We start from the raw sequence: 56,821 nt of genomic DNA on the forward strand, positions 1-56,821 counted from the left end.
TGACCGGTACTAATAGGCCGATAACTTACACCACACACCGCCTTAGGCAAACGGATTCAAAAGCGTTTGCCACCAACGGGCGGTACAAAGAAACAAGACTGCTTGCGTCCACTATGTGGTTCCCAAACAACAAACCCGCCACGGGCCCGTTGCTAACGGAACCAAAACAACGGAATACAACAAAACAAGTTGTAACCACCAGATTTCCCACCACGGGTAACCCTCCCACAGGGCCACCAGGGGCGCGGACACAGGGTTACGGCGGTCATAGCGTGGGGGAAACGCCCGGTCCCATTCCGAACCTGGAAGCTAAGACCCACAGCGCCGAGGGTACTGCACCCGGGAGGGGGTGGGAGAGTAGGTCACCGCTGGACAACCATTACAGCCAGGCCCCGACACACCGTGTCGGGGCCTGCCCCATTTAACGGCCCCTTCCGCGGGCCGGTCCGAACGGAACACCAGCCGGCAGGTCAGCGTTGATTACCCTTGAGTAGCTTGTCCCTCTGAATCAACGACCACGGGAGATCCCATGACTGCACGGACCATCGTTATCACCGGCGCCAGCGACGGCATTGGGGCGTCCGCAGCCCGGACGCTGGCAGCGCAGGGGGAGAACGTCGTCGTCGTCGTCGGACGCTCCAAAGAGAAGACCGAGCGGATCGCAGCGGAGATCGGTGCGGACTATTTCGTCGCCGACTTTGCCGAACTGGCGCAGGTGCGGCGGCTCGCGACGCAGCTGAGGGAGAAATATCCCCGGATCGACGTCCTGGCCAACAACGCCGGCGGGATTATGGGCGCACGGGAGCTGACCGTGGACGGCCACGAAAAGACGTACCAGATCAACCACCTGGCGCCGTTCCTACTCACCACGGAGCTCATGGACGTCCTCACCGCCAGCAAAGCCACGGTCATCAACACCTCCAGTGCCGCCAACTCGCTTTACGGCCGGCTGGACATCGATGACTTGGACGTCGCGAACAAATACTCGGCCAACCTGGCCTACGGCAACGCGAAGCTCGAGAACATCCTCTTCACGGCCGAGCTGCACCACCGCTACCACGCGGCCGGCATCTCCACAGCGGCGTTCCACCCCGGGGTGGTGGCCACCAACTTCGCCGCCGACACCACCAGCCCCTTCCGCTTCATGTACCGCAGCTTCCTCAACCGCTTGATGCTGTCCCCGGAGCAGGGCGCAGACACGCTGGTATGGCTCGCTACGGCCACGCCGGGGCAGGAGTGGGCCTCAGGAGCGTACTACGCCAAGAGGGCCCTGGCGAAGGCCAACAAGCAGGCGTACGACCCCGGGCTGGCCAAGGAGTTGTGGGAACGAAGCGCGGCCATGGTGGCGCAGGACGTTGATAAGCTCGATCCCCGCAGCTAGCTGGACCGGACCGCGACGCTCCAGCCCAGTTACCAGGCCCGGCAGGGGGAGAGCACCGTGCCAACTCGCGGCAGTCTGGGGGCGGAAGGGCTGCGGCGCCCAGTAACTGGGCGGGAGCGTCGCACCCACAACAGCCGGACGTGAGTGAGCGTGGCATCCACTGCAGCCGGATGTGAGGGAGCGTCGGGGCCACAGCAGCCGGACGTGAGTGAGCGTCGGGCAGGGCGCAACCGGACGTGAGGGAGCGTCGGGTGGAACTACCCCGCGGCTTCGACCTTGTCGATCGCGGTCAGGGCGCTTTCCATCGTGCCGGCCAGGTCGCTGGCCGGGGCTGGCTTGGCGAACAGGTACCCCTGCAGCGAGTCGCAGCCCAGGTCCATCAGGTACTTGGCCTGCGCCGGCGTCTCGATGCCCTCGGCCGTGACCTTGAGCCCTAGGTTCTGCGCGGCGTTGATCATGGTGCGGAAGAAGGGCAGGTGTTCCTTGCCGGTCTTGATCATCGCAACGAAGGACCGGTCGATCTTCACCTTGTCCAGCGGGAGTTCCTTGAGCCGGCCCAGCGTCGAGTAGCCGGTGCCGAAGTCGTCCATCGCGATCCGCACACCGGCCTCGCGCAGCTGCCTTAGCTGGCGGAGCACGTCCGAATCGGCGTCGAAAAACACACTCTCGGTCAGCTCAAGCACCAGCTGGCGCGGGTCCACCCCGGTCGAGGCGACAATGCCCAAAACGTCGGTGGCGAAGTCGCGGTGCTGGAATTGCAGGCCGGAGACGTTCACGGCCACGCTGTACGCCGCGTCGCCGGCGAGCCAGGGCCGGATCTCGGCGCAGGCGCGGCGCATCACCTCGTCGCCGATCTCGCGGATCAGCCCGCTCTGCTCGGCCACGGGCAGGAACTGGTTGGGCGGAACCAGCTTGCCGTGCCGCTCCCAACGGGCGAACGCCTCGAACTGCACCACGGCGCCGAGGCCCGGGGACACCACCGGCTGGTAGTGCACCGAGATTTGGCCCAGCTCCACGGCCTGCCGCAGCCCGGTCTCGCCCTGGGCCTTGTGCGCGGGGGTGTTCAGCATCTCCGGCCGGAACTGCAGCCAGGTGTTCTTCCCCGCGGCCTTGGCCGCCGTCATGGCCGAGTCCGCCTGCCGCAGCAGTTCGGCGCCGTCGTGCGTCTGCGGGGTCTTGGAGGCCAGGCCCATGCTCACCCCGGGACGCACCGTGGAGCCGCCGATCCGCGCCGGGACGTACAGCGACTCGGAGATGCGCTTCGCGACGGCGCCGGCGTTGAGGCACTCGGTCAGCAGCACCACGAATTCATCGCCGCCGAGCCGGGCCACGGTGTCGTGCGGCCGGACGCAGTTACGCAGCCGGCTGGCCACCTCCACCAGCAGCTCGTCCGCGGCGGCTCGGCCCAGCATGTCGTTGTAGCTCTTGAAGTCGTCCACGTTCAGCAGCAGCACGTCCACCGGATCCGGCCGGCGCAGCGCCGCGGCGAGGCGTTCGTTGAACAGGGTGCCGTTGGGCAGCCCGGTCAGCGTGTCCCGCAGCACCGCGGCCTTCAGTTGGTCGTCGTGCTCCGCGGGCGTTAGGCGGGGGAGGACGCCGGTGGTGCCGGGCACCAGTTCGGCCTCTATCGGGGACGTCCGACGGCGGGGCGCGGCGGCCGCTGCCGGGACACCGGCGTCGCGCGCGGCTGCGGACTGACTCGCCGTGACGGAGGGCCCGGCGGTGGCCGGCCGGACGGAGAGCGCGACGGCGGCGTCGCTGCCGGTGCTCCCAGCCGCGGGCGGCAGCGCCGCGCAGGTGATTTCCAGCGGGAACTCGGAGGCGTCTCCGCGGCGGCCCGCGCCGGCGAAGGGCAGCCGCGTGGCGCCGGTTCCGGCGCCGGTTCGGCGGCCGGCGACGCCGGAGTTCCCGGCCGCCAGCCCGGTGAGGAGCTGGTGGAAGTCCTCCCGGGAGGCTTCGGCCAGCAGCAGGCTGTAGTCGGCGCCGAGCAGCTGCGCCCGGGAGTAGCCGAAGAGCTGTTCCGCGGCGTTGTTCAAGAACGAGATGGATCCATCCGGGGCAAGCAGAACGAGGGCGTCGGGGCTGTGCTCCAGCACCGTCTGTGCGAATGCTGCGTCCATAATGTGACTGCCCCCAAAAGCGATGGATCTGTGAATGGTCGCGCACCGCGGGAAACCCTTTGGGGCTTCGCTGCGGACCGCGACTGCTGAAATCATATGTGTTCGGTAGCACACTCTCACGCAGCCCCAACGTTATTTGCAAAAGCGTCCGAATGTGTCGTCTGGGCTCCCAGACTTGGTTCCGGCTGGCCCGCCAGAACCAGCCCCCTCTACATCGCGACAGCGGCTTCCTGCAGTGCCTCGATGGCCTCCGCGGACTGGGCCACGGCCGCCTCCCGGCGCGCCTCCGGCACCGGCCGGGAGAACAGGTAGCCCTGCAGCGCGTCACACTCGTGCTCCATCAGGTACCGGGCCTGGGTGGGCGTTTCGATGCCTTCCGCCGTCACCCGCAGGCCCAGGCTGTGCGCCATGTGGATCATCGAGGTCAGGATCGGAAGCCGTTCCTCGCCGGTGTGCAGCATGGACACAAACGACTTGTCGATCTTCACCGCGTCCACCGGGAGTTCCTGCAGGCGTCCCAGCGAGGAGTAGCCGGTGCCGAAGTCGTCCAGAGCCACCCGGATCCCGGCCGCGCGCAGGGTGATCAGCTGCTGGATTACGTGGGAGTCGGCGTCGAAGAACACGCTTTCCGTGACCTCGATGACCAGCTGGTGCGGATCGACCCGGCTCCACGCGGCAATGTCCAGCACACGCTCGGCAAAGTCCTTGTGCTGCAACTGCACGCCGGAGACGTTGACCGCGAGGGTCCGTCCCGGATCCTCGGCCAGCCAGGACTGCAACTCGTTGCAGCTCTGCCGGAGCACCTCGGCACCTATGTCACGGATCAGGCCGCTGCGCTCCGCGGTCTGGATGAAGGCGTCCGGGGCCATGATTTCCCCGTCGCGTTCCCAGCGGGCCAGGGCCTCGAACTGCACCACCTCGCGCCGGTTCGTGGAAATCACGGGCTGGTAGAAGACGGTGATCTGGCCCAGTTCGACGGCGCGGCGCAGCCCCGCGGTCAGCTGGGTGCGTTCCAGCAGGGCGGCCAGCATCTCCGGCTGGAAGTGCACGTAGCAGTTCTTGCCCGCCTCCTTGGCGGCGTACATGGCCACGTCCGCCTGCCGCAGCAGCTCGGAGGAGGACATGTTCTCCGTGCCGCGCGTCGCCACGCCCAGGCTCAGCCCCGGGCGCATCAGGGTCCCCTCGATGGAGACCGGTGCGTTCAGGGTGGCCACGATCCGCTGCGCCACCGCGTCGGAGTCGTTGCAGCCCTCCAGCAGGACCACGAACTCGTCGCCGCCGAGCCGGGCAACGGTGCCGTGCGGTCCCACACAGTTCTGCAGCCGTCGGGAAATCTCCACCAGCATTTGGTCCCCGGCGTGGTGGCCCAGGATGTCATTGACTTCCTTGAAGTCGTCCAGGTCCAGCAGCAGCACCGCTACGGGGCCGGGGGACTCCAGCGCGGCAGTGGCGCGTTCGTTGAACAGCATGCGGTTGGCAAGCCCGGTCAGCGGGTCCTGGAACGCCAGGGCCTTGAGCTGGTCGGCCTGCTGGGCGAGCTCGTCGAGGGCGCGGCGGGCCTGGTCCTGCGCCATGGTGCGTGTGGTCACGTCGCGGAAGTTCCAGATCCGCCCCACCACTTCGTCCGCGACCTTTTGCGGGCGCGAATACAGTTCAACGGTGCGGCCGTCCTGGAACTCCAGCAGGTCCTGGCTGTGCAGCTCGTGGTTGGCGTAGAGCTCGGCGACCTTGGACTTGAAGGAGTCCGGGTCCACCAGCTTCTTCGCGATGAACCTGACCAGGGCGTAGGCGTCATCCTCGGCCAGGATCTCGCGCGGCATGCCCCACAGCCGCAGGTATTGTTCGTTGACGCCGGTGATCTGGCCGGTGTTGGACACCACGACGATTCCGTCCGCCGTCGTCTCCAGGGTCGCGTCGAGGAGCGAGACGGCGTGGCGCCGGCCGGCGTCGTCGTCCACGCGGTGGGTGGTCTCCCGCACCGCAACCGCCATCGAGGTTTTCGCCCGTGTCGTGACCAGGGAACAGGTCAGTTCCAGCGGGATTTCGGTGCCGCTGCGGTGCAGTCCGACGGCGGGAAAGGGCTTGGTGCCGAAGGTGCCCGCGCGGCCGAGGCGGCTCAGGACCCGCAGGAACCCGCCGCGGTCATCCTCCACCAGCAGACGGGTGTGCAGGAGGCCGACCAGCTGCTCCGAGGAGTACCCGAACAGTCGTTCGGCGGCCGGGTTGAGGAAGGAGATGGTTCCGTCGGTATTGAGCAGCAGCAACCCGTCGGGGCCCTGCTCAAGCAGGGTCTCCGCCAGTCCTTGTTCCACGTCGATGCCAGCCCCCAGGCGCTTGATTTTCCATTCCACCGGCAGGGCGGTGGTCATTAAACTTCAAGCATCATAGGGCCCTGAGACTCAAATCACAGCACCGGCTGCGTTTGGGCGGCGGTGTCGCCGCGCAGCGCGGTGATGGTCCTCGTTGACGCTGAGAGCGCGGCGGGGAGCTCGGCCGCCGGCTGGGGCCTGGAAAACAGGAAACCCTGCAGGGAGTCGCAGCCGCGCCGCATCAGGTACCCGGCCTGCTCCGGGGTCTCGACGCCCTCCGCGGTGACGGTCAGGCCCAGGCCGTGGGCCATGTCGATCATGGAGTTGAGGATGGGCAGTCGCTCGTCGCCGGTGCGGATCATGGCGACGAAGGACTGGTCGATCTTGAGCGTGTCCACGGGCAGGTCCTGGAGCCGTCCCAGTGAGGAGTAGCCGGTGCCGAAGTCGTCCAGCGCCACCCTGACTCCGGCGCTGCGGAGCTGCACCAGCTGGCGATGGACCAGGCAGTCGTCGTCGAAGAAGACACTCTCGGTGACCTCCACCACCAGCTGGTGCGGATCGACGCCGCGGGAGCAGGCGGTCGCGAACAGCAGCTCCGGGAAGTTTCCCTGCTGCAGCTGCACGCCGGAGACGTTGATCGCGAGCGAACGGGTGGGGTCCTGGGCGAGCCAGGGCCCGAGTTCGGTGCAGCAGCGGTGCAGGACTTCGGCGCCGATATCCACGATCAGGCCGCTGCGTTCGGCGGTAGGGATGAACTGCTGCGGCGGGACCAGGATACCGTCGCGTTCCCAGCGGGCCAGCGCCTCGACCTTGACCACGGTGCCCAGCCGGGCCGAGACGATCGGCTGGTAGTGCACGGTGATCCCCCCGCCGTCGACAGCCGTCCGCAGCCCGGCTTCGAGGTCGGTGCGTTCGAGCAGGGCCGCCATCATTTCCGGGCGGAAACGCAGGTAGCGATTCTTGCCGGCGGCCTTCGCCGCGTACATGGCGATGTCCGCGCGGCGCAGCAGCTCGGAGGCGTCGTCGGCGCCCTCGCCGATGGAGGCCAGTCCCAGGCTCAGGCTGGGCCGCAGCATCGTGCCGTCGAGCCAGAACGGCACCCCCAGGGACTCGACGATCCGCTCGGCGGCGGCGTCGGCGTCGAGCGAACCGACCAGCAGGACCACGAACTCGTCGCCGCCCAGGCGTGCTACAACGTCGCTGGGCCGGACGCAGGCACGGAGCCGGCGGCCCACCTCGATCAGCATCTGGTCCCCGGCGTGGTGGCCGTGGACGTCGTTGACTTCCTTGAAGTCGTCCAGGTCCAGCAGCAGGACGTCGACGGCGGTCCCGCAGGGCCCGGCCAGGGCGTGCGCCAGCCGGTCGTTGAAGAGCTGGCGGTTGGAGAGCCCGGTCAGCGGGTCCTGGAACGCGAGTCGTTTCAGCTGGCTGGCCTGCGCGGCGAGATCCGCCATCGCCCGGTTGATCTGGTCCTGGTCGCGCCGGGCCTGGGTGACGTCGCGGAAGCTCCAGACGCGGCCCACCACCCGGTCTTCAACCTTTTGCGGGCGCGAGTAGCGTTCGAAGGTGCGTCCGTCGCGGAAGTCCAGCACGTCGTGGCTCTCGGCATCCGGGTCCGCGTAGAGGGCGGTGACTTTCTCAACGAACGTCTCGGGATCCACCAGCTGGCCCATCACGGAGCCGATCACGGCCTCATCGTCGCCGGCGTCCACGAGCTCGCGCGGGATGCCCCACATGGCAAGGAACTTGTTGTTCACGGACGAGATCCGGCCCTCGGCGCTGACCACCAGGATGCCGTCCGCGGTGGACTCCAGCGTGGCTGAGAGCAGCGACATGGCGTCGCGGAGCCGGGCGTCCTCTTCGGTGCGCGCTGACGTGCTCACGCGGACACGACCGGATGAATCTGAGACCAACGATGCTGCATTGTGAATCCTCCCCTCAGAAATCATAGGGGGCGCAGCGCGGCCCGGGAGCCACGGCCCGGGATTCAGCCGGCGGGGGCGCAGCCGACCTGGGCTCAGCCGACCTGGGCTCAGTCGGCGGGAGCTCAGCCGGCCTGGGCCGGCCCGCCCGGGGCCGCGGCCTGGACGGCGGCGTTGGCCCCGGTCCCGGCCCTGCCCAGAGAGCGCACGGTCCAGCCTGCCGCCGTCCAGGCGGGGGCATCGAGGGCGTTCCGGGCATCCAGCACCATCCGGCGCCGGACCAGGGCCCCGGCGGCGTCCGGCGAGAGCCCGCGGTAGGCCTCCCACTCGGTCAGCAGCAGGACCAGCTCCGCGCCCTCGAGCGCCTGGTCGGTGGAGGCCTCGAAGCGCAGCTGCGGGTAGCGCAGCCAGGCGTTGTTGATCGCGGCCGGGTCCGTGACGGTGACGTGCGCGCCGGCGTCGGCCAGCTGCTGCGCCACGTCCAGGGCGGGGGAGTCGCGGATGTCATCGGTGTCCGGTTTGAAGGCCGCTCCCAGCACGGTCACCCGCCGGCCGCCCAGCTGGCCGCCGCAGAGTTCCCGGGCGGCCTCCACCGTGCGGGAGCGCTGGCCCTGGTTGATGCCGTCTACCGTGGCCATCCAGGCGTCCACCGAGTCGACGCCCAGGGCGGCGGCCTGCACCCGGAGCGAGCGGATGTCCTTGGGCAGGCAGCCGCCGCCGAAACCGAGGCCGGCGTGCAGGTAGCGGCCGCCGATCCGCGGATCCAGGCCCATCGCCTCGCCGAGCTCGGTGACGTCCGCGCCGGAGGCCTCGCAGAGTTCGGCCATCGCGTTGATGAAGCTCAGTTTGGTGGCCAGGTACGCGTTCGACGCCGACTTGATCAGTTCCGCCGTCGCGAAGTTGCAGATGATTCGGGGGATGCCGGCGCAGAGCAGCGGCGCGTACACCGTGTCCAGGGCCGCGGTGACGGCCGCGCCGGCGCTGTCCGGGGTAAGGGTGGAGTCCGCGCCGCCGGGCACGCCGTAGACCAGCCGGTCCGGGACCAGGGAATCCTTGACCGCAGTGCCCTGGCGCAGGAACTCGGGGTTCCAGCCGAGGAGCACATCCGGCCGTCCGGCGAGCACCCCGCGGAGCATGTCCACCATTCCCACCGGGACGGTGGACTTGCCCACGACGGCGGCGCGCGGAGCCAGGAAGGGCAGCAGCGCCTCGGTGGCGGAGACCAGGTAGCTGAGGTCGGCGCCGTCCGAGGTCTTGGACTGCGGCGTGCCGACGCAGAGGAAGTGCAGCTCGGCGCCGGCGGCGTCGGCGAAGTTGGTGGAGAACGCGAGCCGGCCGTTGGCGCGGCCGTCGCGCAGGAGCTCGTCGAGGCCGGGTTCGTAGAACGGGGCGGCGCCGCGGTCCAGCTGGGCCACCTTGGCGGCGTCGACGTCGATCCCGACCACGGAGTGGCCCATTGAGGCCAGGGTGGCCGCGTGCACGGCCCCGAGGTAGCCGCAGCCGATCACGGAAATCTTCACAGGGTTGCTCCTCTGGGGGTGGGGCTTGGTGTGGTGGTGGGCCCAGCCGGGCCGGCCAGGACTGCTTCGTAGTGCCGCACCAGTTCCTCGCCCAGCGCGTGCCAGGTCCGGCCCTGGACCGAGGCGTGGGCCGCGGCGGCAAAGGCGCGGCGCTTGGCGTCGTCGCCGGTCAGGTCCGTCACCCGGGCCCGCAGCGCGGCAAGGTCGCCGGGCGGGTAGAGCCAGCCGGTCCGCGAGTTCTCCACGAGGTCCAGCGGGCCGCCGCGGCCGGTAGCGACCACCGGCACCCCGGACGCCATGGCCTCCTGGATGGTCTGGCAGAAGGTTTCGAACTCGCCGGGGTGGACAAAGAGATCAAAGGACGCGACGGCGCGGGCCAGCTCCTCGCCGCCGAGGAAGCCGGTGAACACGGCCTCCGGGAGTGCGGCCGCCAGGGCCTCGCGCTGCGGGCCGTCGCCGACGATCACCAGCTTGGTGCCGGGCACGTCCGCGAGCACGGCCAGGTCCTCCACCTGCTTCTCCACCGCGAGCCGGCCGACGTAGCCGATGATGCGCTCCCCGCCGGGGGCGACGGCGGCCCGCCACGCGTCGTCGCGCTTCTCCGGACTGAAGCGGGTGGTGTCCACCCCGCGCCGCCACATTTGAACCCGTGGAATGCCGCGGCCGAGGAACTGGTTCAGCGCGAACGTGGACGGGACCAGGGTGCGGGTGGCCAGCAGGTGGATCTGGTCCACCCGGTTCCAGGCCCAGTTCTCCAGGAACGGAACGCCGTAGCGCGCGGCGTAGCCGGGGACCTCGGTCTGGTAGATGGCGACGCTGGGGATGCCGAGCTGGTGTGCGGCCTGGGCGGCCCGCCAGCCGAGCACGAACGGCGAGGCGAGGTGGACGACGTCGGGGGCGTAGTCGGCAAGGATTCGCTTGACCCGGGCCACACCGCCCAACGCCACCCGTACGTTCGTGTAGCCGGCCAGCGGCACGGAGGGGAGCCGGTGGACGTGCGCGCCGTGGACCTCGCCCGGGACGTCGGTGTCCTGCGTGGACGGCGCGATCACCAGCACCTCGTCGCCGCGGTCCTGCAGATGCTCCAGGACCCTCAGGATGGAGTGCGTGACCCCGTTCATCTGGGGCAGGAATGATTCGGCGACTAGTGCGATCCTCACGCCTCCACCGTCGCCGCGGCGGCTGACGGCGCGGGGTCACGGGTGTGGCCTGTGGGGGAAGAGTGGGTTAACAGGCGGCGGCCGCGGGTCCAGGCGCGCTCCAAGGCGTGGGCGCCCCAAAGGTGCAGGGCGCCCATTTGCCAGAGACGGCCGCTAAGACGGGCCTCGGAGCGGCCATCTCCGGCAAATGGACGCAGGGGCCGGCCGGCCGGGGCCTCCGGGCGCCCGGCAACGTCAGCGCCGAGGTTCGGGTGGCTCGTGCCGGAGCACGTCCGGGAGTTCGTCCACGTAGACGGTTTGGGGCGGCTCGTAGTAGATCACCAGCACCTCGTCCCCGACGGCGAAGACGCTCGTTTTGTCGAAGGGGTGGGCGTGGAAGGCGCTTATTCCGCCGCGGAACGGCAGCATCACCTCCCCGATGGTGCCGGGGCCTACACGTCCCGTGACCCGGCCGATCCTGCCGGTCAGGCTGCGGTCGACGTCCCTAGGCATCCGGGGCTTTCGGCGGCTGCTTGGCTGCCTGCCGGCCGTCCTTGAGCGCCGTCCGCAGGGCCGGCAGGTAATCGCCGACCTGGGCCAGAATGCCGCCGATCATCCGGTTGATGCCCTCCCCGCCGTTGAGGACGGTGAGCTGGCCGACGTGGGCGAACGGCTCCGCGGCCGCCGCGATGATGGCGGGCATGTTCTCGGCCAGCTGCTGCGAGATGACCGCGTCCTGGTTGGTGCCGAGGGCTTCGCCGCGGGCTTTGATGCCTTCGGCCTCGGCCAGCGCTTTGGCCTTGATTGATGACGCCGTGGCGTCACCGCGGGCCTTGGTGGCGGCGGCTTCCGCTTCGCCGGTGACACGGGTGGCCCCGGCGGCGGCCGCTGCGGCCGTGGCGTTGGCCTGCGCCTGGAGCTCGGTGCGCCGTGCGTTGACCTGGGCCTCCAGTTCGGTGCGGCGGGCCAGGGCCTCGGCGGCGCTGATGTCGGCGGATTTCTGGCCCTCGGCCTCGGTGCGCTTGGCGTAGGCCTTGGCGTCCGCGGGTTTGCGGATGGTGGTCTGGAGTTTTTGTTCCTCGCGGTCCGCCTCGAGCTTCGCGACCTCGGTTTCCTGCACCACCACCTGCTGGCGCGCGGTCGCCTCTGCCAGCGGGCCGGCCTGGGCGGCGTTGGCACGGGCGCGTTCGGCGTTGGCCTGCGCCTCGGACTGCTTGATCGCGGACAGGCTTTGCGCGTCGGCGATTTGCGCGGCCGCCTCCGCCTCCCGCTCGGCCGCCTCCCGGTTGCGGGTGGCCTCGGCGATCCGGGCCTCCATCTTCACCTGCGCGATGTGCGGCTTGGCGATGTTCTGGATGTAGCCGGTGGGGTCCTGGAGGTCCTTGATCTGGAGCGAGTCGACCACCAGGCCCAGCTTCTCCATCTCCACCCCGCTCGCGCTGCGCACCTGCGAGCCGAGCTTGTCGCGCTCGCGGATAATCTCCTCCACGGTCATGCTGCCGATGATGGAGCGAAGGTGCCCCTCAAAGACGTTGTAGACCTGGCTCTGCATCTTCGGCTGCTGGCCGAGGAACCGGCGCGCGGCATTCGCGATGAACGGCGGCGCGTCCCCGATCTTGTAGATCACCACGCCCTCGACAATCACTTGGATGCCCTGCGACGTCACGCAGGAGACCTTGAGCTCGGTCTCGTTCAGGGTCAGCGACAGGGTCCGCACCGTCTGCAGGCCGGGAAACACCAGCGCGCCCTTGCCCGTGACGATCTTGAAGTCCATACCGTCCCTGGTCTCCAGCGTGCCGCGGGTCAGGCCGGAAATGATGAGCGCCTCGTTCGGTTCAGCCACCTTCCACATCAGCTTGATCGCCACCCAGATAACGGCGACGACGAGCAGCGCCCCGGCGAGGATCGCGAGGAGCGGGATAAAGGCTGAGAAATCCGGCATGGAAAACCTTTCAGGTCGGTGCGTTAGGCCAGTCTGGGGTGCCGCCGTCGAATAAGTCCAGCATTTGGCGCAAAGCTCTGTGTACAGACGCCGGGAAATGCGAAAGCTGGTGCGGACGCCAGTGAAACCTCACGGCGTCCGCACCAGCAGGTAGTACGAATTATTGGATTGCTATGAATCGTTCCTCATTCGCGGCTCCCTTTTCCCGGTGTTCGCTTACCGGGTTTGTGCGTCATCGGCCAGATGCCTCGAGAGCAGCCAGCCGGCGCCAATCATTGCCACGCCCAGCACCATGTGGGTCCAGTTGTCCATGGTGTTGAACGAAAGGAAATTGGCCGCCGACCCTACGCCGACGATCAGCCCGTAAACGCTGAAGATGATGTACAGCAGGCCGAAGCCCATAAGGAAGTTCCGGGCTCCCATGCCGTTGCGGGACATGGTCAAGCCGGTGGCGCCGATGGCCAGCTGGACGATGTTCAGCAGCATGGACACCTGGAACAGGCTGAGGAACATGGCCTTGGAATCGGGGCCGAAGAACCTCAGTTCGCTGTACTGCGTGGTGATGCCCGGGATGAACCCGAGGACTCCCACGACAATTAGGACAATACCCACACCCATGCCGACGTTTTGGACATCTGTCCGTCCGAAATGTACGCCGTGCGCATGTGGAGATGCGGTAGTCATTTTCTGCCTCCAACCAGTGATTGCGGACACTTTAAATTTTACGGCGGGGTAGCGGAAAAAGCGCCGCCGCGGACCCACCCGGACGGCGCGAAAATACGCGGGAGAAAGCCTGTCGGAACGCCGGTCGCGGCCCTGCCCGTGGGACGATGGACCACGATGAAACTGCGCGCTGATCAGACCGGGGACCGTGGCCTTCCGATGCCTTTGTGGCTGCAGGGGGCGCTCGAGTCCGCGCAGGCGGCCGTGATCTCCGCGCTCGCCGTGGTGGCACCGATCGTCGCGGTCTGGGCCACGGCCGGGTTCCGGGACAGCGGCTTTGAATTCCTCGCCCGGCTCGCTGGCCAGGCCTGGCTGGTGATCCACGGGGTGCCCCTGCTGTTGGACACCGTCGGCGACGGCGCCGCGGCCCAGCCTGAGTCGGGTGTCCTTTCGCTGGTCCCGCTGGGGCTCACGCTGATCCCGTTCCTGCTCGCCTGGCGCGCCGGCCGCCGGCTGGCCCGGGCCTCGTACACCGATCAGCTCTGGCAGGCACTGCTCGGCTCCTGGCTGATCTACGGCGCCTTCGGGTTTGCCACTGGCTTTGTCTGTCGCACCGCCGAGGTGGGCGTCAGCCTCTGGTACGCCTCGGCCGTGCCGCTGGTCCCGTTCGCCCTCGGCATGGTGATCGGGGCCCGGCGCGAGGCGGGCTCCTGGAGCCGGCTGATCGGCGTCGACGCCGTCGCGTGGCTCTCGCGCACCAGCCAGCACTCGCGCTGGGCCGGCTCCTACCTCGGCTCCGTCCTCAAGGCGGGCTTCGTGGCGGTCATGGCCAGCCTGGCGATGGCCACCGCACTGCTCGCCGTGGACCTGCTGATCCACTGGAACCTCGTCATCGCCGTCTACGAGGCGCTCGACGCCGGGCCGGTGGGCGGCGCCGCCCTCACCATCGCGCAACTGGGCTACCTGCCCAACCTGGCCGTGTTCGCGCTCGCCTGGACCTCGGGCTCCGGTTTCGCGCTCGGCGTCGGCTCCCACGCGGGGCCGCTGGCCACCGCCGTCGGACCGCTGCCCTCCATACCGGTGTTCGCGGCGCTGCCCTCCGGGGCACTGGAGTACGGATTCGTGGCCCTGGTGGTGCCGGCCCTCGCCGGCGTGCTGGCGGGCTGGTGGTTCCTGCGCGAAGGCGAAAACCACTTCGACGAATGGCTCTCCATCAAGGTCAAGGCGCGCTGGTTCACCGCCGCGGTTTCCACCCTTGTGCTGGGGGCCATGACCGGCGCCTTGGCCGGGCTGCTCGCGGCGGGGCTGGCCTGGCTGGCCAGGGGATCGGCCGGCATTGGCCGGCTCACGGACATCGGCCCGGACCCGCTGATGACGGCGCTGTTCGTCGCGGTGGAAACAAGCGTCGGCGTCGTGATCGGCTACGCCGCGGGGCCGTGGCTGGAACGCCGGCAGAAACTGCATGAGGCGGACCTGGAGCTGGCCGCCGAGGCCGACTGAGCCGGTTCCGCTTGCGGTGCCGGCGGCGTCAGCGCAGCTGGGTGGGCATCGACTTCTCCAGCTCCGTCCGGCAGGCCGAAGCCGCCTGCTGGGTGAGGGCATGCCGGGCACACTGCTGGTAGTCCCGGATCTGGTTGAAGAACACCGCGGACACCATGATCATCAGGGCCATCACCACGGTGACGACGAGGCCGGAGATGGTCCCGAACAGCACCAGGCGCGATTCCCGGAGCTTCATGGCTCGGACCAGCAACAGGACGCCGAGCACGAGGGAAACGACAGTGAGGATCCCGGCGAGCCACAGGTAGCTGACGTCCAGCTGGAACACGAAGAACGACCCGAGCACCGTCACGATGAACATGCGGAAGAGGTTGTGCGTCCTGAGCAGCGACGCTTTGGCCGCCTCGCTCCGCGGATTCTGGCCCCGCGGGCTGTCGCCGGGGTCGTGCGGTGAATTCATGTTTTCCAGCGTACGCGAGCGGCACCCTAAGCTAAGGCAATGCGCATTGTTGTCCTCGTCTCCGGCACCGGCTCCAACCTCCAGGCCGTCATCGACGCCGTCAAGGCCGGCGAGCTGGACGTGGAGCTCGCTGCCGTCGGGGCCGACAGGCCCGGAACCTACGGGGTGGAGCGCTCCGCGGCGGCCGGCATCCCGACGTTCGTGGTGGACTTCAAGGCCTACCAGGACCGGGCGGCCTGGAACGCCGCGCTCACGCGGGCGGTGGCCGCGTACCGGCCCGACGTCGTTGTGTCCTCCGGTTTTATGCGCATTGTCAGCGCGGACTTCATCGACGCGTTCGGCGGCAAGTACCTAAACACCCATCCGGCCCTGCTGCCCGCCTTCCCCGGCGCGCACGGCGTCCGCGACGCCCTGGCCTATGGCGTGAAAGTCACGGGGTGCACCGTGCACTGGGCCGACGCCGGCGTGGACACCGGGCCGATCATCGCCCAGGAGGCCGTGACGGTGGCCGACGGCGACACGGAGGAAACGCTGCACGAGCGGATCAAAACGGTGGAGCGGCGGCTGCTGGTCTCGACGCTCAAATCCCTCGCCGCAACTGCCGCCGCCGCGCCGCCCAACTGACTCGCAGTTCAGGCCGGCCGGACACCATGGCTGAGGGCCGGTCCGAACCGTACGCCACCGTCGAGGAGCTCGTCGACATGCTGGACCGACACAAGGGCACTCCCGGAATCCGCAAGGCGCGGCTCGCTCTTGAGGATTCGCGGGTTGGCGCGGATTCGGCCCCGGAGACACGACTCCGCCTGATCCTCGGCCGGGCAGGGCTTCCAGAGCCGCACCTGAATAGGCCCGCCCTCCTGCGGCCCGGCGTCGTACGTGAACCGGACCTTTCCTACCCCGAGTACCGTGTTGCCGTCGAGTACGAGGGGGAGGCCGTTCACTCGGCCGCGGGCCAGGTGGTCAGGGACATCGCCCGCGACGAAGACTACGCCTCCGCGGGCTGGACATCGGTCCGCATCTCGAAGCGGCATTTGGAGAAGGCCGGCCACGCGGCCGTCGCCAAGGTCCGGACGGCGCTCTACGGCCACGGCTGGCAACCGCGCTGACTCAACCCAACTGACTCGCAGATCAGGCCGTTTCCAGCCCTCAAAAACGTCCTGATCTGCGAGTGAGTTGGGCTACTCCAGGCGGCGCTGCTTGGTTTCCGGGGCGAAGAAGGCCATCCACAGCACCGAGACCAGCACCAGGGCGCCGCCCAGCGCGAACGACGTCGCCAGTCCCAGTTCGGGCCACAGGAAGGCGGCAAAGATCAGCGGCCCGAACCCGGCGCCGAGCCGGGAGAACGTCGAGGCCCAGCCGAAGCCGGAGCCGCGCAGCTCGGTCGGGTACAGCTCCGAGACGTAGGCGTAGAGCACCGGGATGGCCACCTGCACCACAAAGCCGAACACCAGCAGCCAGAACACGGCCGCCGTCGGGATGTCCACCACGACGGCGACAATCACCAGCGTCAGCGCCGACAGCGGACCGGTAATGGCCAGGATCCACTTGCGTCCGGTGCGCTCCACCAGCAGCGCGGCCACCACCACGCCCAGCAGGCCGACGGCGGCCATCGACGCCGTCGTGAGGAAGGCCTTGTACTCCTCGAAGCCGGCACCGATCAGGATCCGCGGCATCCAGGTCAGCGACAGGTAATAGACCAGCAGAATCGAGAAGAACAGGGCCCACGCCGCCGTCGTGATCTTCCAGTCGAACTGCCAGAGCGCGCGGAGCTGGGTCCAGGCGCTGCCGGCCGAGAGCCTCGGCGCGTCCTGGGGTTCGGGCAGGCTGTAGACCCGGGCCTCGGCGCCGGTGGCTGCGACCAGCCCGTCGATCACCCTGGCGGCTTCCTCGCGGCGGCCCTTGCGGATCAGGAACAGCGGTGACTCCGGCACGCTGCGGCGGACCCAGAACACCAGCAGCGCAGGCAGCACCATGATCAGCATGGTCAGCCGCCAGTCCGCGAATGCCGCCACCAGCCCGGCCGAGACGAAGCCGCACAGCGCGGCGCCGATCGGCCACCAGCCGTCCATGGCGGTGAGGACCTTGCCGCGCTGCTTGCGGGGGGTGAATTCACCCACCAGCGCGTAGTCCACCGGGATGCAGCCGCCCAGGCCGAAGCCCGCCAGGAACCGGAACGCCACGAACCAGGAGAAGTCGGGGGAGAGGGCGCCGAGCACCGTAAAGACCGAGAAGATCAGCAAGGTGGCGGTGAAGGCCTTCTTGCGGCCGATGGTGTCCGCGATGGTGCCCCAGACGAAGGCGCCCAGGGCCATGCCGATCAGGTTCGCGGTGCCGATCCAGGCGGCGTCGCCCGGGCCCAGCGACCAGTGCTTGGACAACAACGGAATGAGGATGCCGTTGAGCGTGACGTCCCAGGCATCGAACATAAAGCCCAGGCCACCGATCAGGAAGATCCGGCCCTGGACCTTCCACCGCCACGGCAGTTCCTGGACTACCTGTTCGCCGCTGGGCACAGTGGTGTACGTATTCATTTCGGCCTCCTGGGAAAACTCTACGTCCCGGGGCGCGCCTGCGGGGATGCTTCACACTTGGGCGCGCGGGCGTCCCGGCGGACGGCAGGGTGGCCGGACGCGATAAACTGGCCGCATCCCCACCACCCGCGGCCCCGCCGCGATATAAGACGGAGACTTTTGTGAGCTTTACGCAGCTTGACCGTGTATCCATCGACCGAGTTCCCATCCGCCGGGCCCTCATTTCGGTCTACGACAAGAGCGGTCTGGAGGAACTCGCGAAAGGCCTGCACGAAGCCGGCGTCAAGATCGTCTCCACGGGCTCCACCGCCAAGAAGATCGCCGCCGCCGGGATCCCGGTGCAGGAAGTCGAGGAAGTCACCGGCTCCCCGGAAATGCTGGACGGCCGCGTCAAGACCCTGCACCCGCGCGTGCACGGCGGCATCCTCGCCGACCGCCGGGTCCCGGCACACATGGACACGCTCGCGTCGATGGACATCGAGCCGTTCGACCTCGTCGTTGTGAACCTCTACCCGTTCGTGGAGACCGTCAAGTCCGGCGCCGCACAGGACGACGTCGTCGAGCAGATCGACATCGGGGGCCCCGCGATGGTGCGCTCCGCCGCGAAGAACCACGCCGCCGTCGCGATCGTGGTGGACCCGGCCTCCTATGGTGCCGTGGTGGACGCGGCCTCCTCCGGCGGGTTCGACCTGAAGACCCGACGCCGGCTCGCCGCCAGGGCCTTCGCGCACACCGCGAGCTACGACACCGCAGTGGCGACCTGGACTGCCAGCCAGTTCCTCGACGAGGACGGCGACGGCGTGATCGACTGGCCCGCCTACGCCGGCCTGGCCCTGGAGCGCTCCGAGGTGCTGCGCTACGGCGAGAACCCGCACCAGCAGGCCGCGCTGTACGTGGACAAGGCCGCCCCCGCAGGCATCGCGCAGGCCGACCAGCTGCACGGCAAGGCGATGAGCTACAACAACTTCGTCGACGCCGACGCCGCCCTGCGTGCCGCCTTCGACTTCGCCGAGCCCGCCGTTGCGATCATCAAGCACGCCAACCCGTGCGGCGTGGCCGTGGGTTCCGCCTCCGCGGCGGACCCCATCGCCGACGCCCACGCGAAGGCCCACGCCTGCGACCCCGTCTCAGCGTTCGGCGGCGTGATCGCGGCCAACCGCACCGTCACCGCCGGCATGGCCCGGACCGTGGCGGGCATCTTCACCGAGGTCGTCATCGCGCCGGGCTTCGAGGACGAGGCCGTGGAAATCCTGTCCAAAAAGAAGAACATCCGCCTCCTCACCCTGCCCGAGGGCTACGGCCGCTACCCGACCGAGTTCCGCCAGGTCTCCGGGGGCATGCTGGTCCAGGCCACGGACAAGGTCGACGCCGAGGGCGACAACCCGGCCAACTGGACCCTCGCTGCGGGCGAGGCCGCCGACGCTGCCACCCTGGCTGACCTCGCCTTCGCCTGGACCGCGTGCCGCGCGGCCAAGTCCAACGCGATCCTGCTGGCCGCCGAGGGCGCTGCCGTGGGCATTGGCATGGGCCAGGTCAACCGGCTGGACTCCTGCCGGCTCGCCGTCGAGCGGGCCAACACGCTGGGTGTCACGGTGAGCTCGGATGTCGAGGGTGCCGGTGGCGCCTCGAACGCTGATGCGGCCGGTGCGCCGGAACGCGCCCGCGGTGCCGTCGCGGCGTCGGACGCGTTCTTCCCGTTCGCCGACGGACTGCAGATCCTGATCGACGCCGGCGTCCGCGCCGTCGTGCAGCCCGGCGGATCCGTCCGCGACGAGGAAGTCATCGCCGCCGCCAACGCTGCGGGCGTCACGATGTACTTCACCGGCGCGCGGCACTTCTTTCACTAGGGGGACATGCTCAACGGCTGCCACCAAGAATGGACATGCCCTTCCTTTCCGGGAGGGCATGTCCATTTTTTGGTGCCGACCGGGGTGGCCTTGGGTGCTGATTTTTGGCCACTTCAGGTACTGAGTAGTCCGGGCCGGCGGCTCCAACGGACATGCTCATTTTTCGAAACCAGGGATGGGCATGCCCTTCAAAGGCTGACGGGCATGCTCCTTCTTTGTGCCCAAGAGTGGACATATGGGGATTATGTCCTTTGGCCGCCGCGCGCAATGGGCATGTCCGGCGAGGGGATCAAATGGGCCGGCCAACACCTTGGGCCAGGAGATGCTCCTGCACTTCAAGGCCGACGGGCATGCTCATTCTTCGCGCCTAGCAACGGACATATGCAGGTTATGCCCGTCGGCTGGCCCGGGCGATGGGCATGCCCGGTGCAGGGCTCCAGCAATGGGCATGTCCATCCTCCGGACCAAGGCCCAGCAACCAGCAACCAGCAGCCCAGCAACCAGCAGCCCAGCGGCACACAGCAACGCGGGGTCACTGTGCCGCCCTGTCGAGGGGGATGGGCGGCAAGTGACCCCGCGTTGCCCTATTCCTTTCCTAGGGTGCGGGTTTCTCGGGGATGAGGTCTTAGGAAGCCGCGGCGGTCGTGTAGGCCTGCTGGATGACCGAACCCCAGTACGGGCCGTACATCACGGTGGAGCGGGTGCCGTAGCCGTAGCTGTTGATGGAGTTCTGGTAGCCGGAGGAGCTCGTGCCAATGAACCATGGCCCGCCGGAGGACCCGCCGGTCATGTCGCAGGGGATGCCCTGGGCGTTGAACTGGGGGTTGGTCGGGTCGTTGGAGGCCGGGCCTGTGCAGCTCACCAGGGACTGGCCGTCGAACGGTGACGCGGCCGGGTAGCCGTAGGACTTGTAGGTCAGGCCCCGGGCTGCGTTGAACTGGACGCCGGAGGACCCGACGACGTCGGACAGGTTCTGCCCGTTCAGCGGGGAGACGACGGCGAAGCCCGTGTCGTACTGCATGTCCCCGGCCGAGCTCCACTGCGGCGTGGTGTAGAGGGCCTTGGCCGCCCATTTGCCGTACGGGGCGGCGCCGTTGAGGTAGGCCGGGACGAAGACGAAGTTGGTGGCAAACGCCCCGGGACCCTCGTTGACGCAGTGGCCGGCGGTCGAGACGGTGCTCTTGTTGGTTGCTGTCACGGAGTTGCCGGAGCAGACGTAGTTGCTGCCGCCCATGGTGAAGAACACCTTGCCGATGTTGGAGACCGGTGACTCGTCCGCGTGCAGGGCGGGCTTGCCACGCGCGGCCTTGCCGGAAATCTGCGTGCTGGAGCCTTTTTCCACCGTGGCCGCGGGGGACTTGTTGCCGCGGGCCAGGGCCTTGTTCGCCAAAACATCGCCCGGGATCGCGGACTTCATGCGCTCGGGCGTCCAGTACTCGGCGGCCTGGGTGCCGTCGACGGACTGGCTGGCAACCAGCGGGGTATCCCTGTCCTGTGCTGCGGGGGCCGGTGTGGCCGACGCCGTGCCGACCGCGCAGACCGCAAGGATTGCAGCAGCGGAGAGGCTGAGGAGGCTGGTGGCCAGAGCCTTGGGTGTTCTCATGGGTGTCCTAACCGGGAGGGATACGGGGCGGTCAGCCGGGGCCGGCCGCGGTGATGGGTTAGAAGCTACGGCAGCGTGACGAGCGAGTAAAGCGATTTGTCAACATTTGTCACGCAAGATTTCCGCAGCCTTGCCACGGTTCCGGCTGTCACGCGGGCCCGGCCGCCCGTCCCGGATAGGCGCCAAGGCGGCCACCTCGGGTAAGTTAGAGCCGTTGAGATAACAAAAGATTTCCGCAGACTTTCAGGGAGACGCCCGAGCAATGGCCAAGATTATCTATACCCACACCGACGAAGCGCCGATGCTGGCCACCTATTCGTTCTTGCCGATCATCGAGGCGTTCGCGTCGACGGCCGGTGTGGAAGTGGAGACCCGCGACATTTCGCTAGCCGGCCGCATCATCGCCGTCTTTGGCGACTACCTCACCGAAGAACAGCGCGTCAGCGATGCCCTGGCGGAACTCGGCGAGCTCGCCAAGACGCCCGAGGCGAACATCATCAAGCTGCCCAACATCAGTGCGTCCGTGCCGCAGTTGAAGGCCGCCATTGCCGAACTGCAGGGCCAGGGCTACGCGCTGCCGGACTACCCGGACAACCCCGCCTCGGACGAGGAGACGGACATCCGCTCCCGCTACGACAAGATCAAGGGCTCGGCCGTAAACCCGGTGCTCCGCGAGGGTAACTCCGACCGACGCGCGCCGCTGTCGGTCAAGAACTACGCCCGCCAGAACCCGCACAGCATGGGCGCCTGGACCCCGGAGTCCAAGACCAACGTGGCCCACATGGATGCCGACGACTTCCGCTCCAACGAGAAGTCCGTGGTGATCGAGGCGGACACGAACCTGTTGATCCAGCTGGTCAAGGAAGACGGCACGGTCAAGATCCTCAAGCGTGCCTTCCCCGTGCTCGCCGGCGAGGTCATCGACGGCACCGTGATGCGCGCCGCCGCCCTGGATTCCTTCCTCGCCGCCCAGGTCGCCCGTGCCAAGGAGGAGGGCGTGCTTTTCTCCGCACACCTGAAGGCCACCATGATGAAGGTTTCCGACCCGATCATCTTCGGCCACGTCGTCAAGGCCTACTTCTCCGACCTCTTCGCTACCTACGGCGAGCAGATCGCCGCCGCCGGCCTGAGCCCCAACAACGGCCTGGCCTCCATCCTCAACGGCCTCGAGGACCTGCCCGAGGAAATCCGCGGCGACGTCGAGGCGGCCATCCAGAAGGGCCTCAACGACGGCCCCGAGCTGGCCATGGTCGACTCGGACAAGGGCATCACCAACCTGCACGTTCCCTCCGACGTGATCGTGGACGCCTCCATGCCGGCCATGATCCGCCGCTCCGGCCACATGTGGGGCCGCGACGGCCAGGAAGCCGACACCCTCGCCGTCCTCCCGGACAGCAGCTACGCCGGCATCTACCAGGTCGTCATCGACGACTGCCGAGCCAACGGCGCCTTCGACCCGACCACCATGGGCACCGTCCCGAACGTCGGCCTGATGGCGCAGGCTGCCGAGGAATACGGCAGCCACGACAAGACCTTCGAGATCCAGTTCGCCGGCACCGTCCAGATGGTTGACGACGCCGGCACCGTCCTGATCGAACACCAGGTCGCCCCCGGCGACATCTGGCGCGCCTGCCAGACCAAGGACGTGCCGATCCGCGACTGGGTCAAGCTGGCCGTCACCCGCGCCCGCGCCTCCGCCACCCCGGCCGTCTTCTGGCTGGACAAGAGCCGCGCGCACGACGCCCGGATGATCGCCAAGGTCGAGGAATACCTCAAGGACCACGACACCGAGGGCCTGCAGGTGGAAATCATGTCCCCCGACGAGGCCACGGCCTTCACCCTGGCACGCCTGCGCAAGGGCGAGGACACCATTTCGGTCACCGGCAACGTGCTCCGCGACTACCTCACGGACCTGTTCCCCATCCTCGAACTGGGCACCAGCGCCAAGATGCTCTCGATCGTCCCGCTGATCAACGGCGGCGGCCTGTTCGAGACCGGCGCCGGCGGTTCGGCCCCGAAGCACGTCCAGCAGCTGCTGAAGGAAAACCACCTGCGCTGGGACAGCCTGGGCGAGTTCCTGGCCCTGGCCGTGAGCTTCGAGCACCTCGCAACCTCCACGGGCAACGCCCGCGCGCAGGTCCTGGCGGACACCCTGGACCGCGCCACCGGCACCTTCCTACTGGAGGACAAGTCCCCTAAGCGCAAGGCCGGCGAGCTGGACAACCGCGGCAGCCACTTCTACCTCGCCAAGTTCTGGGCCGACGAGCTGGCACGCCAGAGCGACGACGCCGAGCTGGCCGCGGCCTTCGCCGCGGTCTCCGACGCGCTGGGCTCCAACGAGGAGACCATCGTCGGCGAACTGCTGTCCGTGCAGGGGTCCCCGGTCGACATCGGCGGCTACTACCGTCCGGACGAAGCCAAGGTCTCCGCCGTGATGCGGCCCTCGGCCAAGTTCAGCGAAGTGCTCTCCCTGCTGGGCTAGTCCGGGCAAGGCGAAGGGCGCACCGGGAGTCCCCGGTGCGCCCTTCGGCGTTTAAGCGGCCCGTATGTTGGCGTCCGGCGTCGTAGCGACCCGCGTCAGCGGTCGGAGGCCCGGCGGTCCCGGCGCTCGGGGGTTCGGCGTCGAAGGCGGGTTCAGTGGCCATGTCCGGATCGGTATTCAGCGACGCGCCGGGACCGACGACGTCGTAACCGGTATCGGTCAGCAGCGGCGCCACTGGCACCTGTCCATCCACCTCTGCGTTGCTCACGCGTTCGCGCCAGGCGCCCGTTTCGAAGTCGCGGCCCTCGATGAAGGTCTTGAACCGTTGCAGGTCCGCCCCGACCTGCCGGGAGTCCAGGCCCACCGCCGCGCCGATCTTTTCGGCCGCCGAGCCGGGCTCCCAGCTGAGTTCGACGTCGACCCGGGTTTCCGCCGGTCCGAGTTCCGAGAACCGCACCGTCCCGGCGTTGCGGGGTCGGTCGAGGCTCTCCCATGACACTTGCCGGTCGGGGTCCTGGCTGGTGATCCGGGCGTCGTAGTCGCGCTTGACTCCGCCGATGCTGGTCTGGAAGTGGACGGTGGTGTCATCGAGTTGCCGGACGGCGTCCACCCCGCTCATAAACTGCGGGAAATCTTCGAACTGGGTCCACTGGTTGTAGGCCTGGCTCAGGGGAACGTTCACATCGATGGATTCCTGGACTGTTGCCATGCTTGCTTCACTCCTTCAGTCGGCGGGCCGCCAGGCCGGTGCGGCCTGACTGACCAAGCTAGCCGGAACCGGCCTGCAGGGGAAGCCGGGTGTGGCTAGCCGCCGCCCTTGCCCTTGCCCTTCGCCCTGCCGTTATCGGCTGGGGCGGGAGCCGGTGCCTGTGCCGCCTGGTCCGCGGCCGCCTTCGCTGCGGCTTCCTGGGCGGCCTGGGCTGCCGCGGCGGCCTTTGCGGCCTCGGCCGCCTGCTGTTGTGCCACCTTGGCGTTCAGATCGGCGCGGACGGCGTCGACGGATGCCTTGATGCTCTGGTGCCGTTTGAAGGACACCTTTCCGTCCGCAGCCGCCGCGTCGAGCTTGGTCATCAGGTCATCCAGCAGCTTCAGTGCGCCGGGGGAGTCCTCGGCGGCCGCGGCCTCGGTGACGGCGCGGACCTGGGACTGGAGCTGAGTTGCTGCCGCGCCGTCCAGTTCGGGCGCCGGCCCGGCACAGCCGGCGAGCGAGCCCGCAACCAGGAGGGCCGTCAGCAGCGGGCCGGCCAGGGCCGGAAACCAGTGCCGTGTGTTTTTGCCGGTCATGGTTCCACGCTCTTCTGCAGCTGCTTCAGGTGTTCACCGAGGTCGCCGGTGACCGCCGGATAGGGAACGACGGCGGGTGCCGGCTTCGGTGCGGCGAGAATGGCGGTGGCGAGCACGGCCGCAGCAAGCAGCGCGACCACGGCCAGGACGACGGCGACCCTGGTCCGGAGCCGGGCGGCACGGAAGCTGGCGAGCCGGCGGGAGAGCATGCCGAGGGCGGCAGGGCGGCGTGCCGCGGGAACGCCCGGGGTGAGGGCGTACTGCGGGCGCGTTTGTGCGTCTACGCCGGGTGCGGCGCCGGTCGACTCCTGCGCCGTGGTCTGGGCGGCGCTCCGGGCGGTTCCCGGCCCCGTGTCCTGCGCTGAGCGTGGGGGCCTGGCCGGTGGCGCGGGCAGCACGCGGGTGCGGTCTTCGGGCAGCGGACCCGGGAGCGAGTCGGGGGAGATCAGCGCCTGGCGCAGCGCCGATTCCAGTTCGGCGGCCGCGGGGCGGTCCAGGGGGTCCAGTGCCGTCATCGCTCGGAACAGCGCGGCCCACTCCGGGGGAATGCTGTCCGGGATGACGGGGGCGCGGTGCAGCCGTGCCACTGCGGATTCGACGGCGCTGCCCGGGTATTCGACGAATCCCTTGATGCACTCCAGCAGCACGAGGCCGAGGGAGTAGATGTCGCTGGCCGGACCCATGTCCGCACCGCGGGCCTGTTCGGGGCTCAGGTAGGCCGCGGTTCCCACCATGGTTCCGGTGGCGGTGAGCCGGGTGCCGTCCACTATTCTGGCAATGCCGAAGTCGGTCAGCTTCGGCCGCAGCGGCTCGCCGGGGCGGACCTGAACCAGCAGGACATTGGCCGGTTTGATGTCGCGGTGGATGATGCCGAGGGAGTGCACGTACGCGAGGGCGTCCGCGAGCCCCGCTCCGATGACGGCAAGTTCGTCAAGCGGCACGGGGCTGTGCCGGATCCGGCTCCGGAGGTCCTGGCCGTCCACCAGTTCCATCGTCAGGAAAGGCCGCGGTTCCTCCGGAATCCGTGTGTCCGTGCCGGCGTCGAACAGCGTGACCAGGCTCGGATGGTTCAACGTGGCCAGCAGTTCGATCTCGGCTTGCTGGCGCTTGAGCTCATCGGCATCGGCGGACTGCGGAGCGAACAGCTTGAGCGCTACGTCCCGGCCCAGGTTCTCGTCCCGGGCCGAGTAGACGGACGCCATGCCGCCCCTGCCGACCAGTTCACCGAGCCGGTAGCGGCCGCTCAAAATCTCCGTCGTGACCTCGCTGGGCGAAGCGTCCACGATGTTACCCCGTCCCTCTCGTAGGCGCCGAGGTGGCGCCCCTAAAGAATAATACGGGCACGGGTATCGTGTTCCAGCATGGTGCTGTTCCGCCCGTCTGGCATAGGGATTGATGTACCCACCTTTCGCACGTAGGGAAGGGTTGTCGCCGTTGCCTGTGAGGCCGTTGGATCCCCCAGCGGACCCAACGACATCGCTCCGGCGGTTAAGGGACCTGGGCAGGAGCGGGCGCGCGCTACGGCGGGCGTTCCGCAGGCGGGGGTATGACTTGGATGTGGCGGAGCTGGAGGGGTACGCGGCGGGACGGCACGGGCCGGTTCGCGGACGGCGCTGAGACGGGGCGCCTAGGCGAAACGGGAGTGCCGGTGACCCGGCGGCGGACGGTGGGGTCCATGGGGAATTCTCCTGAATGACTGATGGCGGGCGCACATGGCAGCCCGAAGGACCGTGCTCTGCGCAGGAAAATGGCAGAGGACGGCCCTTCTAGTCAGGAGATGATCCGGGATCAGCGGCGTCAGCAGGATGGACGTGCTGCAGCGGGCCGCTGATGGGGTCGGCACCCATGGGGGGAATGAAGAAGAGCGCGCCCGGCAACCAGGCCAGGGCGCCGGAGGGCCCGCTGGACGCCGCTCCGCTGCCGGACCCTGAGCCCGGAACCGGCGGAAGGGCATTGGGGGCAGGGAGACCCGTTCCGCCACCCCAGGGGCGCGGCGAGTCGTTGCCGCCGGCCGGTGTAGCCGGGGTGTTGTCGCCGGCCGGGACGGGGCTGGCGGGAGGCGGGTTGTCTGCGGGCGGGGCGCTAGCCGGGCTGCCCGCGCCCTGGGGTTCCGGCAACACCATGAGCGGGACATGGGCCGGGCGCACGGTAACGTACCGGGCCGAGTCGGCCATCACCGGCCGCGGCGCGCTGGCGGCTCCCGGGCCGCAGGCCAGCGCGGGGTCGGCCGGGGACACGGCTACCACCGCTTCCATCGGCAGGACAAGGATTTGAGGCGCCGGCGCCGCCGGTGCCTGGGCCGTCCCGGGGGCGGGCGCAGGGACAGGGGCAGCCGGGGTCGTGCCGGGCACCGCAGGTCCGGGGGCCGGGACGGCCGGGACCCCGCCGGGCAGCGGTGCCGCCGGAGTGGTGCCGGGCAGCGGTGCTGGCGGAGTGGTGCCGGGCAGCGGTGCTGCCGGAGTGGTGCCGGGCAGCGGTGCTGCCGGAGTGGTGCCGGGCAGCGGTGCCGGGAGCGTGGGGTCCGGGGTGGGTTGGACCACCGGGATGCCCGGCAGGCCGCCAGGATCCTGGGCCGGATCCGTCACCGGATCGGTGACCGGGAGGGTGGGGTCGATGACCGGCAGCGCGGGGTCTGGCGTAGGGGCCGGGGCCGGGGCCGGGACGGGTGCGGGAGCAGGGGCAGGCTCTGCCGGGGGCTCGGCCACCGGCTCGGTGGTCGGCGAAACCGAGGGCGGGCTCTCGGCTGTGGGCGGGGCAGGCACCGGCGCGGGGGCCACCGTCGGGGCAGGCGCCGGCGCGGGGGCCACCGTCGGGGCTGGCTCCGCGACCGGAACGACCGGCGGGGCGGGCTGCTCCACCGGCGGCGGCGGCGGGGCTGGAGGCAACGGTGCAGGTGGCAGGAAGGGGGCGATGGCCGGGAGCGTCGGGGCGGGCGCCGCAGGAAGCGGAGCCGGCGGGCTTGGCGCCACGGCGTCTGTCATGGGCAGTTGGATCATGGCCACAACGGACGCGACCGGGGCGCCAGGGGCAGTGCTGAATGCCGGGGATCCGTCGGCGCTGGCGGCGGATGCGGAGAGGGCCAGCCATGCCAGCGCGGCCGCCATGGCCAGCAAAACGGGCCGCAGGATGCGGCGCACAGGGGAAAGGCTCGCTGCTGTTTGCATGCGCAACACCCCTCCCCGAAATCTATCGACGATTGGTCTACAGCCTAAGTCCGGGGGCCGGGGCTAGTCCATAGCGGACGGCAAATTTGGCATCGTCGGGCCCGCAATTCCAGCACGAAAACCGCCCCGAAAACCGCCCCGACGGCGGCCCCCGAAGTTCCGCGGCGGCGGGTGCCGCCGGCTCCCGCTGCCCCGCTCAGTGCAGGTCGTTCGGGTAGCTCACTCCCAGCTGTGCGCGCACGCCGTCGAACAGCCGCATCGTGTTAAGGGAATCCTCCAGCGGCATGACCGGGCTCTCGGTCAGGCCCTGCTGGATGCAGCGGGTGACCTCGCGGAGTTCATAGCTGTAGCCGCGCCCGACCACACTGAACCGTTCCGTACGCGGCTCGTCGAAGCCGACCCGCACCAGCAACTCCTTCGGGTTGTTGACGGACCCCAGGCTCTGCAGGAAGCCGCCGCTGCCGGCCACCGTGGCGGCCCGGGGACCGTGGGCCAGCAGCGAGGACGTGAGCTGCGCCTGGGCGCCGTGGTGGTAGCCGAGGGTCAGCGCATTCTGGGCGTCCACGCCGTCGTCGTTGAGCCAGCCGGTGGCACTGACCGTCTGCGGGAAACCGAGGGTCCCCAGCGCCCACAGCAGGGGATAGACCGTGATGTCCAGCAGGGCGCCGCCGCCGTCCCGCGGCGCCCACAGCCGGGACGTCGGGGAGTACGGGGCGGGAAACCCCAGATCGGCCGCGACCCACTTGACCTCGCCGATCTCGCCGGAGGCGGCAATTTCAAACGCCCGCTGCATGCTTGGCAGAAACCGGCTCCACATGGCCTCCATCAGGAACAGGCCGCGCTCCCGCGCCAGCTCCACCAGCTCGGAAGCCTCCCGGGCGTTGATCGTGAGGGCCTTCTCGCAGAGCACATGTTTGCCGGCCGCCAGGGCTGCCCGCGCGATGGTGTGATGCTGGGCATGCGGCGTGGCGACGTAGACGACGTCGACGGCGTCGTCGGCCAGCAACCGCTCGTAGCCGGCAGACCCGTCCTGGTCGCCGTACGCGCGGGCGAAGCCGTAGTCGGCCGCGAACGCGCCGGCCGCGGCCTGGCTGCGCGAGCTCACGGCGTACAGCTCCGCGTCGGCCAGGAGCTCGAGGTCACGGGTCACCGCCGCTGCGATCCCGCCGGTGGCGACTACACCCCACCGCAGCCGGGCGCCGGTGGCGGTGCGTGGGTCCTGGTCCGGCTGGCTGAACAGCCACGGTTTCGCGATGGGGGCAGACATGGTGTCATCTTCTCACCCCGCGTGCGGGAGGGAGCGGCATGGATGCCGCGGAGGCGGCCATAGCTGCGGGAGGATCGGACGTGACCTGTCCGCAGCGGCCGCACTAAGCCGGCAGACCTGCGGTCGCCCGGTTGCGCGCGGCCTCCTCGGTAAGCCTGCCCTGCTGGAGCCGGAAGCGGCGGTCCGTCTTGTTTGCCAGGGCGCGGTCGTGGGTGACCACCAGGATCGTTGTGTTGTGGTCCCGGCTGAGAGCACTGAGCAACTCGATGATGTGCTCGCCGGTGTGTTCGTCCAGGTTGCCGGTGGGTTCGTCGGCCAGGATCAGCTTGGGTTCGTTGGCCAGGGCCCGGGCGATGGCCACGCGCTGCTGTTCGCCGCCGGAGAGCCGGTTGATGCGCCGACCGTGCTTCTCCCGATCCAGCTGCACCTGCTCGAGCAGTTGCCGGGCGCGCTCAAGCCGCTCAGCCTTGCGGGTGCCGGCAAACTCCATTGGCAGCATTACGTTATCCACGGCCGACAGGTTGGGGATCAGATTGAACTGCTGGAAAACGAATCCGATGTCGCGACGCCGGTAACGGGTCAGTTGACCGTCCGGCATGCTGGCCAGGCTCACGCCGTCAACCAGTACGTCGCCGCTGGTGGGCTTGTCGAGGGCTCCCAGCAGGGACAGCAGTGTGCTTTTGCCGCTGCCGCTCTTGCCGACGATCGAGGCGAGCGTGCCTTGCTCGAGGGCGAAGCTGACGTCGTTGACCGGCGTGATGGTACGGTCGCCGGACTTAAAGGTGCGGACCAGGTTCTTGACTTCAATCATGGCTATTCTCCTCGGAGGACTTCGATCGGACGGATACGGGCGGTAAGCAGGGCCGGGACAAGCGCGCCGACGATGGCGACGCCGAACACCGCGGCGATGCCGGCGGCGATGACGCCGGGGGAGGCGCTCGCTGTCACGGAGCCCAGCAGCTGGTTGGCGCCGCCGAGGGGGTTCCCGCCCGGGAAAGCGCCCCCTCCGGGGAAGGCGCCCCCGCCGCGCTGGACTCCCCGCTGTGCCGTGGCCGCCGCCGAAGCGCTGTTGGAGCTGATCAGCGCGGAGGCGATGCTGCCGCTGGCAAAGGAGGCGACGGCGGCGCCCACCACGCTGCCCAGGGCCACCAGCACCAGGGCTTCGAGGACGAACTGCAGCCCGATGGTCCGGTTGGGGGCGCCGATCGCCTTCAATACGCCGATCTCGCGGCGGCGTTCGCGGACCAGCATGACCATGATCAGCAGGATGATCAGGCCGGCGGTGGCCAGGGCGGCGGCAAAGGCGATGAACGAAATATTCTTCACGCTGTCCAGCGAACTGACGGCGGTCTGCAGGTTCCGCTGGCCCTGGCTGACGTCGGCCTTGTCGGTGCCGAGCGCGGCCTGAAGGGCGTTCTTGGCGGCGTCGACGTTGTCCATGCTGTTGACCGTGACGATCATGGTGGACAGCTCGTCCGGCAGCGCCGCGAGGGTCTGGGCCGTCGGCAGCGTCAGGTACAGGGCGTTGTTACCGAAGGCGGTGCCGGCGTCGAACAGGCCGCTGACGGTGAAGGTCTGGTCCTGGATGTTGAAGGTCGAGCCGACGCCGAGGCCGTTCTTTACGGCAAGGGTGGTGCCGAGCAGGGCGCCCTTGGACAGTGCGGTGTAGTCGCCGAGGCCGGTTCCCTGGGTCAGCTGCAGGGCTTTACCGGTGGAATCAACCTCGGCTCCGATGCCCGTTGCGGTGACCGGCAGCGAGAACGCCGGTGCCTGGGTTGTGGTGCCGGTGCTGCCGGAGGACTGGTTGCGGTTGCCCAGCGTTCCGGCGTCGACGGCGGCGGTGAGGTTCGTCGTGACGGTGGTGGCGGAAGCGCCGCCGGGGCCGCCTGTCCCGCCTGGGCGTGTCTGCCCCGACTGGGCGGCCTGCTGGGCCGCTGCGGCGGCCTCGTTGCGCAGGCGCAAGGCCTTGGTGCCGACGACGCTGCTGACGTTGGGCACGGCGGACGCGGTGGCTGCCTGGGCCGAGGTCAGTGGCTCGCCGCCGCCGTCGAAGCCCTGGCCGCCGGCCGGGTTGACGGTCAGGACGGTGCCCACCGAGGCGTTCAATTCGGCGACCTTGCCGCCGACGGCCTGGTTGGCCACCAGCATGGCTAGCGCAAGGCCGATGGCCACGGCCAGGACGGCCACGACGGCGGCGGTCCTGACTTTGTTTCGAAAGGCGTTGCCTACACTCCGGGCAAGGACGCTCACGGTTCTCCTAGGGGATCGGGCCGGACGAATTGGCCGGCGGCTGCTCCCACACTGGTGCGGCGCGCTGTGCGAACGTCCGGCCGATGCTATGGATGCGCTGTGAAAGCGGTCCGCCCGTTCCCGGCGCGCAAAAGGGCCCCGGCCCTCCCGTGCCTGAACTGGTCAGCGGGGGAGCCGGGGCCCTGGTGTTAGAGCGTTGAGACTACTTGGTCAGCGGTCCGAGTACCGGATCGTCGACGTAGGCCGTCTTGACGTTTTCCTTGGTCACGATGACCGGGGCCAGCAGGAACGCGGGAACGGTCTTGACCTTGTTGTTGTAGGACTTCTCATCGTTGATCTCAGGCTTCTTGCCGGCCTGGATGTCCTTGACCATGGTGATCGCGTGCTCAACGAGCTTGCGGGTGTCCTTGTTGATGGTGGAGTACTGCTCACCGGCGAGGATCGACTTGACCGACTCAACCTCGGAGTCCTGGCCCGTGATCACCGGCAGCGGCTTGCCAGCGGCCTTGACCGAGGTCAGGACCGCGCGGGCCAGCGTGTCGTTCGGGGACAGCACGCCGTCGAGCGCGGCACTGCCGTAGCTGCCGGTCAGCAGGGTGTCTGCACGGCGCTGGGCGTTTTCAGCCTTCCAGCCCTGGGTCACGGCCTGCTCGAACGAGTTCTGGCCGGAGAGGACCTTGAGGGTGCCGTCGTCGATCTTCGGCTTCAGCACGCTCATGGCGCCGTCGAAGAAGACCTTCGCGTTGGCGTCGTCGGGAGAGCCGGCGAACAGTTCGATGTTGTACGGTCCCGTGGGCTTCTTGGCCTTCATGCCGTCCAGCAGGGCCTGGCCCTGCAGGACGCCGACCTTGAAGTTGTCGTAGGCGACGTAGTAGTCGACGTTCTCGGTGTTCAGGAGCAGACGGTCGTAGGCGATGATGGTGGCGCCGGCGTCCTTGGCCTGCTTGAGCTGGGTGCCCAGCTGGGCGCCGTCGATGGCGCCCACGATGATGACCTTGGCACCCTTGGTGACCATGGCGCTGATCTGGTTCTGCTGCTCCGAGACGCCGCCGTTGGCGAACTGCACATCTGCCTTGAAGCCGGCACCACTGAGGCCATCGTTGAACAGCTTCTCTGCCAGCACCCAGTTTTCACTGGTCTTCTGGGGGAGTGCGACGCCGATCGAGGAGTTCTTCGGGAACGCCTCCCCGCCGCTGCTTGCTCCACCGGAAGTTCCGCTGTCGGAACGGCCGCAGGCTGTCAGCGCCAGTGCCGCAATAGCAGCGATCGCTGCTGCCTTTCCTGCTTTACCAATCAGTTGCATTGCTTGGTTCACTTTCTATAGATGGTGTTCGGAGTATCGGGGTTCCAGGGCCAGGAAGCCGGTCAGGATTCCTTGGCAATGACCTCTTTGGTGGAGGTGGTCTCGTCAGGCTTGTTTTCGCTGCTGCGGCCGAAGTTCTTCATCATCATGCCGATGATCGACTTCTTGCCCTGGGACTTGTTGTAGACATCGAAGGCGACGGCGATCAGGAGCACGAGGCCCTTGATGATCTGGGTCAGGTCGGCGCCGACGCCGAGAAGCTGCAGGCCGTTGTTCAGGACGGCCATCACGAGGCCACCGACGATCGAGCCGATCACGGTGCCGACGCCGCCGGTGACCGCGGCGCCGCCGATGAAGACGGCCGCGATGGCGTCGAGTTCCCAGCCGACGCCGTCGAACGGGCCGGAGGCGGTGGAGCGGCCGACGAAGATCATGCCGGCGAGTCCGGCGAGGATGGACATGTTCATCATGACCAGGAAGTTGACCTTCTTGGACTGCACGCCGGAGAGCTCGGCGGCGTGGCGGTTGCCGCCGACGGCGTAGACGTGGCGGCCGATGATGGTCTTGGAAGAGATGAAGCCGTAGATCAGGACCAGAACGGCCAGGATCAGGCCCGGGATCGGGAACGAGGTGCCCGGGCGGCCGGTCGCGAAGAGGTACGTCGCGTAGAGGATGGCGCCGCAGATCAGGACGAGCTTGGTGACGGTAACCCAGGTCTCGGGCACCTCGGCGCCCAGGGCCTTGGCCTTGCGGCGGGAGCGGATCTCGCTGAACACCACGAAGCCGGCGCCGAGCAGGCCCAGCAGCAGGGTGAGGTTGTTGTAGCCGGTGTTCGGGCCGAACTCAGGCAGGTAGCCGGAGCCTATGGTCTGGAAGTCTTTGGGCACCGGGATGGTGTTGGACTTGCCGACGTACTGGTTGAAACCGCGGAAGAGCAGCATGCCGGCCAGCGTGACGATAAAGGCCGGGATGCCGACGTAGGCCGTCCAGAAGCCCTGCCACGCGCCAATCAAGGCGCCGAGCAACAGGCCGAACAGGATACCCAGGTACCAAGGGATGCCCCAGTCCTGAATCATGATGGCCACACTGACGCCCACGAACGCGGCGACCGAGCCGACCGAGAGGTCGATGTGGCCGGCGATGATGACCAGCACCATGCCGATCGCGAGGATCAGGATGTAGGAGTTGCCGTTGAAGAGGTTGATGACGTTGCCCGGGGTGAGCGTGCGGCCCTCGGTGAAAATCTGGAAGAAGACGATCAGTGCAACCAGGGCGAAGATCATGCCGAATTGGCGGGTATTGCCGCCAAAGAGCTTCTTGAGCGCGTTCATTTTGTCAGTCCTTGTTGTCCGGAATGTTCTGGATGGTCCAGAGGGTCAGGCGGTCTTGCGGGCGGAAGTCATGAGTTTCATGAGGCTTTCCTGGCTGGCTTCCTCTTTGTTCAGCACGCCGGTGATGGCGCCTTCAAAAATGGTGTAGATACGGTCGGAGAGCCCCAGCAGTTCGGGAAGCTCCGAGGAGATGACAATGACGCCCTTTCCCTGGTTGGCCAACTGCTGGATGATGCCGTAGATCTCGTACTTGGCGCCGACGTCGATCCCGCGGGTGGGTTCGTCGAGGATCAGCAGGTCCGGGTCGGTGAACATCCACTTCGCCAGCACTACCTTCTGCTGGTTGCCGCCGGAGAGCTTGGCCACGCCTTCCTCCACGGACGGCGTTTTGGTGCGCAGCGACTTGCGGTACTGCTCCGCAACGGTGAATTCCTTGTCCGCGTCGACGACGTTGTGCTTGCTGATCTTTTTCAGTGCGGCAGAGACCGTGGTGGCCTTGATGTCGTCCAGCAGGTTCAGGCCGAGGGACTTGCGGTCCTCGGTGACGTAGCCGAGCCCGGCGTCGATCGCCTGCTTGACGGTCTTCAGGTGCAGTTCCTTGCCGTCCTTGTAGACCTGGCCGGAGATGAAGCGGCCGTAGGAGCGGCCGAAGAGGGAGCGTGCGAGCTCGGTGCGGCCAGCGCCCATCAGGCCGGCGAAGCCGACGATCTCGCCGCGGCGGACGAAGAAGTTCGAGTTCTTGCAGACCAGCCGGTCCTGGATCTGCGGGTGCCCCACGTTCCAGTTCTTGACCTCGAAGAACGTCTCGCCGAGCTTGGGCTCGTGGTCCGGGAACCGGGATTCCAGGGTGCGCCCCACCATGCCCTTGATGATGCGGTCCTCGTCGACGCCGTCGGCCTTGACGTCGAGGGTCTCGATTGACTTGCCGTCGCGGATGATCGTGATGGAGTCGGCGATCTGTTCGATCTCGTTGAGCTTGTGCGAAATGATGATCGAGGTGATGCCCCGGCCCTTCAGGCCCAGGATCAGGTCCAGCAGGTGCTGGGAGTCCGACTCGTTCAGGGCCGCGGTGGGCTCGTCCAGGATAAGGAGCTTGACCTTCTTGTTCAGCGCCTTGGCGATTTCGACCAGCTGCTGCTTGCCGACGCCGATCTCCTTGACCGGGGTGTCCGGATCCTCGCGCAGCCCCACCCGGGCCAGCAGCTCGGTGGAGCGGGTCCGCGCCTCGGCCCAGTCGATGACACCGCGCTTGGTCGGCTCGTTGCCCAGGAAGATGTTCTCCATGATGGACAGTTCCGGGATGAGCGCCAGCTCCTGGTGGATGATCACGATGCCGGCGTGCTCGCTGGCGCGGATGTCCTTGAACTGCTGGACTTCGCTCTGGTAAACGATGTCGCCGGTGTAGCTGCCGAAAGGGTAAACGCCCGAGAGCACCTTCATGAGGGTGGATTTTCCGGCGCCGTTTTCGCCGCAGATGGCGTGGATCTCGCCGGCCTTCACCCGCAGGTTTACCTCGGCCAATGCTTTAACGCCGGGGAACTCTTTGGTGATGGAGCGCATCTCGAGAATTATCGGATCGCTGTGCGTGTTGAGGGACGTCATCTGCCCTTACGCCTCCAATGCGTGACTTCGTTGTCCGCCCCTGCAAACCGCAGGGCCGTCTGATGAAAAAGTAAACTGGATCACGCCGTTGTCGTCAAGTCTTTAACGCAACGGCACGATAACGGCTGCGTTAGTTTCGCCGGATTCCGGCATGCTGGAACACCAGGGCCGTGGCCCCGAGGGCCTCGGCGCGGTCGCCGAGCGAGGACATTGTCAGGGTGGTGGTCTCGCCGATGACGGGGACCGCGTGGCGCACCAGGCCGCGCCGGATCGGGTCCAGGAGCAGTTCGCCGAGCCCTGCCAGCGGGCCGCCGACCACGATCACCTCGGGGTTGATGAGGTTCGCGACATTGCCTAGCGCACGGCCGACGGCGAGCCCGGCGTCGTCCACCACCCGGAGGGTGGCGGAGTCCCTGGCGAGGGCCTTGCGCACGATGTCCTCCGCGGTCAGGGGTTTGTCTTCGCCCCGGCTGAGGAGTTCGATCATGGTGGTGGTGGAGGCGATCGTCTCCAGGCATCCCCGGTTGCCGCAGCGGCAGACCAGGCCGTGCTCGTGGATCGTGGCGTGGCCGATTTCGCCGGTGATGCCCACGTTCCCGTAGTAGGGCATGCCGTTCAGGATCAGCCCGGCGCCGATGCCCGAGCCGATCTTCATGAACATCAGGTTGCTGATGCCGGTGTGCGGTCCCCAGGTGACCTCGGACAGGGCGCCGAGGTTGGCGTCGTTGTCCAGAAAAACCGGGAGATCCAGCGCTTCCTCGAGCCGCTGGAGGATGTTGATGCCCACCCACTCGGGCAGGATGGCGCCCTGCGCCACGGTGCCGGTGCGGCGGTCGATCGGGCCCGGGATGCCGACGCCGGCGCCCACCAGGGCGCTGCGTTCCACCCCGCTTCCGGCCTGCAGCCGGTCCAGCACCCCGACGGCGGCGGCGATGCCTTCCTCCGCGTGGTGGCCCAGGGGCAGCAGGACCGATTCTTCCGCGACCACGTGGTAGCTGAGCGAGGCCAGGACGACCCGGAGGTGGCGCCGGCCGAAGTCAATGCCGACGGCGACGGCGCCGTTGCTGTTGAGCCGGACGTTCAGGGCGCGGCGTCCGGAGCTGGTGATCGGCTCCGTGGATGCCAGCCCGGCGTCCTGCATGATCTTGACGATGTTCGAGACGGTGGCCGTGGAAAGGCCGGTCTGGCGGGCGAGTTCGGCCTGCGTGGAAGGCCCTGCCAGCAGGCATTCAATGATCCGCTGCTGGTTGAGATGGCGAAGCGCGGACTGCGACCCGGGGTTTTTGGTGCGGCTCCTCGTTGAGCGCGTTGGTGAGGGCATGCAATGAAGCGTGCCCCATCACGACGTTGTAGTCAAGAAGTTAACGCAACCCGCCGTGACCGTGTCCGGCGGCAATCATGGCCGGTCCCTGTGAGTCAGCTGTGAATTTCGCGGTGCGCCCGGGCGAGCTCCTGATAGTGGGCTGCGTTGCGCTTGACCCCCTCGAACTCCTCGTCGCTCAGCTCGCGGCGGACCTTGGCGGGCACACCGGCCACCAGCGAACGTGGCGGGACCACCGTGCCCTCAAGCACCACCGCCCCGGCCGCCACGAGCGAGCCGGCGCCGATCACTGCGCCGTTGAGGATGGTGGTGCTCATGCCGATCAGGCAGTCGTCCTCGACGGTGCAGCCGTGCACCACGGCGCTGTGGCCGACGCTGACCCGGGCGCCGACGCTGCAGGGGAAGCCCGGATCCGCGTGCAGCACGACGTTGTCCTGCAGGTTGCTGCCTGCGCCGACGGTGATCGCCGCGGTGTCGGCCCGGACGGACACGCCGTAAAAGGCGCTGGAGTGCTCGGCCAGGGTGGCCTTGCCGATGATCGAGGCGCTCGGGGCGACGAAAGCGGATTCGTGGACAGCCGGGGTATCGCCGGCGAAAGCGTAAACGGGAGTCATGCCTCCAGCCTAGGACACCGGCCTCTTGCAGCGGCGGCTTCGCTGAGTAGGATCGTGGCCATTCCCGTGCACGTCCGGAGGTGGCCGCCATGTTCCTGCAGCTGATGAAACGCCTGGGTGAGGCCAAGGCGCTCGACCCGGCGGTCCGGACCGCGGAGCCGCTGGCCGCCCGGCTGATCGCCGACGCCCGGCTGCGGCGCTTCTTCCGCGGCGACGCCACCGGTATCCCGCCGCACACCATCCTCACCGATGTGCCCTTCGGGGCGTGGTTCATGGCGGTGTTCCTGGACTTCTTCCCGGACCAGGGCTCCCGCCGGGCCGCCCGCCGGCTGGTGGGGCTCGGCGTGCTCGCCGCGGCCCCGACGGGACTCAGCGGCTGGGCCGAGTGGGCGCGGGCGGACACCGCCACGCGGCGCATCGGCGTCGTGCATGCGGCCGCCAACCTGGGCGGGACGCTGATCTTCCTGGCCTCCTGGCGCGCGCGGCGCAAGGAACGCCACCGGCTGGGGGTGAACCTGGCGCGGGCGGGCGCCGTGGTGCTGATTGTGGGCGGCTTCCTGGGTGGCTACATGCGCAGCGTCCGGCGCCCCTGAAAACCCTCCCGCAGGTCCGGCGGGTATCGAAGCGATCCTCCTGCAGTTCTGGCGGGTGTTGACGTGACCCTCCTGCAGTTCTTGTGGGTGTTGACGTGATCCTCCCGCAGTTCTTGTGGGTGTTGACGTGATCCTCCCGCAGTTCTTGTGGGTGTTGACGTGATCCTCCCGCAGTTCTGGCGGGTGTTGACGTGACCCTCCTGCAGATTGGGCGGGTGTTGATCTGACCCTTCCGCAGATTTAACAGTTCTGCGGGGACAATCCCGTCATCGGTGCGGGAGGGTTCGGCCGCAGCCCAAAGGACGTGAGGGACGGTTGGAGGAAAGCCCGCATGACGTGAGGGACGGTTGGAGGAAAGCCCGCATGACGTGAGGGAGGGTTGAAGGAAAGCCTGACTCACGTGAGGGAGGGTCGGAGGAGAGCCTGACGGACGTGAGGGAGCGTTGGAGGAATGCCTGCCGGAAGTGAGGGAGGGCTCAGGCGGGGGAGCGGAGGACCGTGAAACCGCGTTCGGGGTGCCCGGACTCTGGGAGGACGACGGCGATCGGCGCGCCGGGTTCGGCCACGCGCCGGAGTTCCCGGACGACGTCGTCGCACTCCGCGGGCGGCAGGCCCGCCAGCGCGTCCACTGCCCAGACGGCGGGGAACGCCGCGTCGGCAAAGGGCAGGGCGGCCCCGGTCGCGACCGAGGCCGAGAGCCCCCGGGCGCGGGCGGCATGGATGTTCTCCTCCGAGGCGTCCACCCCGGTGAAGTGGATGCCCGCCCGGACAAAAGCGATCCCGTCCGTGCCGGGCCCGCAGTCCAGGCCCAGCACGCCGCGCAGGCCCTCGGCTTTGAGCAGGGCGATGAAGCCGGCCAGCTCCTCCGTCGGTGTTGTACCCATGGTCCCAGTCAAGGGCGGGCGGCCGTCCAAGGCAAGGGCCCAGCTGAACGCCCTTAGCTGAACACCACGGTCCGGTTGCCGTCCAGCAGCACCCGGTGTTCGGCGTGCCACTGCACGGCCTGGGCGAGGGTGCGGCCCTCGACGTCGCGGCCCATCTGGACGAACTGCTCGGCGCTGCGCCGGTGGTCCACCCGGATGACTTCCTGTTCGATGATCGGGCCCTCGTCCAGGGCGGCGGTGACGTAATGCGCGGTGGCGCCGATGAGTTTCACGCCGCGGGCGTGCGCCTGGTGGTAGGGCTTGGCGCCCTTGAAGGAGGGCAGGAACGAGTGGTGGATGTTGATGGCCTTGCCGGTGAGCTCGGTGCACAGCTCGTCGGAGAGGATCTGCATGTACCGGGCCAGGACCGTGAGTTCGATGTCGTGCTCGGCCATAAGCTTGCGCAGTTCGTCCTCGGCCTCGACCTTGGCGTCCTTGGTAACCGGGATGTGATGGAACGGGATGCCGTAGAACTCGGCCAGGCCGGCCAGGTCCCGGTGGTTGGAGACGATCGCGGGGATTTCGATCGGCAGGGTGCCGGAGCGCTGCAGGAACAACAGGTCGTTGAGGCAGTGTGCGGAGGTGCTCGCCATCAGCAGGGTGCGGACCTTCCGGCCGGCGGGATTGAGGCTCCACTGCATGTCGAAGGCCTGGGCCACGGGTTCCAGAGCGGCGTGCAGTTCGGCGGGCGGGGCCGCCGTCGTGGCCTCCACCCGCATAAAGAAGGTGCCGGTGCCCTGGCTGCCGTACTGCTGCGAATCCGTAATGTTGCAGCCCGCCACCAGGAGGGCGCCGGCGACGGCGTGCACGATTCCGGGCCGGTCCGGGCAGGAGAGGGTCAGGATGTAGGAGGCAGTCAGCTTCTCGTCAGTCACGAAAGACAGCCTACCCGCGGCTGGGATAGGCTGGACGCGTCGCAACTGGCGTTGGGTGGGTAACCACCAGGGAGCGGCACGCACGCAGACCACGGATCGTACGCCTGGGCCGAGGGTCACGTTTTTCCGGTTGGCAGCCCGCTGCCGGCCCGCCGACGGTATCCCTGAGGGGTGCCGCGCCCGCAGTCCGGCCCCGTTTTTGGGAGCCGTAATTTTGCGGCGCTGCCGCGGGCCAGCCGGTAACCTGACCTTAAAGCAGTGACCGTTGCCAAGCCAGGAGTTCTTCGTGACTACTTCCCTTCGCCTTTCCTCAGCAGCCGTGAGCAACCAGCCCCTTGCTGAACTCGATCCCGAAATCGCCGCCGTCCTGGCCCAGGAGCTCGGCCGCCAGCGCGGCACCCTGGAAATGATCGCCTCCGAAAACTTCGCGCCGCGCGCCGTCATGGAGGCGCAGGGCTCCGTCCTGACCAACAAGTACGCCGAGGGCTACCCTGGCCGCCGCTACTACGGCGGCTGCGAGTACGTCGACGTCGCCGAGCAGCTTGCGATCGACCGGGTCAAGGAGCTCTTCGGCGCGGAGTTCGCCAACGTCCAGCCGCACTCCGGTGCGCAGGCCAACGCCGCCGCGCTGTCCGCCATGATCACCCCCGGGGACAAGATCCTGGGCCTCTCGCTGGCCCACGGCGGCCACCTCACGCATGGCATGAAGCTGAACTTCTCCGGCAAGCTCTACGAGGTTGCCGCCTACCAGGTCGAGGAAGGCAGCTTCCGGGTCGACATGGACAAGCTGAGGGCCCAGGCCATCGCCGAAAAGCCGCAGGTCATCATCGCCGGCTGGTCCGCATACCCCCGCCACCTCGACTTCGAGGCCTTCCGCTCGATCGCGGATGAGGTCGGCGCGCTGCTCTGGACCGACATGGCGCACTTCGCCGGTCTCGTCGCCGCCGGGCTGCACCCGAGTCCGGTCCCGTACTCCGACGTCGTCACCTCCACCGTGCACAAAACCCTCGCGGGCCCCCGCTCCGGCGTCATCCTGGCCAAGCAGGAGTGGGCCAAGAAGATCAACTCCAACGTGTTCCCCGGCCAGCAGGGCGGACCCCTGATGCACGTGATCGCGGCCAAGGCCGTGGCCTTCAAGATCGCCGGCACCGAGGAATTCAAGGAGCGCCAGGAACGCGTCCTGGAAGGCGCCCGGATCATCGCGGACCGGCTCAACCAGTCCGACCTGTCCGACGCCGGCGTCTCCGTCCTCACCGGCGGCACCGACGTGCACCTGGTCCTGGTGGACCTGCGCAACTCCCAGCTGGACGGCCAGCAGGCCGAGGACCTCCTGCACTCGGTGGGCATCACGGTCAACCGCAACGCCGTGCCGTTCGACCCGCGCCCGCCGATGGTCACCTCCGGGCTGCGCATCGGCACCCCGGCCCTGGCCACCCGCGGCTTCGGCGCCAAGGAATTCACCGAGGTGGCCGAGATTATTGCCACCGCGCTGAAGGCGGGCGCCGCGACCGACGTCGAGGACCTCCAGGCGCGCGTGGACAAGCTCGCCGAGGACTTCCCGCTGTACCCGCAGCACGAGCAGTGGTGATTCGATGACAGCCACTGATTCCCAGACTTCGGAATCCGCACAGACCCAGGCGCAGGCCGCCCGGATCCTCGACGGCAAGGCCACCGCCGCCGCGATCAAGGCCGAACTGACCGAACGCGTCGCCGCGCTCAAGGCCAAGGGGATCGTCCCGGGCCTGGGCACCATCCTGGTCGGCTCGGACCCGGGCAGCACCTGGTACGTGGGCGGCAAGCACAAGGACTGCGCCGAGGTGGGCATCACCTCGATCCGCCGCGACCTGCCGGAAGAGACCACGCAGGACGAACTCCTGGCGGTGGTGCGGGAGCTCAATGAGAACCCGGAGTGCACCGGCTACATTGTCCAGCTCCCGCTGCCGAAGCACATCGACCAGGATGTCATCCTGGAGGCCATGGACCCGGAGAAGGACGCCGACGGCCTGCACCCGATGAACCTCGGCCGGCTGGTCGCCAACGTCAACTCTCCGATGAAGTCGCCGCTGCCCTGCACACCCAAGGGTTGTGTGGAGCTCCTGACCCGGCACGGCATCAGCCTTAGCGGTAAACGCGTCCTCGTGGTGGGCCGCGGCGTCACCATCGGCCGTCCGGTGGGCCTGCTGCTGACCCGCAAGGACGTCAACGCCACCGTTATCCTCGCCCACACCGGCACCGTGGACCTGCCCGCCGAACTCCGGCAGGCCGACGTCGTGATTGCCGCGGCCGGCCAGCCGCACATGATCAAGGCCGCGGACCTCAAGCCCGGGGCGATTGTGCTCGACGTCGGCGTCAGCCGCGTCGACGACGGCAGCGGCAAGGCCGTGGTCACCGGCGACGTGGACCCCGCCGCAGCCGACGTCGCCGCCTGGCTCTCGCCGAACCCCGGGGGAGTGGGGCCGATGACCCGAGCCATGCTGCTGGCGAACGTGGTGGAAACCGCCGAACGCCACCTGGAAAGTTCACGCGCCACTGCCTAGGGCCGCGGGTGTGTAGCCGGCGCAGGGGCGCCCCTCCTCAGGGAGCGGGCGCCCCTGCGCCGTTAAGCATCATCACGAATTGGCAAACGTCTTGATATTTTTACGAAAAGACTCTTTCATAGTTTGCCGGGATGGACTACCGTGTTCCGGGTGTCTGAACTTGTCTCGAAAGAAGCTCTCGTGAGCAGCCCCGCCGAAAGCGGCGAACCGCAGTACGTCATCACCGCCGAAAACCTCACCAAAACCTACGGCGACGTCACCGCCGTCGACGGCATTTCCTTCCGCGTGCCGGCCGGTGAAGCCTTCGGACTGCTCGGCCCCAACGGCGCTGGCAAGTCCACCACGATGAAAATGATCGGCGGGGTCGCGCAGCGCACCTCCGGCAGCCTGAGCATCATGGGTCTGGACCCGGAGCAGCACGGCCCGGAAGTTCGCGCCCACCTGGGAGTGGTGCCGCAGCAGGACAACCTGGACGAGGAACTCAAAGTCAGGGACAACCTGCTGGTCTACGGCCGCTACTTTGGCCTGCCGATGAGCTACCTCAAGCCCAAGGCCGATGAGCTGCTGGAGTTCGCGCAGCTGACGGACAAGGCCAAGTCCAAGGTGGACGCGCTCTCCGGCGGCATGAAGCGCCGCCTCACGATTGCCCGCTCCCTCATCAACGAGCCCCGGATTCTGCTCCTGGACGAACCCACCACCGGCCTGGACCCGCAGGCCCGGCACATCCTCTGGGACCGGCTGTTCCGGCTCAAGGAGCAGGGCGTCACCCTGATCCTGACCACCCACTACATGGACGAGGCCGAGCAGCTCTGCGACCGCCTGATCGTGGTGGACAAGGGCAAGATCATGGCCGAGGGTTCCCCCGCGAGCCTGATCCGCGACTACTCCACCCGCGAGGTCCTCGAGTTGCGTTTCGGCTCCGAGCGCAACGCCACCGTCGCCGCCGAGCTCGAAGGCATCGGCGAACGGATCGAAACCCTGCCGGACCGCGTCCTCATCTATGCCCACGACGGCGAAGCCGCCCTGGAGCAGGTCTCGGACCGCGGACTTCGCCCCGTCACCTCGCTGGTGCGCCGCTCCTCGCTGGAGGATGTCTTCCTGCGCCTGACCGGCCGGAGCCTCGTTGACTAGTCCGGAGACGACGGCGGCGCCCGCCCTGCGCGCGCACTCGCCGGCCGTCTCAGCAGCCCGCGCCCGCCGCTGGGGGGCCTTCTACTACGCCGAGCAGGTCCTGCGGGTGATGAAGGGCTACGGCTGGACCATCGTGATGTACGGCGTGGGCCAGCCGGTCGCCTACCTCTTCGCGATGGGCGTGGGCCTGGCCACCCTCGTGGACACCAACTCCACCTCGGTCTTCGGCGGCGTCAGCTACCTGACGTTCATCGCCCCCGCGCTGCTGATTTCCGCCGCCGTGATGACCGCCGCGAACGAATTCACCTTCCCGGTGATGGACGGCTTCAAATGGCGCCGGGTCTATTACGGCCCGCACGCCTCGCCGCTGACGCCGGAACAGATCGCCGCCGGGCAGATCATCGCCGTCACCATCCGGTTCGTGCTGCAGTCCGCGATCTACTTCGGCGTCGTGGCCCTGTTCGGGGCCTCCCCGGGGGCCTGGGGCTGGGTCTCCATCCTGGTGGCCACCCTGGCCGGGCTGTCCTTCGGCCTGCCGCTGATGGCCTACGCCGCCACGGTCACCACCGACAAGGGCCAGTTCGCCATGGTGATGCGTTTCATCGTGATGCCGCTGTTCCTGTTCTCCGGCACCTTCTTCCCGCTGGACACGCTGCCCCTGGCGGTCCGCTGGATCGGCTGGATCTCGCCGATCTGGCACGGCACCGAACTGGGCCGCGTCGTCAGCTACGGCTACGAGGAAGCGCCGCTGCTCACCCTGGTCCACATCGTCTTCCTGGTCGGCCTCGCCGTCATCGGCTGGGTCCTGAGCCGGCGCCTGTTCGCCAAAAGGATGGCATCATGAGCCTGCTCGCCGGACACCACGATTCGGGACACCCAGCCGACGGCCACAGCGTCACCGAGGCCGCCCGCAACCGCCCCTTCGGCCCGCTCTACTCACGCAACGTGCGCGCCGTCGTCGCCCGCGGGCTGATGGCCACCAAAAGCAGCAACTGGATGGTCATGGTCTCGGGTTTCTTCGAACCCGTGCTCTACCTGATCTCGATGGGCGTGGGCCTCGGGGTGATCGTCGGATCCGTCCAGGGCCCGGGCGGCCAGGAGATCAGCTACGCCGCGTACATCGCCCCGGCGCTGCTGGCGGTCTCGGCGATGAACGGGGCCGTCTACGACTCCACGTGGAACGTCTTCTTCAAGATGAACTTCTCCAAGCTCTACCAGGGGATGCTCTACACCTCCCTGGGGCCGATCGACGTCGCGATGGGTGAGATCTTCCTCGCCCTGCTCCGCGGTGCCATGTATGCCACCGGTTTCACCGCCGTGATGGGCGTGATGGGGCTGATCACCACCCCGTGGGCCATCGTGATGATCCCGGCCTCGGTCCTGATTGCCTTCGGGTTTGCCAGCTTCGGGATGGGCATCACCAGCTTTATGAAGACCTTCCAGCAGATGGACTGGATCAACTTCGTGATGCTGCCGATGTTCCTCTTCAGCGCGACTTTCTATCCGCTGGCCGTGTACCCGCAGTGGATCCAGTGGCTGATCCAGGCGATGCCGCTGTGGCACGGGGTGGAACTGCTGCGCCAGATCAGCGTGGGCGTGTTCACCCCGGCCACCGCGGTGCACATCGGCTACTACCTCGTCATGATCGTCCTCGGCGTCGCGCTCACCACCGGCCGGCTCCGCCGGCTGTTCCTGAAGTAACCGGCGGTCACGGCCACCACCTGAGACACCCCGTAGCTAAGGAGAACCCCATGATCGGACGCTGGCACGCCCTCGTCATCGACTGCGAGCAGCCGGACACGGCCGCGGCGTTTTACCAGGAGCTGCTCGGCATGATCCGGGTCCAGGAGGACGCGGACTGGATCTCGATCGGCGACGCCGCCGACCGCCCCGCCCTGGCCTTCCAGCGGGTCGACCGGTTGGTCCGGCCGCAGTGGCCCGATGCCGAGCACCCGCAGCAGATGCACGTCGACGTGATGGTGCCGGACCTGGACGCCGCCGAGGCGCAGGTGCTGAAGCTCGGCGCAACGAACATGTTCGCCGGCGGCAAGGCCTTCCGGGTCTACACCGACCCCAGCGGCCACCCGTTCTGCCTGGTCCGCTCCTGAGGATGCGCGCACCGTTCGCCCGGGGTGGAAGCGCCGCCCGGCGCCCGGCCGGTTTGCGATAATAGGCTCATGCGATCACTGGGCAACCCCACCTCCAAGCCGTCCGCGTTCACTGCCGCCACCGGAAAGTTCTCGATGTTCCGCATCGGCGGACTCGGGATGACGGTCTTTATCATCGCCTTCCTCGTGGCGGTCATCTTCGCGGCGAACCAGAACGACGTCGTGGGCTGGGTTGTGGCCGTCATCGCCGCGTTCTGGCTCGCGCTGGCAGCCTTTGTGGTGTTCAGCATCCAGCGGGCCGCGAAGAGGGCCGGAGCCAAGCTCAACGAGGCGCAGAACGCGTTCAACTCGGCGGTGGGCCGGGCGCCGTCGTCCGGCAGTGCCGACCACGGCGGCACGCGCCTGGTGGGGGACCGCCGCGAGGCGGACGACATCCGCGACATGAAGCTGGACCACTCCTTCAAAATTGTGCAGGTGCAGGTCCGCGTGGTGGAGCAGGAACGGGCCAAGGGCGAGGCCTCGGACCAGGACACCATCCGCCGTGCGCTGGAGACCATCGAGATCACGGCCACCAATGCCCGGGACATGATCAAGACCGGGGGCGGCTCCGACGAGCCCGTCAGCGGAACCATCATCGACTAGAGTGGAGCGGGTGAGCTCGGCATTGAAGAAGGACCACCTTCGCATCGCATCGGTCAACGTCAACGGCCTCCGCGCCGCCTACAAAAAGGGCATGGCGGAGTGGCTGGCGCCGCGGGACGTGGACATCCTCTGCCTGCAGGAGGTCCGCGCGCCTGACGCGATCGTCCATGAGCTGCTCGGCGAGGGCTGGCACATCCTGCACGCCGAGGCCGAAGCCAAGGGCCGTGCCGGTGTCGCCGTCGCCTCCCGCGCCGAACCCGTCGCCACCCGCACCGGCATCGGCGACGACTACTTCGCCACCGCCGGCCGCTGGGTCGAGGCCGACTACATCGTCCGTGACGCCGCGGGCGAGGCCTCCCAGCTGACCGTGGCCAGCGCCTACGTCCACTCCGGGGAAGCCGGCACGCCGAAGCAGGACGACAAGTTCCGCTTCCTGGACATGATGGCGACCCGGCTGCCGGAACTGGCCAAGCACAGCGACCACGCCCTCGTGGTGGGCGACCTCAACGTCGGCCACACGGAGCTGGACATCAAGAACTGGAAGGGCAACGTCAAGCGTGCCGGCTTCCTGCCCGAGGAGCGCGCCTATTTCGACCGCTTCTTCGGCGAGGAAATCGGCTGGAAGGATGTTCACAGGGGCCTGGCGGGTACCGTCGACGGCCCCTACACTTGGTGGTCGCAGAGGGGACAGGCGTTCGACAACGACAGCGGCTGGCGCATTGATTACCACATGGCCACGCCCGCTCTCGCCGCTGCAGCGGTGTCGGCAGTTGTCGACCGGGCGCCGTCCTGGGACACCCGCTTCTCCGACCATGCCCCGCTGGTAGTGGACTACCGGCTCTAGCCAAAAGGTTCCCCTGATGACTTCTCCTTCCACCGCGCCGACCGTGGCAGTCGCCGACGCCGACGCCGCCCTCTCGGCCGCCGGCCGGACCCCCGCCGTCGCCGGCACCAGACACCGCATCCTCTCGGGCATGCAGCCGTCCGCGGACTCCCTGCACCTGGGCAACTACCTGGGTGCCCTGGTGAACTGGGTCCGGATGCAGGACGAATACGACGCCGTGTTCTTCATCCCGGACCTGCACGCCATCACGGTTCCGCAGGACCCGGCCGAACTCGCCCACCGCACCCGGGTCACCGCCGCGCAGTACATTGCCGGCGGCGTCGACGTGGACAAGTGCACGCTCTTCGTCCAGTCCCAGGTCCCCGAGCACGCCCAGCTGGCCTGGGTGCTCAACTGCATCACCGGCTTCGGCGAGGCCTCCCGGATGACCCAGTTCAAGGACAAGGCCCTGAAGCAGGGGTCCGACCAGGCCAGCGTCGGGCTGTTCACCTACCCGATCCTGCAGGCCGCGGACATCCTGCTGTACCAGCCGCACGGCGTACCGGTCGGCGAGGACCAGCGCCAGCACGTGGAGCTGAGCCGGGACCTGGCGCAGCGCTTCAACACCCGCTTCGGGGAGACGTTCACAGTCCCGCAGCCCTTCATCCAGAAGGAATCGGCCAAGATCTACGACCTGCAGAACCCGACGGCGAAGATGTCCAAGTCCGCGGAGTCCCCGGCGGGCCTGATCAACCTGCTGGACGAGCCGAAGGTGATTGCCAAGCGGATCAAGTCCGCCGTGACGGACGCGGAAACCGAAATCCGTTTCGACCGCGAGGCCAAGCCAGGCGTCTCCAACCTGCTGACGATCTACTCGGCCATCACCGGCCAGAGCGTTGACCAGCTCGTGGCAGCGTACGAGGGCAAGATGTACGGCCACCTCAAGGTGGACCTGGCCGAAGCGGTCACCGCGCACCTCTCGCCGATCCGGGACCGCGCCAACGAGCTGCTCGCCGACCCCGCGGAGCTCGACCGGCTGCTCGCCGTGGGGGCGGACAAGGCCCGGGAGATCGCCTCGGTAACGCTGAAGGACGTGTACGCCAAAGTCGGCTTCCTGCCCTACGCCGGAACCCGGGGAGTCCACTAGCGCAATGTCCTTCGTCAGCAAAGTCACCGCCAGCGACACCGGACGCGCCACCCACCTCAGCGCGCGCAAGGGTTCGGCCGCCGCCCCCCACAAGGGCACGGCGTCCGGCAACGGGCAGACCCCGGACGAGGGCATCAGCATCGGCGTCATCCTGGGCTTCCCGCCGGAAATCGCCGAGGAACTGCAGCGCTGGCGGGCCTCCTTCGGGGATCCGATGGCCGCGACGGTGCCGGCGCACATCACGCTCGTGACCACCACCATGACGCAGGACTGGGAGGCCACGCGCAGCCACGTCCGTGAGGTGGCGCGCCGGCAGGAGCCGTTCACCGTGACGATCGCGGGCACCGGCTCCTTCCGGCCGGTCTCGCCGGTGGTCTTCCTGAACGTGGAGGCCGGCTTCGGCGAGTGCGTCAACCTGCACCGCCGGCTGCAGGCCGGGCCGTTGGAACGCGAACTGCCTTTCGCCTACCACCCGCACGTGACGGTGGCCCACGACGTGGCCCCGGAAAGCCTCGACGAGGCCGAAACGGTGCTCAAGGATTACAGGGCCAGCTTCCCGGTGGCTAGCATGGGACTCTACGAGCACGACGACAACGGCATCTGGCAGCTACGGGAAGAGCTTGACTTTGGCACCGAATCTGACGACCACCGAGGCGCGGCCGGCCCAGCGGGGGCCCGCTGACCCTCCCCTTCCCACCGAACTGGCCCGGCTGCGGCTGGAAGTGAGCCGGAAACGGGTCGACTGGAGCAAGGCCAGCCGCTCCCCGGGCGGCGGCCTGGCCGCGCCGCTGGCGATGGTCCAGTGGCTGCTCGCCCGGCTCAACGCCTTCCGGCCGATGCGGTCCTTCCAGCATTACAACCTGCAGCACGGCCCGCTGATGAGCGCCGGCATCGGGTTCAACATGTTCTTCTCCATCACCGGCCTGCTGGCCACCGGCTTCTCCGTGGCCGGGCTGCTGCTCCGCGGCCAGCCCGCCTTGCTGGACCGGGTGGTCGGCAGCGTCGCGACGAGCGCCCCCGGCCTGCTCAAGGTTGACGGCCGCGAGGGGCTGGTGGATCCGCAGGAGCTGCTGAACCCCAACGGCCTGGGCTGGACTGCCGTGATTGCCGCCGTCGTGACCGTGGTGACGTCGCTGGGCTGGATCGCGGGCCTGCGCGACGGCCTGCGCGGGGTGCTGCGCCTCGGGCCACTGAAGATGAACCCGATCCTGCTGAAACTGCACGACGTCGGCACCCTGCTGCTGCTCGGCGTCGCGCTGGTGATCAGCGCCGGCGCCTCGCTGGTGTTCGGCACTGCCGCCGGCTGGGTGGCCGAACAGCTCAAACTGGACCCGCTGGTGGCCGGCCCGCTGACCACGTCGATCAAGATCGCCGTGCCGCTGGTGCTGGGCTGGGTGACCGCGCTGATTATGTTCCGGCTCGCCGGCGGGCTGAAACTGCAGCGCCGGTCCCTGCTGGAGGGAACCATCCTCGCCGCCGTGGGCACCAGCATCCTGCAGATCTTCAGCGCCGAACTGCTCGCCAGCGCCGGCCGGAACCCGATCCTCGCGCCGTTCGCGATCATCATCGGCCTGCTCATCTGGTTCAACCTGGTCAGCCAGGTCTACCTCGTCTCGGCCGCGTGGTCCGCGGTCCGCGAGGAGGACCTGAAATCGGCGCCGTCGGCAAAGACGGTCGGCTGGGGCGCCCGCCAGGTGCAGCCGGGAAAGACCCCGGCCGAGCCGCGGGCACGCCGCCGCCCGGCCGCTAGCTTCCGGCGTCGAGGTACTGATCGGCCCACGCCGAAATAATCTTCGCGGCGCGGGCGGCCTGGCCCTTGCCCGTGAGCAGGTGGTCGGAGCCCTCGAGCGAGACGAAGCTGCGCGGGTGCCGCGCGGTCTGGAAGATGCTGCTGGCATTCTCGATGCCCACCGTGTTGTCGGTGGGGGAGTGCAGCACCATCAGCGGCTTGTGCAGCTGCCGGATGCAGTCGGTCAGGTCCGCGTTTTCCAGGTCCTCCACGAAGTGCCGCCGGATCTCCACCCGCTTGCCGCCGAGGTCCACCTCGGCGCTGCCCTCGCTCAGGATCCGGTCCAGTGCCGCGTCAAAGACGTGGGCCACGTGCTTGGGCGAGAACGGGGCGCCGACGGTGGCGACGGCGTCGAGCTCCGGAATCTGCCGCGCGGCGGACAGGACGGCGGCGCCGCCGAAGGAGTGCCCGACCAGCAGCGAGACGGGCCGGCCGGAGTCGCGCATGAACTCGGCGGCCTTCACGGTGTCCGCCACCTTGTGGCTGAAGGAACCCTCCGACCAGTGCCCGGCGGACTCGCCCAGGCCGAGGTTGTCGAAGCGGAGCATGCCCACGCCGTTGTCCGCCAGCGCCTTGCACATCCGCGAGGCTGAGGGGCTGTCCTTGCCCAGGGTGAAGCCGTGCGAGAACACGCCCCAGCCTTTCACCGGCCCCTCGGGGAGGTCGATGACGCCGGAGAGCAGATCGCCGGTGGAACCTTCGAAGGAGACTTTCTCGGAGCGGGACACGGGGGCCTTTCGATCAGGGGGCTTACGACGACGGCGCCCCCACCGGAAAGGTGGGAGGCGCCGTCGTCGTGGTGCGGAACTGCAGGTGAAACGGGGTGCTAGATCTTGCGGGCCAGGATGGCCTGCTTGACCTCGGCGATGGCCTGCGTGACCTGGATGCCGCGGGGGCAGGCCTCGGTGCAGTTGAAGGTGGTGCGGCAGCGCCACACGCCTTCCTTGTCGTTGAGGATCTCCAGGCGCATATCGCCGGCGTCATCGCGGGAATCGAAGATGAAGCGGTGCGCATTGACGATCGCGGCCGGCCCGAAGTACTGGCCGTCGGTCCAGAACACCGGGCAGGACGAGGTGCACGCGGCGCACAGGATGCACTTGGTGGTGTCGTCGAACCGCTCGCGGTCCTCGGCGGACTGCAGGCGTTCCTTGGTGGGCTCGTGGCCGCGGTTGATCAGGAAGGGCATGACCTCGCGGAAGGACTGGAAAAACGGCTCCATGTCCACGATCAGGTCCTTCTCCACCGGGAGGCCCTTGATCGGCTCGACCGTGATCGGCTTGGACGTGTCCAGGTCCTTGAGCAGGGTCTTGCAGGCGAGACGGTTGCGGCCGTTGATGCGCATGGCATCGGAACCGCAGACGCCGTGGGCGCAGGAGCGGCGGAAGGAGACGCTGCCGTCGATTTCCCATTTGACCTTGTGCAGGGCATCCAGGACGCGGTCGGTGCCGTACATGGTGACGTGGAAGTCGTCCCAGGTGGACTCGTCGGAGACCTCGGGGTTGTAGCGGCGCACCCGCAGGTGGACGTCGAAGGACGGGATGTCCCCGCCGCCGCCGACGCCGGCGGGCAGTTCGATCTTGGAGGCTGGCTCAGCGAGTTCAGCGGTCATCTTAGTACTTCCTCACCATCGGCTCGTAGCGCGTAAAGACCACCGGTTTGGTGGCAAGCCGGATGCCGGCAATCGACTCGGCGGAACCATCCGCCGGTGCGTGGTCATCCTTGTACGCCATGGAGTGCTTCATGAATTTTTCGTCGTCGCGCTCGGGGAAGTCCTCGCGGAAGTGTCCGCCGCGGGATTCCTCGCGGTGCAGGGCAGCCACGGTCATGACCTTGGCGAGCTCCAGCAGGAAGCCGAGCTCCACGGCCTCGAGCAGTTCCAGGTTGAAGCGCTTGCCCTTGTCCTGGACGCTGATGCGCTGGTACCGCTCCTCGAAGGAAGCGATGTCCTTCAGGACCTGGTTCAGCGTCTCGGCGGTGCGGAACACCTGCATGTTGGCGTCCATGGTGTCCTGCAGCTCCTTGCGGATCTGGGCCACCTTCTCGGTGCCGTCCGAGGTGCGGACGTGCTCGAGCAGGTTCAGCGTGTAGGCCTCGGGATCGGCAGGCAGTTCGACAAAGTCCGCGGTCTTGGCGTACTCCGCGGCGGCAATACCGGCGCGCTTGCCGAAGACGTTGATGTCCAGCAGCGAGTTGGTGCCCAGACGGTTGGACCCGTGCACCGAGACACAGGCAACCTCGCCGGCGGCGTAGAGGCCGGGGACAACGGTGTCGTTGTCCTGCAGGACCTCGGCGCTGATGTTGGTGGGGATGCCGCCCATGGCGTAGTGCGCCGTCGGGAAGACCGGAACCGGCTCCGTGTACGGCTCCACACCCAGGTAGGTGCGGGCGAACTCGGTGATATCCGGCAGCTTGGCGTCGATGTGGGCCGGCTCGAGGTGCGTCAGGTCCAGCAGGACGTAGTCCTTGTTCGGGCCGCAGCCGCGGCCCTCGCGGACCTCGTTGGCCATCGAACGGGCCACGATGTCACGCGGGGCGAGGTCCTTGATGGTGGGGGCGTAGCGCTCCATAAAGCGCTCGCCCTCGGAGTTGCGCAGGATAGCGCCTTCGCCGCGGGCGGCCTCGGAGAGCAGGATGCCCAGGCCGGCGAGGCCGGTCGGGTGGAACTGGAAGAACTCCATGTCCTCCAGCGGGATGCCGCGGCGGAACGCGATGCCCATGCCGTCGCCGGTCAGGGTGTGGGCGTTGGAGGTGGTCTTGAAGACCTTGCCGGCGCCGCCGGAGGCGAAGACCACGGACTTGGCCTGGAAGACGTGCAGTTCGCCGGAGGCGAGGTCGTAGGAGACGACGCCGGCGACGCGCTTCTGCTTGTACGGGGTGCCGTCCTCGCGGACTGCGTCTTCCTCGACGGTCAGCAGGTCGAGCACGTAGTACTCGTTGTAGAACTCCACGTTGTGCTTGACGCAGTTTTGGTACAGGGTCTGCAGGATCATGTGGCCGGTGCGGTCCGCGGCGTAGCAGGCGCGGCGGACCGGAGCCTTGCCGTGGTCGCGGGTGTGGCCGCCGAAGCGGCGCTGGTCAATGCGGCCCTCGGGCGTGCGGTTGAACGGCAGGCCCATCTTTTCCAGGTCCAGGACGGCGTCGATCGCTTCCTTCGCCATGACCTCGGCGGCGTCCTGGTCCACCAGGTAGTCGCCGCCCTTGATGGTGTCGAAGGTGTGCCACTCCCAGTTGTCTTCCTCGACGTTGGCCAGGGCTGCACACATGCCGCCCTGCGCCGCGCCGGTGTGGGAGCGCGTGGGATAAAGCTTGGTCAGTACCGCTGTGCGCGCGCGCTGACCGGACTCGATCGCGGCGCGCATGCCAGCGCCACCGGCACCGACAATGACGACGTCGTACTTATGGACCTGCATACCAGATGCTCTTTCTCTCAAAATTCGCTGTAAAACACCGCCGGCGGAGCCTGCGCAGTGAACTGCTGATCCTTGCTCCGTGCGGGCAGACGAGGATCAGTGCCCGAAGGCAGGGGCCGCTACGGGGCGGGGCAGAACCCGCCGGGCAGCTGCACGCCGTCAACCACGGGGCACGGGTTGAAGGTGAAGATCACCAGGGTGCCGAGGATGATGATGGCTGCGGCGGCCGCGTAGAGCACGATCTTCAGCCAGAGGCGCGTCGCGTCCTTTTCGGCGTAGTCATTGATGATCGTACGCACGCCGTTGGTGCCGTGCAGCATGGCCAGCCAGAGCATGGCCAGGTCCCAGACCTGCCAGAACGGGTCGGCCCACTTGCCGGCGACGAAACCGAAGTCGATGGCGTGGATACCTTCGCCCACCAGCAGGTTGACGGTCAGGTGGCCGAAGATCAGGACCACGAGGACGACGCCGGAAAGCCGCATGAAGAGCCAGGCCAGCATCTCGAAGTTGCCCTTGGAGGAGCCGTTGCGGCGGTACTGCGGTGCAATCCTGCCGCTACGGGGACTCTGAATGGTTGCAGTCATGGCTTAGTGACCTCCAAAGGCGAGGGACAGGTGGCGGATGGAGAAGCCGACCATGACGACGACCCACAGGGCCAGGACCGTCCACAGCATCTGGCGCTGGTACTTCGCGCCCTTCTTCCAGAAGTCGACGGCGATGATCCGCAGGCCGTTGAAGGCGTGGAACACGATCGCTGCGACAAGGCCCGTTTCACCCAGGGCCATAAGGGGGTTCTTGTAGGCACCGATCACGGCGGTGTAGGCCTCGGGGGACACACGCACCAATGAGGTGTCCAGCACATGGACCAACAAGAAGAAAAAGATCACTACACCGGTAACGCGATGTCCAACCCAAGACCACATGCCTTCACGGCCGCGGTACAAGGTGCCAGCTGGTTTTGTCGGCACTGAATAAACCTCCCTGCAACACAGCGGCGCTGGCATGGGATCCACGCGGGGGGAACGCCTGCTGCGAGAGCACTCGTAAGCTCAAGCCTAAATCTAGGCTTCGCTCTCAGCTTATTCAATTCAGCGGATCGATGGTGACGGCACCCGGTGCGGTTTTTGACCGCTTTTGAGACGAACGCCACATCCGCCGGCGTCGGACGCGGATTGGCGGGCGGTCCCGACTGCGCATCCGGCACGCGTGCCCCACGCGTGCCCCGGGGCGAACGGGCGGCGTTCGGCTAAAGTAGCCCTGATGACTACAGACAAAATGACCAGCACCGACTCCCTCCAGGGCGTTGCGGCGGACTCCCCGCTCGACCGCTTTATTGCGGTGATTCCCGCCGGCGGAGTGGGGACCCGGCTCTGGCCGCTGTCCCGGGCCGCAGCCCCCAAGTTCCTGCACGACCTCACGGGGTCCGGCAGCACCCTGCTGCGCGCCACCTACGACCGCCTTGAACCCCTCGCCGGCAGCCGCGTTCTGGTCGTCACCGGAACCGCGCACCGCGAGGCCGTCTGCCGCCAACTGCCCGAGGTGGCCGAGGCGGACCTGGTCCTGGAGAACGAGCCCAAGGATTCCGGCGCGGCCATCGGACTCGCCGCCGCCATCCTGTACGAGCGCGACCCGGACACCATCATGGGCTCCTTCGCCGCCGACCAGGTCATCAGCCCCGACGAGCTGTTCCAGGACGCCGTCCGCGAGGCCATCCACACCGCGGCCACAGGCAAGATCGTCACGATCGGCATCAAGCCCACCCACCCCTCCACCGGGTTCGGCTACATCCGCGCCGGCGACAAACTCAGTGTGCCCGGGGCCCCGAGCGCCCACACCGTCGTCGAGTTCGTCGAGAAGCCCAGCGAGGAAGTCGCCCAGCAGTACCTGGACAGCGGCGAGTACGTCTGGAACGCCGGGATGTTCGTGGCACCGGTCTCGCTCATGCTCAAGCACCTGGAAGCCAACCAGCCGGAACTGTTCGCCGGCCTGCAGGAAATCGCCAAAGCCTGGGACACCCCGTTGCGCGACGAGGTCACCTCCCGCGTCTGGCCCACCTTGCCAAAGATCGCCATCGACTACGCGGTCGCCGAGCCGGCCGCCGCCGCCGGGGACGTCGCCGTGGTGCCCGGCACCTTCGGCTGGGACGACGTCGGGGACTTTGCCTCCGTGGGCCGCCTCAACAGCGCCAAGGAAGTCGACGACGTCACCGTGATCGGCGAGGGCGCCCGTGTCTTCACCGAAAACGCCAGCGGCGTCGTGGTCACCGACACCAAACGCGTGATCGCCCTGATCGGCATCAAGGACGTGGTGATCGTGGATACCCCGGATGCGCTGCTGGTGACCACGAAGGCGAACTCCCAGCGGGTCAAGGCCGCGGTGGACGCGCTCAAGGCCAGCGGCGACACGGACGTGCTCTAGTCCGTTTCCAGGGTTGGCGAAGGTGCGCTGACCGGGGACACGACGCTGTCCGGGAACCGTAACGCGCCGTCGGCGATGCCGCTATTTTTTGGACTCTCGCTACAGTGATTGTGTGCGCAATTACACTACTGAAGCTGAGCCAACCACCCTGGTGGGCCCGTGGCTGGAGCCACTGCTGCCGGAGCTGATCGCCTTCCGCCGCGACCTGCATGCGCACCCGGAGCTGTCCTTCAAAGAGTTCCGCACCACCGACAAGCTCGCCAGGCGGCTCGAGGCCGCCGGGCTGAAGCCCCGCCGGCTCGAGGGCACCGGGCTGACGGTCGACGTCGGCGAGGGGCCGATCGCGACGGCGCTGCGCGGCGACATCGACGCGCTGCCCATCATCGAAGAGACCGGGCTGGAGTTCGCGTCCAAGAACCACGGCGTGACACACGCCTGCGGGCACGACGTCCACACCACCACGATGCTGGGCATCGCCCTGGTCCTGCAGCAGATGCACGAGACCTCGCCGCTGGGCGGCACGGTGCGGATCATCTTCCAGCCCGCCGAGGAGACCATGCCCGGCGGCGCGCACGCCTGCATCGAGCAGGGTGTGCTGGAGGGGGTGCCCAGGATCCTGGCGCTGCACTGCGACCCGCGGATCGAGGTGGGCAAGATCGGCACCCGGATCGGCGCCATCACCTCGGCGTCGGACACCATCAAGATTGAACTCACCGGCCGGGGCGGCCACACCTCGCGCCCGCACCTGACCGAGGAACTGGTCTTCGCCCTCGCCCAGATCGCCATCAACGTCCCGGCCGTGCTGTCCCGCCGCGTCGACGTCCGCAGCGGCGTCTCAGTGGTGTGGGGACACATCTCGGCCGGCTCAGC

The 56,821-nt window shown here is 68.1% G+C and carries 50 protein-coding genes, 1 rRNA gene and 1 riboswitch (1 of these 52 cut by a window edge); of the genes, 21 read left to right on the forward strand and 30 right to left on the reverse strand.

Annotated features, from left to right (window positions below; all coding sequences use genetic code 11):
* The first annotated feature begins 257 nt into the window (after nt 1-257).
* Nucleotides 258-374 (forward strand): 5S ribosomal RNA (rrf, locus tag ABLI39_RS15245).
* A gap of 155 nt (nt 375-529) precedes the next feature.
* A complete protein-coding gene (locus tag ABLI39_RS15250; protein WP_349414304.1) occupies nt 530-1,381 on the forward strand; it encodes an SDR family NAD(P)-dependent oxidoreductase in 852 nt (283 codons plus the stop codon).
* Between the two features lie 257 nt (nt 1,382-1,638).
* Here the strand turns inward: ABLI39_RS15250 and ABLI39_RS15255 are convergent, their stop codons facing one another.
* From ABLI39_RS15255 to ABLI39_RS15290, 8 genes are all read right to left on the reverse strand, one after another.
* Complete coding sequence (locus tag ABLI39_RS15255) at nt 1,639-3,501, reverse strand: putative bifunctional diguanylate cyclase/phosphodiesterase (RefSeq protein ID WP_349414305.1); 1,863 nt, start codon at nt 3,499-3,501, stop codon at nt 1,639-1,641.
* A 209-nt stretch (nt 3,502-3,710) separates the two neighbouring features.
* Nucleotides 3,711-5,870, reverse strand: a complete 2,160-nt coding sequence (locus ABLI39_RS15260; RefSeq protein WP_349414306.1) for a putative bifunctional diguanylate cyclase/phosphodiesterase — start codon at nt 5,868-5,870, stop codon at nt 3,711-3,713.
* A gap of 35 nt (nt 5,871-5,905) precedes the next feature.
* Complete coding sequence (locus tag ABLI39_RS15265; RefSeq protein ID WP_502935237.1) at nt 5,906-7,759, reverse strand: putative bifunctional diguanylate cyclase/phosphodiesterase; 1,854 nt, start codon at nt 7,757-7,759, stop codon at nt 5,906-5,908.
* Between the two features lie 98 nt (nt 7,760-7,857).
* Nucleotides 7,858-9,252: a UDP-glucose dehydrogenase family protein gene (locus tag ABLI39_RS15270; protein ID WP_349414307.1), complete on the reverse strand. Its 1,395-nt coding sequence runs from the start codon at nt 9,250-9,252 to the stop codon at nt 7,858-7,860.
* On the reverse strand, nt 9,249-10,412 hold the full coding sequence (locus tag ABLI39_RS15275; protein WP_349414308.1) for a glycosyltransferase family 4 protein: 1,164 nt from the start codon (nt 10,410-10,412) through the stop codon (nt 9,249-9,251). The genes ABLI39_RS15270 and ABLI39_RS15275 overlap by 4 nt, the downstream gene beginning before the upstream one ends.
* A gap of 234 nt (nt 10,413-10,646) precedes the next feature.
* Entirely contained in the window at nt 10,647-10,904 is a 258-nt protein-coding gene (locus tag ABLI39_RS15280) for an NfeD C-terminal domain-containing protein (protein WP_349414309.1), read from the reverse strand.
* Nucleotides 10,897-12,333 (reverse strand): flotillin family protein, encoded by a 1,437-nt coding sequence (locus ABLI39_RS15285; protein WP_349414310.1) that lies wholly within the window; start codon nt 12,331-12,333, stop codon nt 10,897-10,899. The genes ABLI39_RS15280 and ABLI39_RS15285 overlap by 8 nt, the downstream gene beginning before the upstream one ends.
* 216 nt (nt 12,334-12,549) lie before the next feature.
* The gene (locus tag ABLI39_RS15290) at nt 12,550-13,017 is read right to left on the reverse strand and encodes a DUF4383 domain-containing protein (RefSeq protein ID WP_349414312.1); all 468 of its coding nucleotides are present in this window, start codon (nt 13,015-13,017) and stop codon (nt 12,550-12,552) included.
* 156 nt (nt 13,018-13,173) lie between these two features.
* Here ABLI39_RS15290 and ABLI39_RS15295 point away from each other — a divergent pair, with 156 nt between their 5' ends.
* Entirely contained in the window at nt 13,174-14,496 is a 1,323-nt protein-coding gene (locus ABLI39_RS15295) for a cell division protein PerM (RefSeq protein ID WP_349414313.1), read from the forward strand.
* Nucleotides 14,497-14,524: 28 nt separating this feature from the next.
* On the opposite strand, the gene ABLI39_RS15300 is transcribed toward ABLI39_RS15295, so the two are convergent.
* Nucleotides 14,525-14,956: a hypothetical protein gene (locus tag ABLI39_RS15300; RefSeq protein WP_349414314.1), complete on the reverse strand. Its 432-nt coding sequence runs from the start codon at nt 14,954-14,956 to the stop codon at nt 14,525-14,527.
* Nucleotides 14,957-14,995: 39 nt separating this feature from the next.
* Here ABLI39_RS15300 and purN point away from each other — a divergent pair, with 39 nt between their 5' ends.
* A complete protein-coding gene (purN, locus tag ABLI39_RS15305) occupies nt 14,996-15,580 on the forward strand; it encodes a phosphoribosylglycinamide formyltransferase (protein WP_349414315.1) in 585 nt (194 codons plus the stop codon).
* Nucleotides 15,581-15,606: 26 nt separating this feature from the next.
* On the forward strand, nt 15,607-16,062 hold the full coding sequence (locus ABLI39_RS15310) for a putative endonuclease domain-containing protein (RefSeq protein WP_349414316.1): 456 nt from the start codon (nt 15,607-15,609) through the stop codon (nt 16,060-16,062).
* 72 nt (nt 16,063-16,134) lie between these two features.
* Here the strand turns inward: ABLI39_RS15310 and ABLI39_RS15315 are convergent, their stop codons facing one another.
* Nucleotides 16,135-17,487: an MFS transporter gene (locus ABLI39_RS15315; protein ID WP_349414317.1), complete on the reverse strand. Its 1,353-nt coding sequence runs from the start codon at nt 17,485-17,487 to the stop codon at nt 16,135-16,137.
* Between the two features lie 161 nt (nt 17,488-17,648).
* On the opposite strand from ABLI39_RS15315, the gene purH reads away from it, so the two are divergent.
* On the forward strand, nt 17,649-19,334 hold the full coding sequence (gene purH / locus ABLI39_RS15320) for a bifunctional phosphoribosylaminoimidazolecarboxamide formyltransferase/IMP cyclohydrolase (protein WP_349414319.1): 1,686 nt from the start codon (nt 17,649-17,651) through the stop codon (nt 19,332-19,334).
* 625 nt (nt 19,335-19,959) lie between these two features.
* On the opposite strand, the gene ABLI39_RS15325 is transcribed toward purH, so the two are convergent.
* Entirely contained in the window at nt 19,960-20,937 is a 978-nt protein-coding gene (locus ABLI39_RS15325; protein ID WP_349414320.1) for a trypsin-like serine peptidase, read from the reverse strand.
* Between the two features lie 262 nt (nt 20,938-21,199).
* Between ABLI39_RS15325 and ABLI39_RS15330 the strand changes: the two genes are divergently transcribed.
* On the forward strand, nt 21,200-23,419 hold the full coding sequence (locus ABLI39_RS15330; protein ID WP_349414321.1) for an NADP-dependent isocitrate dehydrogenase: 2,220 nt from the start codon (nt 21,200-21,202) through the stop codon (nt 23,417-23,419).
* Here the strand turns inward: ABLI39_RS15330 and ABLI39_RS15335 are convergent.
* From ABLI39_RS15335 to ABLI39_RS15390, 12 genes are all read right to left on the reverse strand, one after another.
* Complete coding sequence (locus ABLI39_RS15335; protein ID WP_349414322.1) at nt 23,391-24,128, reverse strand: SRPBCC family protein; 738 nt, start codon at nt 24,126-24,128, stop codon at nt 23,391-23,393. The two genes, ABLI39_RS15330 and ABLI39_RS15335, sit on opposite strands and share 29 nt — an antisense overlap.
* Before the next feature lie 95 nt (nt 24,129-24,223).
* A complete protein-coding gene (locus tag ABLI39_RS15340) occupies nt 24,224-24,703 on the reverse strand; it encodes a mucin-associated surface protein (RefSeq protein WP_349414323.1) in 480 nt (159 codons plus the stop codon).
* Nucleotides 24,700-25,989 (reverse strand): serine/threonine-protein kinase, encoded by a 1,290-nt coding sequence (locus ABLI39_RS15345; RefSeq protein WP_349414373.1) that lies wholly within the window; start codon nt 25,987-25,989, stop codon nt 24,700-24,702. Before ABLI39_RS15345 ends, ABLI39_RS15340 begins: the two co-directional genes overlap by 4 nt.
* Nucleotides 25,990-26,469: 480 nt before the next feature.
* Nucleotides 26,470-27,840 (reverse strand): hypothetical protein, encoded by a 1,371-nt coding sequence (locus ABLI39_RS15350; protein ID WP_349414325.1) that lies wholly within the window; start codon nt 27,838-27,840, stop codon nt 26,470-26,472.
* A 223-nt stretch (nt 27,841-28,063) separates the two neighbouring features.
* Nucleotides 28,064-29,134, reverse strand: coding sequence for a Gfo/Idh/MocA family protein (locus tag ABLI39_RS15355; RefSeq protein WP_349414326.1), 1,071 nt, complete (start codon nt 29,132-29,134; stop codon nt 28,064-28,066).
* Between the two features lie 103 nt (nt 29,135-29,237).
* Nucleotides 29,238-29,945 carry an ABC transporter ATP-binding protein gene (locus ABLI39_RS15360; RefSeq protein ID WP_349414327.1) on the reverse strand — a complete coding sequence of 236 codons (708 nt, stop codon included), beginning with the start codon at nt 29,943-29,945 and terminating at the stop codon, nt 29,238-29,240.
* Between the two features lie 2 nt (nt 29,946-29,947).
* Entirely contained in the window at nt 29,948-31,384 is a 1,437-nt protein-coding gene (locus ABLI39_RS15365) for an ABC transporter permease (protein WP_349414328.1), read from the reverse strand.
* Between the two features lie 202 nt (nt 31,385-31,586).
* Nucleotides 31,587-32,687 (reverse strand): substrate-binding domain-containing protein, encoded by a 1,101-nt coding sequence (locus ABLI39_RS15370; protein ID WP_349414330.1) that lies wholly within the window; start codon nt 32,685-32,687, stop codon nt 31,587-31,589.
* 62 nt (nt 32,688-32,749) lie between these two features.
* Nucleotides 32,750-34,018, reverse strand: a complete 1,269-nt coding sequence (gene mmsB / locus ABLI39_RS15375; RefSeq protein WP_349414332.1) for a multiple monosaccharide ABC transporter permease — start codon at nt 34,016-34,018, stop codon at nt 32,750-32,752.
* A gap of 45 nt (nt 34,019-34,063) precedes the next feature.
* On the reverse strand, nt 34,064-35,620 hold the full coding sequence (gene mmsA / locus ABLI39_RS15380; protein WP_349414333.1) for a multiple monosaccharide ABC transporter ATP-binding protein: 1,557 nt from the start codon (nt 35,618-35,620) through the stop codon (nt 34,064-34,066).
* 130 nt (nt 35,621-35,750) lie between these two features.
* A complete protein-coding gene (locus ABLI39_RS15385; protein WP_349414334.1) occupies nt 35,751-36,941 on the reverse strand; it encodes an ROK family transcriptional regulator in 1,191 nt (396 codons plus the stop codon).
* A gap of 95 nt (nt 36,942-37,036) precedes the next feature.
* Nucleotides 37,037-37,555: a gamma carbonic anhydrase family protein gene (locus tag ABLI39_RS15390; RefSeq protein WP_349414335.1), complete on the reverse strand. Its 519-nt coding sequence runs from the start codon at nt 37,553-37,555 to the stop codon at nt 37,037-37,039.
* An 89-nt stretch (nt 37,556-37,644) separates the two neighbouring features.
* Between ABLI39_RS15390 and ABLI39_RS15395 the strand changes: the two genes are divergently transcribed.
* Nucleotides 37,645-38,148, forward strand: coding sequence for a DUF2231 domain-containing protein (locus ABLI39_RS15395; RefSeq protein ID WP_349414336.1), 504 nt, complete (start codon nt 37,645-37,647; stop codon nt 38,146-38,148).
* A gap of 476 nt (nt 38,149-38,624) precedes the next feature.
* On the opposite strand, the gene ABLI39_RS15400 is transcribed toward ABLI39_RS15395, so the two are convergent.
* Both ABLI39_RS15400 and purU read right to left on the reverse strand, forming a co-directional pair.
* Entirely contained in the window at nt 38,625-39,032 is a 408-nt protein-coding gene (locus ABLI39_RS15400; RefSeq protein WP_349414337.1) for a class I SAM-dependent methyltransferase, read from the reverse strand.
* A 53-nt stretch (nt 39,033-39,085) separates the two neighbouring features.
* Nucleotides 39,086-39,946 (reverse strand): formyltetrahydrofolate deformylase, encoded by an 861-nt coding sequence (purU, locus tag ABLI39_RS15405; protein WP_349414338.1) that lies wholly within the window; start codon nt 39,944-39,946, stop codon nt 39,086-39,088.
* Between the two features lie 31 nt (nt 39,947-39,977).
* Nucleotides 39,978-40,063: riboswitch (ZMP/ZTP riboswitch) on the forward strand.
* 169 nt (nt 40,064-40,232) lie between these two features.
* Here purU and glyA point away from each other — a divergent pair.
* The 11 genes from glyA to ABLI39_RS15460 all read left to right on the forward strand — a co-directional run bounded on the left by glyA (nt 40,233) and on the right by ABLI39_RS15460 (nt 50,124).
* Nucleotides 40,233-41,534 (forward strand): serine hydroxymethyltransferase, encoded by a 1,302-nt coding sequence (gene glyA / locus ABLI39_RS15410; protein WP_349414339.1) that lies wholly within the window; start codon nt 40,233-40,235, stop codon nt 41,532-41,534.
* A 4-nt stretch (nt 41,535-41,538) separates the two neighbouring features.
* The gene (locus tag ABLI39_RS15415; RefSeq protein ID WP_349414340.1) at nt 41,539-42,483 is read left to right on the forward strand and encodes a bifunctional methylenetetrahydrofolate dehydrogenase/methenyltetrahydrofolate cyclohydrolase; all 945 of its coding nucleotides are present in this window, start codon (nt 41,539-41,541) and stop codon (nt 42,481-42,483) included.
* 180 nt (nt 42,484-42,663) lie between these two features.
* Nucleotides 42,664-43,614 carry an ABC transporter ATP-binding protein gene (locus tag ABLI39_RS15420; protein ID WP_349414341.1) on the forward strand — a complete coding sequence of 317 codons (951 nt, stop codon included), beginning with the start codon at nt 42,664-42,666 and terminating at the stop codon, nt 43,612-43,614.
* A complete protein-coding gene (locus ABLI39_RS15425) occupies nt 43,607-44,458 on the forward strand; it encodes an ABC transporter permease (protein ID WP_349414342.1) in 852 nt (283 codons plus the stop codon). The genes ABLI39_RS15420 and ABLI39_RS15425 overlap by 8 nt, the downstream gene beginning before the upstream one ends.
* Complete coding sequence (locus tag ABLI39_RS15430; protein ID WP_349414343.1) at nt 44,455-45,315, forward strand: ABC transporter permease; 861 nt, start codon at nt 44,455-44,457, stop codon at nt 45,313-45,315. The genes ABLI39_RS15425 and ABLI39_RS15430 overlap by 4 nt, the downstream gene beginning before the upstream one ends.
* A 50-nt stretch (nt 45,316-45,365) precedes the next feature.
* Nucleotides 45,366-45,722, forward strand: coding sequence for a VOC family protein (locus ABLI39_RS15435; protein ID WP_349414344.1), 357 nt, complete (start codon nt 45,366-45,368; stop codon nt 45,720-45,722).
* Between the two features lie 69 nt (nt 45,723-45,791).
* Entirely contained in the window at nt 45,792-46,364 is a 573-nt protein-coding gene (locus tag ABLI39_RS15440; RefSeq protein WP_349414345.1) for a hypothetical protein, read from the forward strand.
* A 10-nt stretch (nt 46,365-46,374) separates the two neighbouring features.
* Nucleotides 46,375-47,208: an exodeoxyribonuclease III gene (locus tag ABLI39_RS15445; RefSeq protein WP_349414346.1), complete on the forward strand. Its 834-nt coding sequence runs from the start codon at nt 46,375-46,377 to the stop codon at nt 47,206-47,208.
* 16 nt (nt 47,209-47,224) lie between these two features.
* Nucleotides 47,225-48,334, forward strand: a complete 1,110-nt coding sequence (trpS, locus tag ABLI39_RS15450; RefSeq protein ID WP_349414347.1) for a tryptophan--tRNA ligase — start codon at nt 47,225-47,227, stop codon at nt 48,332-48,334.
* A 4-nt stretch (nt 48,335-48,338) separates the two neighbouring features.
* Nucleotides 48,339-49,016, forward strand: coding sequence for a 2'-5' RNA ligase family protein (locus ABLI39_RS15455; RefSeq protein ID WP_349414348.1), 678 nt, complete (start codon nt 48,339-48,341; stop codon nt 49,014-49,016).
* Complete coding sequence (locus ABLI39_RS15460; protein ID WP_349414349.1) at nt 48,961-50,124, forward strand: YihY/virulence factor BrkB family protein; 1,164 nt, start codon at nt 48,961-48,963, stop codon at nt 50,122-50,124. The genes ABLI39_RS15455 and ABLI39_RS15460 overlap by 56 nt, the downstream gene beginning before the upstream one ends.
* Here ABLI39_RS15460 and ABLI39_RS15465 read toward each other — a convergent pair.
* From ABLI39_RS15465 to sdhC, 5 genes are all read right to left on the reverse strand, one after another.
* A complete protein-coding gene (locus ABLI39_RS15465) occupies nt 50,081-50,851 on the reverse strand; it encodes an alpha/beta hydrolase family protein (protein ID WP_349414350.1) in 771 nt (256 codons plus the stop codon). The two genes, ABLI39_RS15460 and ABLI39_RS15465, sit on opposite strands and share 44 nt — an antisense overlap.
* 98 nt (nt 50,852-50,949) lie before the next feature.
* A complete protein-coding gene (locus ABLI39_RS15470) occupies nt 50,950-51,732 on the reverse strand; it encodes a succinate dehydrogenase iron-sulfur subunit (protein WP_138770016.1) in 783 nt (260 codons plus the stop codon).
* 1 nt (nt 51,733) lies between these two features.
* The gene (sdhA, locus tag ABLI39_RS15475; RefSeq protein ID WP_349414351.1) at nt 51,734-53,533 is read right to left on the reverse strand and encodes a succinate dehydrogenase flavoprotein subunit; all 1,800 of its coding nucleotides are present in this window, start codon (nt 53,531-53,533) and stop codon (nt 51,734-51,736) included.
* A gap of 119 nt (nt 53,534-53,652) precedes the next feature.
* Nucleotides 53,653-54,117 carry a succinate dehydrogenase hydrophobic membrane anchor subunit gene (locus ABLI39_RS15480; RefSeq protein WP_138770014.1) on the reverse strand — a complete coding sequence of 155 codons (465 nt, stop codon included), beginning with the start codon at nt 54,115-54,117 and terminating at the stop codon, nt 53,653-53,655.
* Between the two features lie 3 nt (nt 54,118-54,120).
* Nucleotides 54,121-54,501 carry a succinate dehydrogenase, cytochrome b556 subunit gene (gene sdhC / locus ABLI39_RS15485; RefSeq protein ID WP_138770013.1) on the reverse strand — a complete coding sequence of 127 codons (381 nt, stop codon included), beginning with the start codon at nt 54,499-54,501 and terminating at the stop codon, nt 54,121-54,123.
* 292 nt (nt 54,502-54,793) lie between these two features.
* Here sdhC and ABLI39_RS15490 point away from each other — a divergent pair, with 292 nt between their 5' ends.
* Entirely contained in the window at nt 54,794-55,951 is a 1,158-nt protein-coding gene (locus ABLI39_RS15490) for a mannose-1-phosphate guanylyltransferase (RefSeq protein ID WP_349414352.1), read from the forward strand.
* 112 nt (nt 55,952-56,063) lie between these two features.
* Nucleotides 56,064-56,821: the 5' portion of an amidohydrolase gene (locus tag ABLI39_RS15495; RefSeq protein ID WP_349414353.1), read on the forward strand. The gene runs 442 nt beyond the window's last position; only the first 758 of its 1,200 coding nucleotides appear in the window; its start codon is at nt 56,064-56,066; its stop codon lies beyond the right edge, outside the window.

Source organism: Pseudarthrobacter sp. B907 (assembly GCF_040137805.1).
In the GTDB taxonomy this organism is placed as follows: Bacteria; Actinomycetota; Actinomycetes; order Actinomycetales; family Micrococcaceae; genus Arthrobacter.

What these genes read in the sequence shown, in the direction of transcription:
- ABLI39_RS15250 (WP_349414304.1), top strand. Translation starts at nt 530, where the DNA reads ATGACTGCACGGACCATCGTTATCACCGGCGCCAGCGACGGCATTGGG.
- ABLI39_RS15255 (WP_349414305.1), bottom strand. Translation starts at nt 3,501, where the DNA reads ATGGACGCAGCATTCGCACAGACGGTGCTGGAGCACAGCCCCGACGCC.
- ABLI39_RS15260 (WP_349414306.1), bottom strand. Translation starts at nt 5,870, where the DNA reads ATGACCACCGCCCTGCCGGTGGAATGGAAAATCAAGCGCCTGGGGGCT.
- ABLI39_RS15265 (WP_502935237.1), bottom strand. Translation starts at nt 7,759, where the DNA reads ATGATTTCTGAGGGGAGGATTCACAATGCAGCATCGTTGGTCTCAGAT.
- ABLI39_RS15280 (WP_349414309.1), bottom strand. Translation starts at nt 10,904, where the DNA reads ATGCCTAGGGACGTCGACCGCAGCCTGACCGGCAGGATCGGCCGGGTC.
- ABLI39_RS15285 (WP_349414310.1), bottom strand. Translation starts at nt 12,333, where the DNA reads ATGCCGGATTTCTCAGCCTTTATCCCGCTCCTCGCGATCCTCGCCGGG.
- ABLI39_RS15290 (WP_349414312.1), bottom strand. Translation starts at nt 13,017, where the DNA reads ATGACTACCGCATCTCCACATGCGCACGGCGTACATTTCGGACGGACA.
- ABLI39_RS15295 (WP_349414313.1), top strand. Translation starts at nt 13,174, where the DNA reads ATGAAACTGCGCGCTGATCAGACCGGGGACCGTGGCCTTCCGATGCCT.
- ABLI39_RS15300 (WP_349414314.1), bottom strand. Translation starts at nt 14,956, where the DNA reads ATGAATTCACCGCACGACCCCGGCGACAGCCCGCGGGGCCAGAATCCG.
- purN (WP_349414315.1), top strand. Translation starts at nt 14,996, where the DNA reads ATGCGCATTGTTGTCCTCGTCTCCGGCACCGGCTCCAACCTCCAGGCC.
- ABLI39_RS15310 (WP_349414316.1), top strand. Translation starts at nt 15,607, where the DNA reads ATGGCTGAGGGCCGGTCCGAACCGTACGCCACCGTCGAGGAGCTCGTC.
- ABLI39_RS15315 (WP_349414317.1), bottom strand. Translation starts at nt 17,487, where the DNA reads ATGAATACGTACACCACTGTGCCCAGCGGCGAACAGGTAGTCCAGGAA.
- ABLI39_RS15325 (WP_349414320.1), bottom strand. Translation starts at nt 20,937, where the DNA reads ATGAGAACACCCAAGGCTCTGGCCACCAGCCTCCTCAGCCTCTCCGCT.
- ABLI39_RS15330 (WP_349414321.1), top strand. Translation starts at nt 21,200, where the DNA reads ATGGCCAAGATTATCTATACCCACACCGACGAAGCGCCGATGCTGGCC.
- ABLI39_RS15335 (WP_349414322.1), bottom strand. Translation starts at nt 24,128, where the DNA reads ATGGCAACAGTCCAGGAATCCATCGATGTGAACGTTCCCCTGAGCCAG.
- ABLI39_RS15340 (WP_349414323.1), bottom strand. Translation starts at nt 24,703, where the DNA reads ATGACCGGCAAAAACACACGGCACTGGTTTCCGGCCCTGGCCGGCCCG.
- ABLI39_RS15355 (WP_349414326.1), bottom strand. Translation starts at nt 29,134, where the DNA reads ATGTCTGCCCCCATCGCGAAACCGTGGCTGTTCAGCCAGCCGGACCAG.
- ABLI39_RS15360 (WP_349414327.1), bottom strand. Translation starts at nt 29,945, where the DNA reads ATGATTGAAGTCAAGAACCTGGTCCGCACCTTTAAGTCCGGCGACCGT.
- ABLI39_RS15370 (WP_349414330.1), bottom strand. Translation starts at nt 32,687, where the DNA reads ATGCAACTGATTGGTAAAGCAGGAAAGGCAGCAGCGATCGCTGCTATT.
- mmsB (WP_349414332.1), bottom strand. Translation starts at nt 34,018, where the DNA reads ATGAACGCGCTCAAGAAGCTCTTTGGCGGCAATACCCGCCAATTCGGC.
- mmsA (WP_349414333.1), bottom strand. Translation starts at nt 35,620, where the DNA reads ATGACGTCCCTCAACACGCACAGCGATCCGATAATTCTCGAGATGCGC.
- ABLI39_RS15385 (WP_349414334.1), bottom strand. Translation starts at nt 36,941, where the DNA reads ATGCCCTCACCAACGCGCTCAACGAGGAGCCGCACCAAAAACCCCGGG.
- ABLI39_RS15390 (WP_349414335.1), bottom strand. Translation starts at nt 37,555, where the DNA reads ATGACTCCCGTTTACGCTTTCGCCGGCGATACCCCGGCTGTCCACGAA.
- ABLI39_RS15395 (WP_349414336.1), top strand. Translation starts at nt 37,645, where the DNA reads ATGTTCCTGCAGCTGATGAAACGCCTGGGTGAGGCCAAGGCGCTCGAC.
- ABLI39_RS15400 (WP_349414337.1), bottom strand. Translation starts at nt 39,032, where the DNA reads ATGGGTACAACACCGACGGAGGAGCTGGCCGGCTTCATCGCCCTGCTC.
- ABLI39_RS15415 (WP_349414340.1), top strand. Translation starts at nt 41,539, where the DNA reads ATGACAGCCACTGATTCCCAGACTTCGGAATCCGCACAGACCCAGGCG.
- ABLI39_RS15430 (WP_349414343.1), top strand. Translation starts at nt 44,455, where the DNA reads ATGAGCCTGCTCGCCGGACACCACGATTCGGGACACCCAGCCGACGGC.
- ABLI39_RS15435 (WP_349414344.1), top strand. Translation starts at nt 45,366, where the DNA reads ATGATCGGACGCTGGCACGCCCTCGTCATCGACTGCGAGCAGCCGGAC.
- ABLI39_RS15440 (WP_349414345.1), top strand. Translation starts at nt 45,792, where the DNA reads ATGCGATCACTGGGCAACCCCACCTCCAAGCCGTCCGCGTTCACTGCC.
- trpS (WP_349414347.1), top strand. Translation starts at nt 47,225, where the DNA reads ATGACTTCTCCTTCCACCGCGCCGACCGTGGCAGTCGCCGACGCCGAC.
- ABLI39_RS15455 (WP_349414348.1), top strand. Translation starts at nt 48,339, where the DNA reads ATGTCCTTCGTCAGCAAAGTCACCGCCAGCGACACCGGACGCGCCACC.
- ABLI39_RS15470 (WP_138770016.1), bottom strand. Translation starts at nt 51,732, where the DNA reads ATGACCGCTGAACTCGCTGAGCCAGCCTCCAAGATCGAACTGCCCGCC.
- sdhA (WP_349414351.1), bottom strand. Translation starts at nt 53,533, where the DNA reads ATGCAGGTCCATAAGTACGACGTCGTCATTGTCGGTGCCGGTGGCGCT.
- ABLI39_RS15480 (WP_138770014.1), bottom strand. Translation starts at nt 54,117, where the DNA reads ATGACTGCAACCATTCAGAGTCCCCGTAGCGGCAGGATTGCACCGCAG.
- ABLI39_RS15490 (WP_349414352.1), top strand. Translation starts at nt 54,794, where the DNA reads ATGACTACAGACAAAATGACCAGCACCGACTCCCTCCAGGGCGTTGCG.